Annotated in this window: 46 protein-coding genes and 7 pseudogenes (1 of these 53 cut by a window edge); 22 read left to right on the forward strand and 31 right to left on the reverse strand. The window is 62.6% G+C overall.

Annotated features, from left to right (window positions below; all coding sequences use genetic code 11):
• Nucleotides 1–503: 503 nt before the first annotated feature.
• The 3 genes from NG701_RS16050 to NG701_RS16060 all read right to left on the reverse strand — a co-directional run bounded on the left by NG701_RS16050 (nt 504) and on the right by NG701_RS16060 (nt 2990).
• Complete coding sequence (locus tag NG701_RS16050) at nt 504–2153, reverse strand: DUF6119 family protein (RefSeq protein ID WP_252568790.1); 1650 nt, start codon at nt 2151–2153, stop codon at nt 504–506.
• 75 nt (nt 2154–2228) lie between these two features.
• Nucleotides 2229–2474 (reverse strand): hypothetical protein, encoded by a 246-nt coding sequence (locus NG701_RS16055; RefSeq protein WP_252568791.1) that lies wholly within the window; start codon nt 2472–2474, stop codon nt 2229–2231.
• Between the two features lie 69 nt (nt 2475–2543).
• Nucleotides 2544–2990 carry a hypothetical protein gene (locus tag NG701_RS16060; RefSeq protein WP_252568792.1) on the reverse strand — a complete coding sequence of 149 codons (447 nt, stop codon included), beginning with the start codon at nt 2988–2990 and terminating at the stop codon, nt 2544–2546.
• Between the two features lie 570 nt (nt 2991–3560).
• Between NG701_RS16060 and NG701_RS21440 the strand changes: the two genes are divergently transcribed.
• From NG701_RS21440 to NG701_RS21090, 3 genes are read left to right on the forward strand one after another with little or no spacing between them, the layout of a single operon-like run.
• Complete coding sequence (locus tag NG701_RS21440; protein WP_374208703.1) at nt 3561–4085, forward strand: sigma factor-like helix-turn-helix DNA-binding protein; 525 nt, start codon at nt 3561–3563, stop codon at nt 4083–4085.
• 22 nt (nt 4086–4107) lie between these two features.
• The gene (locus tag NG701_RS16070) at nt 4108–4875 is read left to right on the forward strand and encodes a glycosyltransferase family 32 protein (RefSeq protein WP_252568793.1); all 768 of its coding nucleotides are present in this window, start codon (nt 4108–4110) and stop codon (nt 4873–4875) included.
• A 35-nt stretch (nt 4876–4910) separates the two neighbouring features.
• A complete protein-coding gene (locus NG701_RS21090) occupies nt 4911–7079 on the forward strand; it encodes a family 16 glycosylhydrolase (protein ID WP_305884424.1) in 2169 nt (722 codons plus the stop codon).
• A gap of 58 nt (nt 7080–7137) precedes the next feature.
• On the opposite strand, the gene NG701_RS16085 is transcribed toward NG701_RS21090, so the two are convergent.
• The 4 genes and pseudogenes from NG701_RS16085 to NG701_RS16095 form a co-directional block, all read right to left on the reverse strand.
• A complete protein-coding gene (locus NG701_RS16085; protein ID WP_252568794.1) occupies nt 7138–7503 on the reverse strand; it encodes a hypothetical protein in 366 nt (121 codons plus the stop codon).
• A 636-nt stretch (nt 7504–8139) separates the two neighbouring features.
• On the reverse strand, nt 8140–12543 hold the full coding sequence (locus NG701_RS16090; protein ID WP_252568795.1) for an NACHT domain-containing protein: 4404 nt from the start codon (nt 12541–12543) through the stop codon (nt 8140–8142).
• Nucleotides 12544–13127: 584 nt separating this feature from the next.
• Nucleotides 13128–13472 (reverse strand): annotated as a pseudogene (locus tag NG701_RS21445) (HIRAN domain-containing protein); the annotation flags it as partial.
• A gap of 24 nt (nt 13473–13496) precedes the next feature.
• Nucleotides 13497–13646: a hypothetical protein gene (locus NG701_RS16095; protein WP_252568796.1), complete on the reverse strand. Its 150-nt coding sequence runs from the start codon at nt 13644–13646 to the stop codon at nt 13497–13499.
• Nucleotides 13647–14415: 769 nt separating this feature from the next.
• Here NG701_RS16095 and NG701_RS16100 point away from each other — a divergent pair.
• Nucleotides 14416–15255 (forward strand): hypothetical protein, encoded by an 840-nt coding sequence (locus NG701_RS16100; protein ID WP_252568797.1) that lies wholly within the window; start codon nt 14416–14418, stop codon nt 15253–15255.
• 163 nt (nt 15256–15418) lie between these two features.
• On the opposite strand, the gene NG701_RS16105 is transcribed toward NG701_RS16100, so the two are convergent.
• Nucleotides 15419–16141 carry a hypothetical protein gene (locus NG701_RS16105; protein ID WP_252568798.1) on the reverse strand — a complete coding sequence of 241 codons (723 nt, stop codon included), beginning with the start codon at nt 16139–16141 and terminating at the stop codon, nt 15419–15421.
• A 458-nt stretch (nt 16142–16599) separates the two neighbouring features.
• Between NG701_RS16105 and NG701_RS16110 the strand changes: the two genes are divergently transcribed.
• Nucleotides 16600–19422 carry a DUF4365 domain-containing protein gene (locus NG701_RS16110; protein WP_256475883.1) on the forward strand — a complete coding sequence of 941 codons (2823 nt, stop codon included), beginning with the start codon at nt 16600–16602 and terminating at the stop codon, nt 19420–19422.
• Nucleotides 19423–19584: 162 nt separating this feature from the next.
• Here NG701_RS16110 and NG701_RS16115 read toward each other — a convergent pair whose 3' ends face one another.
• The 3 genes and pseudogenes from NG701_RS16115 to istB form a co-directional block, all read right to left on the reverse strand.
• Entirely contained in the window at nt 19585–20955 is a 1371-nt protein-coding gene (locus NG701_RS16115) for an HIRAN domain-containing protein (RefSeq protein ID WP_252568800.1), read from the reverse strand.
• A 93-nt stretch (nt 20956–21048) separates the two neighbouring features.
• A pseudogene (locus tag NG701_RS21450) lies at nt 21049–21357 on the reverse strand (DUF4236 domain-containing protein); the annotation flags it as partial.
• 79 nt (nt 21358–21436) lie between these two features.
• A pseudogene (gene istB, locus NG701_RS16120) lies at nt 21437–21932 on the reverse strand (IS21-like element helper ATPase IstB); the annotation flags it as partial.
• On the opposite strand from istB, the pseudogene NG701_RS16125 reads away from it, so the two are divergent.
• Together NG701_RS16125 and NG701_RS16130 are read left to right on the forward strand one after the other, a co-directional pair.
• Nucleotides 21928–22014 (forward strand): annotated as a pseudogene (locus NG701_RS16125) (heavy-metal-associated domain-containing protein); the annotation flags it as partial. The pseudogenes istB and NG701_RS16125 overlap by 5 nt on opposite strands.
• Nucleotides 22015–22016: 2 nt before the next feature.
• Nucleotides 22017–22229, forward strand: a pseudogene (locus NG701_RS16130) (heavy-metal-associated domain-containing protein); the annotation flags it as partial.
• On the opposite strand, the gene NG701_RS16135 reads toward NG701_RS16130, so the two are convergent.
• The 5 genes from NG701_RS16135 to NG701_RS16155 form a co-directional block, all read right to left on the reverse strand.
• Nucleotides 22229–22486: an SHOCT domain-containing protein gene (locus NG701_RS16135; RefSeq protein WP_193342674.1), complete on the reverse strand. Its 258-nt coding sequence runs from the start codon at nt 22484–22486 to the stop codon at nt 22229–22231. The pseudogene NG701_RS16130 and the gene NG701_RS16135 sit on opposite strands and share 1 nt — an antisense overlap.
• A gap of 191 nt (nt 22487–22677) precedes the next feature.
• Entirely contained in the window at nt 22678–23088 is a 411-nt protein-coding gene (locus NG701_RS16140) for a DUF302 domain-containing protein (protein WP_193342673.1), read from the reverse strand.
• 55 nt (nt 23089–23143) lie between these two features.
• Complete coding sequence (locus tag NG701_RS16145) at nt 23144–24640, reverse strand: multicopper oxidase family protein (RefSeq protein WP_252568801.1); 1497 nt, start codon at nt 24638–24640, stop codon at nt 23144–23146.
• Nucleotides 24640–24912 (reverse strand): SHOCT domain-containing protein, encoded by a 273-nt coding sequence (locus NG701_RS16150; protein ID WP_252568802.1) that lies wholly within the window; start codon nt 24910–24912, stop codon nt 24640–24642. The genes NG701_RS16145 and NG701_RS16150 overlap by 1 nt, the downstream gene beginning before the upstream one ends.
• Nucleotides 24913–25102: 190 nt before the next feature.
• Nucleotides 25103–25360, reverse strand: a complete 258-nt coding sequence (locus NG701_RS16155; protein WP_252568803.1) for a metal-sensitive transcriptional regulator — start codon at nt 25358–25360, stop codon at nt 25103–25105.
• Between the two features lie 328 nt (nt 25361–25688).
• Here NG701_RS16155 and NG701_RS16160 point away from each other — a divergent pair, with 328 nt between their 5' ends.
• The 4 genes from NG701_RS16160 (at nt 25689) to NG701_RS16175 (ending at nt 32568) form a co-directional block, all read left to right on the forward strand.
• The gene (locus NG701_RS16160; protein ID WP_252568804.1) at nt 25689–26210 is read left to right on the forward strand and encodes a universal stress protein; all 522 of its coding nucleotides are present in this window, start codon (nt 25689–25691) and stop codon (nt 26208–26210) included.
• The gene (locus NG701_RS16165; RefSeq protein WP_252568805.1) at nt 26197–27141 is read left to right on the forward strand and encodes a universal stress protein; all 945 of its coding nucleotides are present in this window, start codon (nt 26197–26199) and stop codon (nt 27139–27141) included. The genes NG701_RS16160 and NG701_RS16165 overlap by 14 nt, the downstream gene beginning before the upstream one ends.
• A gap of 25 nt (nt 27142–27166) precedes the next feature.
• A complete protein-coding gene (locus NG701_RS16170) occupies nt 27167–29884 on the forward strand; it encodes an HAD-IC family P-type ATPase (protein ID WP_252568806.1) in 2718 nt (905 codons plus the stop codon).
• A 341-nt stretch (nt 29885–30225) separates the two neighbouring features.
• On the forward strand, nt 30226–32568 hold the full coding sequence (locus tag NG701_RS16175) for a heavy metal translocating P-type ATPase (RefSeq protein WP_256475884.1): 2343 nt from the start codon (nt 30226–30228) through the stop codon (nt 32566–32568).
• Nucleotides 32569–32785: 217 nt separating this feature from the next.
• On the opposite strand, the gene NG701_RS16180 is transcribed toward NG701_RS16175, so the two are convergent.
• Entirely contained in the window at nt 32786–33232 is a 447-nt protein-coding gene (locus tag NG701_RS16180; protein ID WP_252568807.1) for a pyridoxamine 5'-phosphate oxidase family protein, read from the reverse strand.
• Here NG701_RS16180 and NG701_RS21200 point away from each other — a divergent pair.
• From NG701_RS21200 to NG701_RS16190, 3 genes are all read left to right on the forward strand, one after another.
• Nucleotides 33170–33439 (forward strand): pyridoxamine 5'-phosphate oxidase family protein, encoded by a 270-nt coding sequence (locus tag NG701_RS21200; protein WP_308292614.1) that lies wholly within the window; start codon nt 33170–33172, stop codon nt 33437–33439. The two genes, NG701_RS16180 and NG701_RS21200, sit on opposite strands and share 63 nt — an antisense overlap.
• A 14-nt stretch (nt 33440–33453) precedes the next feature.
• Nucleotides 33454–33618: a hypothetical protein gene (locus NG701_RS21205; RefSeq protein WP_308292622.1), complete on the forward strand. Its 165-nt coding sequence runs from the start codon at nt 33454–33456 to the stop codon at nt 33616–33618.
• Nucleotides 33619–33916: 298 nt separating this feature from the next.
• Entirely contained in the window at nt 33917–34387 is a 471-nt protein-coding gene (locus NG701_RS16190) for a pyridoxamine 5'-phosphate oxidase family protein (RefSeq protein ID WP_252568808.1), read from the forward strand.
• 95 nt (nt 34388–34482) lie between these two features.
• On the opposite strand, the gene NG701_RS16195 is transcribed toward NG701_RS16190, so the two are convergent.
• From NG701_RS16195 to NG701_RS16225, 7 genes are all read right to left on the reverse strand, one after another.
• A complete protein-coding gene (locus tag NG701_RS16195; RefSeq protein WP_252568809.1) occupies nt 34483–35664 on the reverse strand; it encodes a tellurite resistance/C4-dicarboxylate transporter family protein in 1182 nt (393 codons plus the stop codon).
• A 759-nt stretch (nt 35665–36423) separates the two neighbouring features.
• Nucleotides 36424–36849, reverse strand: a complete 426-nt coding sequence (locus NG701_RS16200) for a pyridoxamine 5'-phosphate oxidase family protein (RefSeq protein WP_252568810.1) — start codon at nt 36847–36849, stop codon at nt 36424–36426.
• 186 nt (nt 36850–37035) lie between these two features.
• Nucleotides 37036–38208, reverse strand: a complete 1173-nt coding sequence (locus NG701_RS16205) for an MFS transporter (protein ID WP_252569451.1) — start codon at nt 38206–38208, stop codon at nt 37036–37038.
• Nucleotides 38209–38304: 96 nt separating this feature from the next.
• Nucleotides 38305–39129 (reverse strand): respiratory nitrate reductase subunit gamma, encoded by an 825-nt coding sequence (gene narI / locus NG701_RS16210; protein WP_193342661.1) that lies wholly within the window; start codon nt 39127–39129, stop codon nt 38305–38307.
• A 2-nt stretch (nt 39130–39131) separates the two neighbouring features.
• A complete protein-coding gene (gene narJ, locus NG701_RS16215) occupies nt 39132–39752 on the reverse strand; it encodes a nitrate reductase molybdenum cofactor assembly chaperone (protein WP_193342660.1) in 621 nt (206 codons plus the stop codon).
• Nucleotides 39749–41422: a nitrate reductase subunit beta gene (narH, locus tag NG701_RS16220; RefSeq protein WP_193342659.1), complete on the reverse strand. Its 1674-nt coding sequence runs from the start codon at nt 41420–41422 to the stop codon at nt 39749–39751. The genes narJ and narH overlap by 4 nt, the downstream gene beginning before the upstream one ends.
• Entirely contained in the window at nt 41422–45132 is a 3711-nt protein-coding gene (locus NG701_RS16225) for a nitrate reductase subunit alpha (RefSeq protein WP_252568811.1), read from the reverse strand. The genes narH and NG701_RS16225 overlap by 1 nt, the downstream gene beginning before the upstream one ends.
• A 292-nt stretch (nt 45133–45424) precedes the next feature.
• Here NG701_RS16225 and NG701_RS16230 point away from each other — a divergent pair.
• Nucleotides 45425–45748 (forward strand): annotated as a pseudogene (locus NG701_RS16230) (haloacid dehalogenase); the annotation flags it as partial.
• A gap of 440 nt (nt 45749–46188) precedes the next feature.
• Here the strand turns inward: NG701_RS16230 and NG701_RS21525 are convergent.
• A pseudogene (locus NG701_RS21525) lies at nt 46189–46618 on the reverse strand (IS701 family transposase); the annotation flags it as partial.
• 207 nt (nt 46619–46825) lie between these two features.
• On the opposite strand from NG701_RS21525, the gene NG701_RS16240 reads away from it, so the two are divergent.
• The 6 genes from NG701_RS16240 to NG701_RS16265 all read left to right on the forward strand — a co-directional run bounded on the left by NG701_RS16240 (nt 46826) and on the right by NG701_RS16265 (nt 51547).
• The gene (locus tag NG701_RS16240) at nt 46826–47155 is read left to right on the forward strand and encodes a DUF3040 domain-containing protein (protein WP_252568812.1); all 330 of its coding nucleotides are present in this window, start codon (nt 46826–46828) and stop codon (nt 47153–47155) included.
• 142 nt (nt 47156–47297) lie between these two features.
• Complete coding sequence (locus tag NG701_RS16245; RefSeq protein WP_308292615.1) at nt 47298–47780, forward strand: LpqB family beta-propeller domain-containing protein; 483 nt, start codon at nt 47298–47300, stop codon at nt 47778–47780.
• Entirely contained in the window at nt 47777–49522 is a 1746-nt protein-coding gene (locus NG701_RS16250) for a DUF5671 domain-containing protein (protein ID WP_252568813.1), read from the forward strand. The genes NG701_RS16245 and NG701_RS16250 overlap by 4 nt, the downstream gene beginning before the upstream one ends.
• A 232-nt stretch (nt 49523–49754) precedes the next feature.
• Nucleotides 49755–50216, forward strand: coding sequence for a universal stress protein (locus NG701_RS16255; RefSeq protein ID WP_252568814.1), 462 nt, complete (start codon nt 49755–49757; stop codon nt 50214–50216).
• Nucleotides 50213–51076 carry a universal stress protein gene (locus NG701_RS16260; RefSeq protein WP_252568815.1) on the forward strand — a complete coding sequence of 288 codons (864 nt, stop codon included), beginning with the start codon at nt 50213–50215 and terminating at the stop codon, nt 51074–51076. The genes NG701_RS16255 and NG701_RS16260 overlap by 4 nt, the downstream gene beginning before the upstream one ends.
• Before the next feature lie 12 nt (nt 51077–51088).
• A complete protein-coding gene (locus tag NG701_RS16265) occupies nt 51089–51547 on the forward strand; it encodes a pyridoxamine 5'-phosphate oxidase family protein (RefSeq protein ID WP_252568816.1) in 459 nt (152 codons plus the stop codon).
• A 51-nt stretch (nt 51548–51598) separates the two neighbouring features.
• On the opposite strand, the gene NG701_RS21210 is transcribed toward NG701_RS16265, so the two are convergent.
• The 5 genes from NG701_RS21210 to NG701_RS16280 all read right to left on the reverse strand — a co-directional run bounded on the left by NG701_RS21210 (nt 51599) and on the right by NG701_RS16280 (nt 56248).
• Nucleotides 51599–52489, reverse strand: coding sequence for an HAD-IC family P-type ATPase (locus NG701_RS21210; RefSeq protein ID WP_308292616.1), 891 nt, complete (start codon nt 52487–52489; stop codon nt 51599–51601).
• Complete coding sequence (locus NG701_RS21215) at nt 52486–53244, reverse strand: HAD-IC family P-type ATPase (RefSeq protein ID WP_308292617.1); 759 nt, start codon at nt 53242–53244, stop codon at nt 52486–52488. Before NG701_RS21215 ends, NG701_RS21210 begins: the two co-directional genes overlap by 4 nt.
• Nucleotides 53245–53499: a hypothetical protein gene (locus tag NG701_RS21220; RefSeq protein WP_308292618.1), complete on the reverse strand. Its 255-nt coding sequence runs from the start codon at nt 53497–53499 to the stop codon at nt 53245–53247.
• A gap of 204 nt (nt 53500–53703) precedes the next feature.
• Nucleotides 53704–55281 (reverse strand): DUF4389 domain-containing protein, encoded by a 1578-nt coding sequence (locus NG701_RS16275; RefSeq protein ID WP_252568817.1) that lies wholly within the window; start codon nt 55279–55281, stop codon nt 53704–53706.
• Nucleotides 55282–55414: 133 nt separating this feature from the next.
• Complete coding sequence (locus tag NG701_RS16280; RefSeq protein WP_256475886.1) at nt 55415–56248, reverse strand: universal stress protein; 834 nt, start codon at nt 56246–56248, stop codon at nt 55415–55417.
• Nucleotides 56249–56420: 172 nt separating this feature from the next.
• Between NG701_RS16280 and NG701_RS16285 the strand changes: the two genes are divergently transcribed.
• Nucleotides 56421–57062 carry an NADPH-dependent F420 reductase gene (locus tag NG701_RS16285; protein WP_252568818.1) on the forward strand — a complete coding sequence of 214 codons (642 nt, stop codon included), beginning with the start codon at nt 56421–56423 and terminating at the stop codon, nt 57060–57062.
• 35 nt (nt 57063–57097) lie between these two features.
• On the opposite strand, the gene NG701_RS16290 is transcribed toward NG701_RS16285, so the two are convergent.
• Nucleotides 57098–57671: the 3' portion of an MBL fold metallo-hydrolase RNA specificity domain-containing protein gene (locus tag NG701_RS16290; RefSeq protein WP_252568819.1), read on the reverse strand. The gene runs 812 nt beyond the window's last position; only the last 574 of its 1386 coding nucleotides appear in the window; the start codon falls outside the window, past its right edge; it ends in the stop codon at nt 57098–57100.

Below are 57671 nucleotides of genomic sequence, written 5' to 3' on the forward strand. Positions count from 1 at the left end.
ATCCGGCCCAGTCCGCCACCAGTACGACCCGATCCGAAGCCCAGGGTGTGCACATTGTGCACACCCTCTTTTTGTCCACTTCGGCGACCCCAACCGGGGCTGCTAAGACGGCCGTCCGGGCAGGGCGCGATTTCGCTCGAATATGGTGAGTAGGTCTCTGGAACCGAACAGGCCCCGAATAAGCACCGCACTACCCGGACGGGCTTGTTGCTGGAATCGACGAACTTCATGAGGGCGGTTCCTCCTCTCCGAACATCTCATGGAGAAACGAACAGCGACCTGCATGACCAACCGACAGGCGGGCCTCCAGGAATGAGCACGGACCACCAAAACGCAGTCGAGCCGACCGCAACGGGCGCCTCTTCCCGGCCAAGAGGTGCCCGACTGACTGGCGGCGGACAACTCATAGTGGACGTTACGTAAAGCTGAAGTGCTTCGATGGCATAATCTGCAGAATCTGATCCCGCCTGCAGACCTCTCAAATTGTCAGTCTCTTGGGCGGGTCAGTCCGATGCATTGACCCTGGATACCGAAACGCTGAAGCCCAGGTTTAGCAGCTGCTGTCCGTTCTGCATGAGATTCAGTTTGCTGAAGAACGGCAGCCAATCAGTCCCAGACCGCTTTGAGTTCGCTATCACCACATAGGAAACAGAATACTTCGAGCGGTCAACGGGTCGACCCTCTTCCGGGATCAAATCAAGCCACCGCGCTCTATGTGGCTCTTCTGTCTCGTTTGCAATAATGCTTCGAATTTCATCACGGAAGCTGCCGTCTGCTACGAATGTTGTGGCCGAAACTGTACCTTGAGCGAACAGGTGGCTCAGTGTCGACGAGCGCGACTTTCTCTTGACATGGATAAACTCGCCGCTGGACGCCAACACATCGCATACCTCGATGCCGCTTGTCGCACCGCCCGGTCTTTTGATTTTCGCATCCAAAAGCAGAAGATCGCCGGGCACCGTGGCGGCCAATCGTGAGTTGTAATCGGCTTCAACCTCACCGGTCTGCGAGGCGATGAGGGATGTAGTGGAAGGTGCCAGTGAGGTCGCAAACTGGTCGACCTTGGCGACCAGAGAATCACTGACTACGAACCAGCGACCTTCAATCAGAACGTGCAATTTTGAATGTAATCGTTGCTCAGTAACTAGACATTGGTACAAGTTCCATCGTGCGTCAAAATCGTTTGAACGACTGAATCGCACGGAAACTGATCTGGTCTTCAAGCGATCGATGGTGATTTCAGAACACTTGTCCCCGAGCCGGTTCAGATAGTCATCCAGGTCGAGATCGTCATATTCCTCGGCCCGGGTCCCACCTATCTTGAAGACATCGATGTCTTCCCAGGCGACGGCTTCCGGCAATGCCATATGCGTGTTGGATGTATCTCCGGCGATGAGCTGCTGTTCCAGCAGTTCGTTTAACTGAGTCGTAGTTGTCCCATCGCTCACTAATGCTAGGTGGTCGATCCACTCGAAGTCGGCTTTGTAGGAGTCCTCGCCAAAGGCCACGAGGAGTTCGCCGCAAAGCTTTGGTAGATCCGCCGGGGCAATTTCCAAGTTCACGACGAGTGCATCGGATCCCGACAGTCTTTTGGCAAACGACCTGTCTCTTGGCTCACCGGTTACAGCTCGAAGCATGTCCCTCGAAACGTCGACGCCGAAGGTTGGAAGCTCTGAGCTCTTGCTGGCTTGCGTATTCTTGGTCACCACCATGTCTTCGAACGTTTTGGTATCGAGACTACGTATATGCCGCGGATCGATGCGGTTAAGAGCGACTTTCAAGCCAAACTGATGTTCGACTTTAGATAGATCAAGGAAGCTTCTTCCGTATCCGAAAGTGAGGCCGAAGAATCGCTGATCCACTTTCAAAACAAGCAGACCTGATGCCGAAGATGTTGTCAAAGACAGCTGAGGACCGGCGAGGAGCGGCTGCACAAAAGCCACCCAGGCTGGGCGTGAGGATGGGCGCGAGGAGTGGAAGAACGTGCCCTCGATGCCGGACGAAGTATCAACGGATACAGCCGTTGGATTCTTATCAAAAGCGATTGCTTCCTCTGCAGCAGAGACGTCTTTTAATAAATAGATGGTGAGTCGGTTAGATCCCACAATTTCCCCAATCACAATTTTCCGATAGCGTAGCATTTCGAATGCCACCGCGCGGCCCCGGAATAGCTCTGAGGTCCTCCATTGCCCCTTCGACTTCTGTCCCAGTCCAGGCAACACCGCCCGTTAGCCCGTCTTCAGCTTGCTGAGAAGAGCAGCACGCACTGCGGGATTGTCCTGCCATTGGTTGAGCGATCCCGCCATCGCGTCCCCTATGCGCTCCATTGCGTCCCGGGCCGTAAGCATGTGCACTCCGTGGGCCGAAATGCTGCAGGACCCCACGGACGTGCTGCGCCCGTGGATCATGACCATGGGAATCACTTCCACCTCGGGCCCGAGCAGGGACCGGTACCCGAAGGCGGCGGCGTGCATCCAGTTCGCCTTGCCGCGCCCGTACCCGTCAGAGCGTACAATCAGATCCTTCTCCCCGACCGGGCGCCATTAGTACTGGCCCCAGCGATAGAGCTTGGAGTCCAGCAGGTAAACAACGTTCCCGAAAGCAATCGCATGGTCCACATCAGCGTCCTGGCGTACCGGGAACTGCAGCCCGTGGAATACGGAGGTTCCCGGGATTCGCAGCAGAAGTTCCAGCAGAAGCGCTGTACTTCCCTCGCCCCTCGCCCCCGCCTCAACCCTGCCCCGACCGAACTTTCCCGCCGCGGCCAGAACACCGCCCGGGGTACCAAAGATCCGGCCACGGTTGGCCTCCCGCCTCGCATCTTCCCGCGCCTCCCGCACGGCACCGGACCAAGCGACGAAGATCGCGTAGATCAGTGCCACTCCCACCAAGAGGACACCCAGAGTCACCGGCGCCATCTGGTACAAGCTCACGTGAACAAGGACGGCGATCCAGTAAATCACCGGCATGGCCACCACGACAGCAACCACGACCTACACGATCAGTACCACGGACCTACGAGCGGCCCGCCGCGTCGCAGCACGGTACTGCGGCGTCGGCTCTGGGCGTACCCTGCCGTGTGCCCGGTACCAACGCCAAACCTCGGGCCGGATGCCATACTGCCGCAGTACCTGCACGCCCTGGACTATTCTGTCCCCCAATATTTCTCGTCCACCCAGTTGTCCGGCGAGTCTAGTGCTGCATGATCGGAACTAACAGCCGTTCCGAGCCTGGCGCAAGGCTTGACCGACATTGCGGCCTCACGTATTTACCCTGCTCGGCATACCGCCTGGCGCCGGAGTCGCCCAAGGGCAGGATCCCGGCGGATGCGACTCCTGTCGAGCGGATAGCCAGGAAACTGAAAACGAAGAAGGACCGGGCGGTCTACGCCAGGCGCAATGCCATCGTGGAACCGGTCTTCCGACAGATCAACAGCCGGCACGGCAGCCATGTCCTGTTACGCGGACTCCAAAAAGCATTCGGGCGTGGAAGCTGATGGCCGCTTCCACAACCTGCTCAAACTCTTCAACTACCGCGCCGCCTAAACACAGCCAGGGACCGTGCCCCGGGACGAAGCTGCAGCCCATGAACCCCACCCGCAGGGATACTCCAGAATTCCCGCGGCGAAAACACCCAGGTCCGACCCTTCCAGGAAGAAGGCCCGGCCTCCGGGAAACGACGGCTCACACCCGCGGAGACGTCGACATGGCATTGCACCACGCCCGGTTGGCCTGGACGAGCGGCAGATCATAGAAGCAGTCAGGCTCTATGAGCAGGGAGATTCACTGGCGACGATCGGCAAGCGGATGGGCGTGACTGCACATACCGTGCGGTCGCGGCTAGTTGAGGCGGGCGTGAGGATGCGGAGTTCCTACGAGCAATCTGCTGTCAAAGCAAAATTTCAGGAAGAGGGACGCGAGCTAATCGCCATTGGATGTCCTACTGATCGAGTACGCGCCAGTCAAGCGCAACTCGTCATCCAACCGCTGGAATTGACTGGAATCGCACAAGCTTCCATACTCATGCATAAATATGAACTCAGTCCCAAAACGACTAAGTCTCAGTCCATCCAAAGTCGCGGATGATCACGACGTAAGATCCGCGTTCATGGAATGGTTGATCCAAGAAGCTTCAGAAGTCGTTGACGCCGTCGATTTTACTACGCCGCCTCGCATACTTATTCAGTTCTGGGATAATGCAACTTCTGTGCCCGCAGATGTCCAGAAGTGCCTCGACAGCTGGGTGCCTCTGGAGAAGACGGGATTCGAACGCCTTCTGTTCGATGACACCGCAGCCGAACAGTTCATCATGGAAAACTTCAGCCGGCGACATTCTCGTGCGTTCAAGCGCTGTCACCATCCGGCAATGCGTGCCGACTTTTTCCGCCTGTGTTTTGTCTTGAAAAATGGCGGGCTCTATGTCGACGCCGATGACGCCTACCAGGCATATGACATTGACAAGCTACTGATGGACGGCCGGCTCAAACTGCAGCCGCTTTGTTATGACATCGCTTCAGACTCAATGGTTGATCCGGTACGCTCAGCTGGGATTCCTGCAGAAGGTGGGCGCATCTTCTATGTCAACAATAATCCTCTCCTCGCACCTCCAAGCCATCCGATTATTGCCATGGCCCTGGAACAAGCAACAAACTCACTGCTCTCCGCAGACGAGGACAGTCGGGACATCCAAACGTTGACCGGTCCCGGCAATCTCACGTCCTGTCTCGTTGCTCATGCCGTCGAACTAGCTCAAGCAGGCAAGGCCTGGGACTTCGAGCTGCTCACGGACTGGGATTCTGTAGCAATTAGTACGTGGCCGCTCTCGTATCGCTCGGACGACCGTAACTGGCGACGATGGGTACGTAGCGATGGGTAGTAAGTATCCAAACGAATTAATGGGGGACCTGTCCGATGAATATGCTGACCTTCGCTGATTTCAAGGAGCGCTTCGCACATAGACTGCGCGTTCGCACGCGTGTCCTGGATCTTCGCCAACGCGCACGCGTCTTTTCCAGCGGCGATGAATCTGACTCGCTGCAGCGCATCTACGTCATAAACCTTGATCGTAAGCCCGACCGTTGGAGCCGCCTTCGGCGCGAACTTGACCGGTTTCGAGATCGTCATGGAGAACGGCTATCGTTTATCGTCAGAAGATTTTCGGCCATCGACGCCAGATACCTGAAATCGGAGCGTGACAACGCAACGCTAATTCCTTCGTTCACACTTGCTGATCAATTGACCGTCGACCCTAATCCACTGCTTGTCGTTGACGACCAGACACGCGCACGCAAGATCAAGATGACCAGGCAAGAGATTGCTGTCGCGCTTTCGCATATCGAAGTATGGAAGCTGATCGCCGACGGGGACGTCCCTAGTGCGTTGGTGCTTGAGGATGATGTCGTCATGCCATACGGTTTTGTGCGCAATCTCGAAGAGACCTGGTCTGCGGTTGAATTCAGCTCAGAGGGTGTAGCAAATTTCGATCTACTGTATCTCGCTTACAGAGATGTTGGTGCCTTCGTATCGCCACAAGATCAGGCCCTAATGCGGCGAAAAGACCCAGGTCTCTGGGAAGCGTCGGGGTACGTCGTAACGCGTGAAGGAGCCCGGAAGTTACTCAGCAGACTTCCTATGCACGGCCCTGTTGATCTGTGGCTGAATTTACAGTTCAGCGATCTGAGAGTGTTCACCGCCGCCCGACCTATCATCGAGCAGCGCCTCGACGAGCCGTCAACCAATTCGTATTCAGTACTTCCAGTGCTCTCACAGGTCGGCGTGATCACACGAGAAAAACCACTTGTGACAACAGCAAAGAAGCTACGCGGCCCAGTTATTGCACTCGGAGATTCAGGCACAGGACTGACGGCACTAGCGAAAGCACTGTCTATGAGCGGCTACACCTGCTGCAGCGACCTTGAGACGCTGCCAGCCTTAGAGCAGAAGCGACTACTTACCGGGCGTCGCGGCACACTCTTCAATGCCTACGTCAACATCGGCACCATCGACAGCCAAGTCGCCGCCATCATCGCCAAATCTAATCCCGATGCCCTATTCATCCTCACTTCACCTAGCGTGGAGTCGCCAGACATCCACCCCGACCGAGTTCTAAAGTTCGATGATGCTGCCCGTGACAAATGGGCTGTTTTGAGTGACTTCATAGGAACCGCCTACCCGTCATTTCCGTACCCCAACGACCCAGACCTCGGTCAACGCCCGGAGATAGATCGGATACCACTCGCCGATTCTCGTACATCCACGAATCACAAGTTCGACAAGTCTCCCTGGACACTCTCACCAACGCGCGAAGATTGGAACGGGTTTTCTCTTGTGAGTCTCTCAAGCCATCCTGCTGCTGTCACTGGCGTCAATTGGGCAGCCGGCGAAACTCTCACGTCTCCGATCTGGAAATTAAGAGACGACACCTTTCCTAGCAACCTATCCTTATTCAGCCCAGATAACTTCAACGAAACACGCGACGGAAGCGCCCTCCTTACATTCCAGGAAGAGACGACTCCAGTCCGGGAGTTTACTTCGGCAGCGATTGCAAGCGGCGGATCCTATCTGTATGGCAGATTCTCTGCGACGCTCCGTCCATCGAACGTACCCGGGCTGATCACTGGCATCTTCCTCCATAGGAATGGCCCACGCCAAGAGATCGACATCGAGTTCCTGGGCAAAGACACAACGAAGATGCTCATAAACGTCTACTACAACCCCGGACCCGAGGGGACCAAGCTAGAGTACGGCTACCGCGGCACTCCGACTCAAATCGACCTCGGTTTTGACGCAGCCGCAGACTTCCATACCTACGAGATCGACTGGCAACCCAACGTCATTCGCTGGAAAGTCGACGGAGTTGTCGTCCATGAGCGAACGCTCTGGAACCCCACGCCCATCCCAGACCAGCCGCTCGAATTCAATATAAACTTGTGGCACTCACGATCTATCGAGTTCGCAGGTCGCCTAGAAGCGGCAAATATCCCGACAACAACCGAACTTAGGTCATTTGAGGTCCGTACTTACACCCTGGATATTCCAGATTTCCACACAGTCAAGACCGAGACAGTTCTTCAGCGCTAGCTTGTATTCCCTAGAGCAGGTGTCCACACTATGCATTCAAACTCCCAACAAACCGGAACTATGCTGACCGCATCTCTTGAAGTTGCTTCCACTCAACTTCCAACTCCTCGAGCTTGGGCCTGATAGACAGGGTTTCTAGTGGCTGCGAGTGCCCGGCCATAATTCGACAAGCCTTCTCGTAGATCGGGACAATTATCTTTTTTGCCTCGTCGAGTTTCTTACCGTCAATTGAGTGAAGCTTGGTCAACATGACATTTGGCTGATACCGCTGTACGACTTGCTGCAAAAGTTCCTGCTCCACGACGACCTCACACCACGATCGAACAAGGCTGTATCCCTTCTCAACAAGTGCTTCTCGTGTCTCCCCTTCAGCCGCCTTTGCCGACTGAAGTATGGCGTTCACCTTGCCAGTCATCTTCTTCACAGTGTCCCACCGCGGATGTGTTCCCGAGCTGACAATCCCCTTCAGTGGACCATCGTCTTGGATCGAGAAGTAGCTGCAATGCGTCGGGTTCTTCTCGAACCGGGACTGACAACAGCTCAGTGGCAAACCAGATGTTGTGCGTAAAGACTACGACCTGACAATCCTCGGCAAGTGCAGCAATCCTCGATGACACTTCACCGATTCGGCGTACAGCTGGAGCGCAACGTCAGGACTTTTGGGACGGCCGATGGAACCATCGTGGTATCGATGAAAAACCACCTGGCCTCGGAACTTCCTTGGCACTAAAAAGATTTCTTGAGACGCATAAGACGCAGTTGCCCAAGTAGTATTAAAGGCCGTCCGTCAGCGTCGGCGCGCACTTTCATCCACGTCAATCGCAGGGTCAATATGAACCGTCCCGGGTCTTCTGTGAGAAAGATAGCGATTATGCCGTAGCAGTTCCCGCCCCAAGTCCGTGACCGTGCTGTGCGCATGACCTTTGATCGGTTGTCCGAATACCCGTCTGTTTATGCTGCCTGCAAGACACTGGCGCCGAAGCTCGGGGCCGGGAAGAAGCGCGCGCCGTAAGTGATTACGTAACGCCGCTCACGTCCGCTCGAGATACATGGGCTCAAGTCACCGCTCGCCGTTCAATGCTTCGGTCAATCCGTAGGCGTCGATCTCTGACAGACGATCAACAACATCGAGGCATCGCTCTCGCCGTCCTGCATCACCCTGACGATACACGCGCAAGATGCTCACGACGATGGGTTTCGCAAGCACGCTACGGGCGGTGCGGATGTTGCCAACTTCCGCTCCTGCAATCTCGAGGGCGCGCTCGCAGGCTCGGAGGGCAAGTTCAGGATCGATCGACTCAACCGACTCAAGCTCCCTGATCAATTCGTCGAAGTGCTCTTCAAACGCCTCGCTTGTCAGGAAGCCCTGAACGAGCCTCCCTATCGTCGCCGAACTCTGAGTCGACAGATACCTCATGCTGCTCGACGCTTGCTCTCGCACCTCGTCATCGGCGTCGCCAAAAAGCGCAACCAAAAGATCGGCCGACTCCGCTGGATTAGAGGCGAACGACTCGGCGGCACCTCGACGAGCCTCAACCGACAGCCCATCGGGCTCTTGGGGTACGGCGGCGGGTAACGAGTCGCGGTACGACAGCAACGCCCAAAGGTGGCCAGCCCGCAACGCGACAGGTTCAGGTCCTCCCAAGCCTCGCGCGAGGAACGGCCCGAAGCGGTCTGGCTCTCGAACCAGAAGGTACGACATGAGTCGCTCAACACCTCGGGTGTCGTAGAGCTCGACGTCCGCATCCAGCAGCGCTTCGCCTAGGTCATATGCGTGCTCTGGCTCGTGATTCATCAGCGCGAGCACCGCCTCCGCCGCCTGGGCACGGACACCCAGGTTGGAATCAGCAGCGAGTGCTTCTACTACCGGCCTGAGCACTCCGAGGTGGTTGGCTGACTCGAAAAGCACTGCTGCCGTAGTGTGGGCGACCTGGCCCCTTGTGCTGTTCAGGCCAGCCATATCTATGTCGCCACCGTAGTAGTTGTCGCCAGAGTTCGCCTCAGTCCTTGCCCATTCGCGGTCAGGGTCAGGGTCGTCGGCGTACTTGGCAACGAGCTTCGCCATACGCTCAGAAACCGGCTTTTCCTGTTGAGCAGCCGTGCATATTGCCTGGCCAACTTCCGAAGTGTACGTGCGTTGTGCGTGCTCGCAGAGATCAGCCAGGAGTCCACCTTCGAGCTTGGGCGCAACGGCCCGTATCACCGCGTCCATAGCCAAGGGGTTCACATCAGCATCAAACCCGAGGGCGAGCTTGGCGAACCGCTGAGGTGCTTGCTCAGCTTGGCGTCCCAGCGTCTGCGCAAGCTCGTGTGCGCCACCGACCGGTTGGTCGCCGCGCCAGTCGATTTTGTCTGAGGTGTATTTCTGTAGCGCGCCCATCCATTCCTTGTCTGACATCATCTGAGCGGCAGTGTCTGGGATTGGCGAGCCGACAGAACCCCCCGTTACACCGCTCGGGGCGACTGACGGCTGGATCGTGGGGAACCGGCGCTGGAGTTCCATAAGGCCGTGGCGGCCGGCGTCGGAAAGCCGGGAGGGTTCGAGGGCGGAGAGCAGGCGCAATCGAGTAGCCCCCACGTACCGCGGCTTCTCGAAGTCGGGCGCGTGCTCGAGGATGAGAGACTCTAGGCGGTGGAACAGTTCTTTGTTGCACCCGCCGGACCAGCGTTCGATTAGTGAACGACTGGCCCAACTGGGGTTATCCATGTAACCGAGTTCGAGATTTCGAGCATCGCCAACAAGCCAAGCAATCGCGGCGTCGGCAGGTCCCCGCTTCGTCAATGCGATGCATGCGAGGAAGTGCAGCTCCTCGCTTTCGAACCCGCTCAACCGTGCGACGTAATCGTCGCAGAGACCTGGCGCTGTCTCCGCCAGCTCGGTGAGGGCCTTCCCGATTCCGTCAAAGATCTTGTCGGCGACGGTGTACGCAGAGCCGCGACTCCGGAAGACCCAGCGACGGCCAACCGGGAGGCGACCTTCGACTTGCTGCTGGTTCGCTTGTCCCACGACTTCCACGAAGTTCAAGACGTTGGTGAGATATTCTTTGGGAGCCTTTGCAGCGACTTGCGAGATGATCTCATCGCTAACCGAGTGATTCGGTAGTTGGCCGGTGTCGAAGGGGTCGTTCGATGCCTCAGCCTGTGCGCGGGCGAGGCCATGATTCAGGTATGCGCCTATGAGTCGGGCAGCAGCTGAGGAGTCATCTTGCGCGAGTCCGAAGACGATGGACCAGAAGTCGCTATTCACGGCGATTGGGCCACGTGCGTCGTCGAGATCGCCTCGCTCCAGCAGTTCGATTGCAAAGTCAGTCAATTCGGGGTTCAACGACCACTCGATCATGGATTTGAGCCGCAGCCGCCAGTCATCATTCGCACCCACGTAGGGCCGGACAAGTTCAACTACACGTCGGGGGTGATCGCGGGCGATAAAGCGAAGATGGTTGAAGGCTCTGTCAGTCTTCGCTGGATCGGTGAGCCATTCAGACCATTTCCCCAGAGCGTCTACGGCGGCGAACCATGACGGCTGACCCAAAATGCCGAGAACTCTCCACGCGATATTGCTGTTGCTCCACGCGATCTCGTCTACAGCCAGCCAGTCGTCTGCAGTGCCTTCGACCTGCCCAAGGACGTCAACGACGACCTCCTTGAGGTGAGAGCGGACGTTGGCGGATGCGAGCAATTGCTTAACGGCATCACGGAATTTTCTTGGGTCGGTCGCGGCCAGGTGCTCCAGTACCTGCCTTACCTGCGCTCGTCGAAACAGATGCTGCCCAGATTCAATAACGAAATCGAGGAGGCTCTTGTCGGCTGCGACAAACGTTCTCGCGAATAGATAGTCGAAGTAAGACTCGTGGAAGAACGATAGGGTGTTCTGATCGTTTACGGCAAGAACATCAGCGGATTCGAGTGCGTGAACCTCGTCGCGAGGGAAGGAGTCAAGGATGGGGGCAGGCGCCGACAGCTGCTCATTCGAGTTCATATGGTCAACGAGAGTGCTCATGATTGCCGCCCATTGCAGGTGACCGACGGTCAGTTCGATCGACTGGCGAACCTCGTCGGTGTAGCGGTCGTACAACCGTTGCAGGCTTGGGTATACCTCTTGCCGGGCAGCTTCTGACAACCGTAGGAAGATACTGAGATGCAGCGGAGTTCGGAGTAGCTCTATCGTCACATCCGATGCGGGGAGCGGGATGCCGCACTCCGTCAGTTTTCCTTTCACGTCATCGGCATTTAGTTTGTCGACTTGAATGCGGTCGGCCGTCGTGGCGTCGCGGAACCGCGTGAAGCGCGGATCGGATTCGAGATCAACGGTGCGCACGACGAGTAGTACTTTGATATTGGGCGTCGACGCAACTTCGTCCAGCACTTCAGCGATGGCGTCATAAACTTCTGTGATCCGTCCGCTGTACGTTCCCACGGCGTCGAGCTGGTCAATTATTAGGAGGCCCGGGCTTCCGTCGGCGACGCCTGCTAAGACGACACCTGGGGAGTTGTCCCCTAGGCCGAGCTGGTCGCCAAGTTTAGTGGATGTCGCTGCTGATGGCTTGACCACGCTCATGTTGGCGGCAGCCACCCACCAACCAGCTGCTTGCAGCTCAGCAGCGATCGCTGTAGCGATCGTTGATTTGCCGTAACCCGCGCTTCCGTCGAGTACGACTAGCTGCTTTCCGTCTTTGTCGGTGAGGCGGCCTCGGAGTTGATCGAGGAACCTCGATTGCACGAGACCAATGCTCGGTCGGTTGGTGTTCACGTGGCGGGCATGGCGCTCAACCGTCTTGCGCAGCTTGTTGATTGATGAGGCATCCCCCGCCAAATGGCGGCGGCGGAGCCCTTTCGATTCGAGGTGCGCCCAGATTTGGGGGCCCCTGAGCTGCTCGTGCATGTGATCATCACAGAAGTTTCGGACTTCGCCGAGAACGACCTCGGGGTCGTCTGATAACAGCAACCGGAACTCTGCGGCCACAAGCTGTCGCAGGTTCTCGAAGGGGTGCGGTTCGACATGGATGGACTGCAGAACGACATATGCCTGATCTGGCGCGACCCCCCAAATCTTGGCGAGCTTCAAGAACTCGGCGTCATCAGCGCGGCTTAGCGACCCCTCGAACTCAGCTAAATCATCACAGTCACGGCTGCGCCGCGCCAAAGTGTCGAAGGGCATTGCTTCGGTCGAGACGATGAGCTTGAACTGACGGCCTGATTTGACCTGCGCGAGCGCGGCGCTCAGGACACCCTCACCCTTGAGCTTATTTATCGTCCAGTTTCCTGCGCGGAGCTTCACCTGCTCGCCCCATGTCACGCCCGCACGATCGACTTCAAATTCGATGCCCTCGCCGCCAACGCCGGGAGGCTCCAGCCGCAGCCGGCTCGCACCGCCCGTAAGGAGCTCGGCTACTACCCGCGCCGTCCACCAATGCTCATACTGGTTGCCTGCCTTATCGGCAGCTCCCCCCGGAAGCTCGGTCACAATCCCACCTCGAACGTGAGGAAATGCCATAGAAGCCGCCCGGCGGGGCGGGAACAGGGGCTTGCTGCCGTATAGAACAAGGACTTCCCCATGTAATGACCTCCCGTAAGCCCGACGTGTACTGAGCGCCACTCCAATCGTATGTACCGAGCCTGGTTAGACCTGGGAGCACCGCGCTAATGACGATATGAAGCGCCGGAGGTGCGGACTCGACCTGACTCCGTTCACGCTCAGCAACGATACGATACATACACAGAAGACGCATCTTGCGATGCTCATCGCGTTCATCTACGGGGCGACTACATCTGCCTTACCCACATGTGGTGGCCGGCTTCAGGTCTCCTTATTGAAAACGTTATGACACAAGCCCACGCCCACTAGACCCGCGTGCACAGTCCTTCCCGTTAGCCGTCATAGACGTGCCGCGCAGATTCGTTAGTCTTTTGTCCCATCACGGCAGGCAAACGCGAGAAAGTAAGTTCCGAGGACACAGCTCCGTGGGCTCGGAAGAGTCTAGAGTCAATCCCGACTTGCCGAAACTCGAAAGCATCACCCGGGGACTGGACCTAAAGCCGAGTAAGGTCTCAGGCGACGGTTTGCCATTCGGCACCGGTATAAGGCTGCCTACCCGGGCCGACAAACCCCTCGAGTCGAACAAGCAATCGAGAATGATAGCCTGCTTCGACCCCGTTGGCCCGTTCCACCGACAGTTTGTAGCCCCGAGAGTCCGCCAGAACATCTTGCATGAACTCATCTAAAGGGTCAGGGACAAATCCCAATGTGAGACCGTCCTGATCGGCAACTTGGATCGCCAAAGCATTAACCGCGTTGGCACTGTCCGGGCGTAGCACGAGGGGATCGCGCGGTTTAAGCTGAGCTATACGCATTTGAGCCTCGGCGCTGCGGTGTCGAACGCCGTGAACGAGGAAGAGTTGCGTGCCCCTGGCGGCGCCCTACTTCGGTGTAGCTTTCTTCTTCGACGCCTCGTTCTTCTTCTTCAGCGCTTCGAGCCTTCGTTTGAGTGCGGCCTTCTCTTTGAGGTGTTTGGCGGCTGCCTCGAGTTCTCTCGGGGTCCTGTTCGTCGCGCCGGGCGTTCGTGGCATGGTTTGTGTCCTTCTGAAGTCAGAAAATGATATCTATATGATAGATCCGGCCATACCCGCCCGTCGTAAAGGATCAGGCCGCGCTGCTTCAGCTCGACCTCGGCAAAGAGTGTGTGCTCGAGGGCGGCCCGCAGCGCCACCAACGCGTCAGCCACGAGCAGAGGCACCTTGCGCGGGATCGGAGCCACCCTTTCCACAATGGTTTGGCTGACCCGGTCCACGGGCACCTCCGCCAGCTGGAATACACCATTCGGTTGGGTCTGGTAGTCGAAAAGCAGATCTGCGACTTGTCCGATTATCTCGTCGGCGCGCGAGAGTGTCGCGGCGACCCCGAGATGGCGCTCAGGAAGCCAGGAATACGTGTGACCGGTCATGAAGACACTCTAGGAGTGAACCCGGACGGACTACGCAACACGCCGCAGGGATGCCCGAGGCCCAAGATTCACCTTATGTCACGAGCCGGACGCGGCGGCTTTTGCGGGACGAGTTTGGTCGTGCCTGGTTGGGACCACCCGGGCCGCTCTACGCGCTCTGGGTGCCGATCCGATATGGGCCAGGACAGCCTTCGTCGCTACCCGCCTCAGCCCCAAGGTCCCCATGACCGAACTCATCAAAATCAGTCGTCCCTGGGTAGTGTTCGTCCGCCGCTTGAACCGGATGCTGAAGGAACGCCCCCAGTACTGGACAGGCGAGGGTCCTCGGTAGCTGACCACAGGTTGGTAGAGTCGGCCACGGCGGATCAGAACCGCCCGAGACAGTAGGGGGCATTGTGGGGTTCGGAAGCTGGCTGCGACAAGCACTGCAAGGGGGCTCGGCCACGGCACCGGCCCTTGATTCCTCCAAGGATGAACAACGCTTCCAGCCAGCACTCAAAATCGAAGTCTCCTTACAGTTCAACGCGTGTCTGGAGGTTGCCGGCACCACCACCTTCGCCAAGGAGGCCGTCGCTGCTTTCGCGGAACGCAGGGGCCTGGGTGGGCGGGGCTACTTTGAGGGCAAGGCACTGCTGCAGCGTGAGCCGGAGAACCCTGTCGATCCGTGGGCGGTGGCCGTCGTGGTGGACGGGGAGAAGATTGGCTCTCTTCCGTCGTATGTCGCGAAGGACCTTCCGTTGCCGGCGGGCGCCAGTCAACAGGTCAGCTACCAGCTCCATGTCCTGCGGGAGCAGAAGCTTCTGGCCAAGGCCTTCGTGTGGCTTGGCCCCGGCGAGCCCGAGTGGGCCCACACCCGAGAGAACCCGCCGGCGCTTACGTCCCGTGAACGGATCAACAGCTCCCACGCTGAGACTTCGGCGATGGTCCGGGAGGCGTTGCAGGGTGGCGGCGAACGGGCACAGCAGTTCCAGCGGGGCATGGTCGACGGCGTCCACTACCTCGAGCTCATTGAACCGATCAAGCAGATCAAACGCGAAGGCCGGCTGGAAGAGGCGCTCGTCCTTTGCTACAAAGCCATCGAAGGTGCCGAACGGGGACGCCGGACGGGGCATGCCCGCCCCGGCTTATACGGAGCACGCGGCCATCATCCACCGCAAGCTGTCCCAGAAGGACGAAGAGATTGCGGTGCTGAAGAGGTGGCTGGCCAGATGTCCGAAGCAGCGTCGGGACGTTAGTGAGATTGGGGAGCGTCTCGCCAAGCTGGAAGCGAGGTCCAACCGGTCCTGATGGGGAACACGGCTGAGCCATGGACGAGGCGGCCTGGCCCGGAACCGTATTGCACCTTCGCGCTTTCACGACACCGCTCGCGACTCCACCCAACCCCGCGAGTGGCAGGCCTCAGGGTTTGTTTGGGACCCGGGGCCGCTCCTTCAGTGTCTGGCCTACCTTCTCGACAGAGGCAAACCATGACAGCATGTCCTGATCTATCGCGCCGATAACGGTTCGCATATTGGCGAGTTGGGCTTCGATTCGACTGTTGATGAGGGGTTCAAGATGCGCGACGCGGTTGCGCAGTCGGTACACGCCCTCGACAGCATGCTCCAGCTCATGCACCGGTCGCTTCAAATTCGGAAAGGCCGAACTCAGAGCCTGCTCCCACAGCAATTGCTTCCCGGCATCCTTGCGACCTGGCAGCATAAACCTCCAGGTGCCAAGCGACATGGCCGCAAGAAGATCCTCGTGCAGCGGCTCCCGCCGGTGCTTGGGTCGCAAACGGGTTGATTTCCCCGCCCGTGATCTGGCATCGGGAATGTCTCTGCCGACGATGCGCTCTATCAACACCGACGGATCCAGAAGCCAGTCCCCTGAGTGGAGCTGCCCTGTCATCGGGTTTGTCTGGGTGGCGTTCCAAAGACACAACTGTTCATCAAGTGCATTACGAAGCACGACCTCAAAAATATGGAGTGCTTCGTATGCCGCGCCCGAGAGCTGGATGTTCCACCGGTACAGGTGAACGGCATCCTGGAGTGTTCCAGCGGCCTCAAGATACGGTGCCAGCCGCGCCTTGCTCAATCGCCGTAGCAGCACGGACTCGATGCTTTTTGGTTCAGACTTGGCCACGGTAGTAAACTGTAGAGGAAGACAGGGGCAGGTTCCCTGTTATGGATTACTGAGGGTCCCACAGCCAGGAGCTGTGGGGCCCTCAGCCATTTGTTCGCAGATAATTCGACTACTGGGAATTCCCGTCAGCGACAGACGAAGCGAGAGCATTTACACTTGCCGCTCACGACAGCTCCTCAGGCGGCATTAGCGCAACAGAATTGGCGTTTGGCGAATTCATCCCGCCGGAGCTGGCCACGACACTGTGGGCGGTTTCACCGCTGAACCAGCCATCGCACCCGCGAGAACGCGGCGATAGGAAAGCTGCACAGATACGCAGTAGGCGACCGACCGCTGGACGGGCCGCAAGCCTCCCCCAAAGACACGCCCCGCTCCAAACGGGCGACCGGGCGAGTACGCAACTCCCCGCCGTACCCTAGGATGAACAGATCCTTGTCCGGGCAGGCGGCTTCAAGGTAATGCGAGGGGCGCCCGGCGTCCGAAGGGGCAGGGCATTGCGGCAGCCAGACAGGGTTCAGCGTGGAGACATCGGCGAGACGGCGGTCGAGTTGTTTTTCAAACAACTTGGATGGGGACCTCTCTCCACGAGCACACAGGACCTCGGCACTGATCTGCTCATCCAGCTCCGCACCGAAGCTCTCGTCGACCTCGGGATGCTGCTCGGCGCCCAGGTCAAGACCGGCTCCAGCTGGTTCGACGAGCCAGGGACCGTCGATGGTCGCGGAGGCTGGTGGTACCGCGAAAACAGCATGAGCCACGCTGACTACTGGTCGAATCATCACGTTCCCCACATCCTTATCCTCCAGAGCGAAGATTGCGCCACAATCCGGGTCTGGGCTGTGCTCGACCAGAAGACCATCACGCCCACAGGCCGGGGTTTCAAGGTATTCGTCCCCGCTGATCAACGACTTGAACGCTCGCACTTCGGGGCGTGGATTGAACTCGCCGAAAAGGCCCGGGAGTCATTGGTACTCGAAGGCAGCCGCTGGTCCTTTTCGGTGGCAGAATTGCCGGAAGCTGAATGGGCTCGGCACGCACTCATAGTGCCACGGCTCGTGGCCCCTCATCCCAACAGGGGATTCGCCACCCCCATCAACTGGGCCGAAGCCATTGCGACGTGCACAGAGGCTCGAACTGACCACTGGGAGCACTTTGCAGCCCAGTTCGAAGAGGTACCCAATGTAACGGAAGCGGCCTCTTCCGGGGACCCGCACTGGCGGTTCGCCGCCGCGGTTCATCAGTGGGTGACCCAAGGAACCGCGGAGGGACTGCGCCGCCTTGACCTGAACGGGGCGAACCGGAGTCTTCGTGCTGCCCGGGCGGTATGTCTTGCCGCGGCTGAGATCGACGGCCACGGTTTCGAAGCGGCCCTGCAGATCCTCGAGGCGGAAGCCGACGAGAACGATGTCTCGATTGAACAGGCCTGGATGAACGTTCACCGTGCCCGGGTACTGGCAGAAACGGGGCAGATCCAGTCCGCTCGCGAGATCCTGAACCGGACAAACCTCCTGATGGCCGGTTTGGCAACCAATGTGACCGTGTCTGCCGTCAGGTCTGCGGCGCTCTGGTCCATGTTCGAGCTGACCGACCGCTGGGATGCCGACCTGTCCAAGGTGGTACCTGCCATGGACACTGCCGCCGGTTGGTGGCGGAACCAGAGCGTCGCCAAGGGGCTCGAAGATGCTGCGGAACGAAACTTCGAGGCGTGGGCGAGAGACCAGTCGGTCCGGTTCAGTGACTCGCACATCGCCCACAACGAGTTGTTCTCTGCGGCGCTCACGGCGCGGCTCGCGGGAGACCATGGTAGTTGGCGATCCTCCCTCGGCCTCCTCGCCAAGGTCGACCTATCCACGCACCGCGGCGGCGGCCCACCTATCCGGGATAGCCTGGATGCGCTCCGGAACGCAGGCGGCGACAGCCAGCTGCGCCTCGCCCTCTCGAAAATACGCGACGATGGTCCTCTGGCTGAGCTCGCAGCCTTCATGTCGACCATCCGGCCCCCGACCATCACCCGGGCGACCTGGCGCGCTGATCTCTCCGCACTCAACGTCGCCGGAGGTTACTGCACGCCAGAGCGCGCAAGGGAGCTGATCAATTTCCTCCTCCTCGGCCTCGACACTCCAGCTGTTTCGGAAGAACGGTTCGCCGACATCGAGCCGGGCCACAGGATCCTCGACGCTATCTGGGGCCTGCGGGACCACCTTGACGAGAGCCATGCTCGGCGCATCGCTGGCTTCACACTTTCTCTTGGCCCGCAATCGAGCCAGCTCCTCCAACGGCCTCTGGAGGCGCTGCTAGACGAAATCGACCCGCAAGTCATCGCCGAAAACGAGGCCGCCCTGACCTCCAAAGCGAACGACGAGAATCTCCCTGATTGGCTCCGGCACATTTTCGCCACCCATGCTCCCACGGCACGGGACGTGCTTGGGCAGTCCCTGATCAAAGGCGAACTGGGGGCGCTCTCGGCCATCGGAAGGATCGAGAGGCTCACTGCTGACGAGGCCGCCGCGCTCGTTCGCACCTGTGCCTCGGCGTTCGAAGGATTCAAACGCTCCCACAACGGCTTTGCACGTCACGTGGTCGATCTCGCGCGGCTGTGTACGAGCATCGCAATCTACGGCCCGGAGACCGACGCGTGGGATGTTCTCCTCGAATTCCTGTGCGACAGTGACGCGTACTCGGCGCCCAAACGGGCAGCATGCAAGATTATCGCCGAGAATTCGGAAACACTCCCCAAGGAGTATCGGGACCGCCTCGAACACGCACTGTGGACGCTGATCGAGGACGCACGGCCAGACCCGTCGGTCATGTTCTACACCGAAATCGGGGGCGCGTTCCAAGAACTCTTGCTCGCTCTTCTGCCGCCCTACCACCCCGGCCGAAAAGCCCTCGAAGGAGCCCTCCTGGCCGGCGGCCAGAAGGCGAGAAGCGACGCGGCGGACCACTACTCCAGGCACCCGGGTTCTGAGCCGATCCTTCTCGCCCTCGCCCGCGACGCCAACCATGAAGTGGCCGGACGCGCAGTGTTCGGCCTAGCAAAGCTGGCTGCACGAAGTGAAGAAGTAGACGACGCCTATATCAATGCCCTGACGGTTTTCGCGAACGCCGACGGGGAAAGCGGCGCGCACCGCGTCCTCTGCGGCTTGGAAATGGGTGAACTTCGAGACGAATTCGTCGGTCTCGTCGCTGACCTCAGGGAACACCCGAGCGCACCTGTCCGCCTCCGCGCGAACGACCTCCTCGAATCCGCTGGCTCCCCGCATGGCCGCGCAGAGGACTGACTCCGTCCGTTCGGCCAGTGAACAGTGAAAACTTCCATCAACTATGGTTGTTCTGGGCTCGCTGATCGCGTGCCTGCCAACGCGCGAAGGTGACAAGCACCTCGGCGTTTCGACACGGACCCTGTCCAGGAGATCCTGGTCCGCAAATTCCTCTCTTGTCTACTATTTGACGTAGGCAGGTGGGACATCATATCGCGCGGTCGGTGGAAGGAGCTTCGGGGCCGAGTGGGGCCCTTTGACAAGCCAATCGTTGCTGATCTCGGTGGCTTTGGCTGCGTGAAGGACGAGCTGCGCGGCGAGGGCGGAGCCGGTGATTTTTGCGTAGGCCAGAGCTGTTTCGCCGACGGCCTCCGTATGTTCGAGAATTGGAAGCAGGTGCGCGGAGGTCACATTGCTTAGTTCCCCGACCCGTTCGCGGTTGAGACGGACTTCGACAAACGGGCGCTGGGTGCCGTTTTTCAATGTGTAGTTCTCTTTGTGAAGACTGACGAGCAGGAGACCGACACCATCAGCTGGGACGTGCCGGGACAGAATGTCGAAATGGTTCTCTTCCTTCAAGACCTGAATGGCTGATCCCCAGGGTAGGAGCGTGTTCACGCCCGTGGGGGCTTCGTTAACCGGAGCTATCAATTCCGGTTCCGGTAGTGCAACGGTGACGCGGGCGCGAAGCCGATCCCCCTCGTCGTAGGCCCAGACTCGAGCCGTGGTAGCCGCTACGAAGCCGCTGGCAATAATTCTCCTGACTGGTTCTGTGTAACGGATCGCGTCTTCACGACTGAGGTAGCCGAGCACATGGCCATTCCAACGCACACTGATGGCGTTTGAGTCATAGGGGTTGTCCGGCTCCGCCACCAGTTCCACCTGAAGACCTTCAACTTCAGCATCGCCTCTTCGAGCGGTCGGGGGAACACTGGCGCGCACAGCGGCCTTGATCCCCTCGCCATACGCGTGCTCGCCCACAACTTCCACATTCGGCCATTCCGAGCGGCCAAGCGAAACACGATAAGACCCCTTGGTCGAGGGAGCGGTCTGATCCACCCGCGCGAGCGGTTCCGCCACCTCTAAAGAGACCTGATGAGGTGCGAAATTACCCGGAGCTTCAACGCCGGCACCAGGGGTAGGGACATGCTCGCTAGAGCTGCCCGACCACGTCGCGTCCTCCCACGCCTGCCTGCGGCTGCGGCGCTTCCGCATCAGGAACATCAGACCGATAATTCCCGCAGCCAGCAGAAACCCTGCCGGCGAGGAAAGAGTCACGATCAGCAGCAGCAATCCGAGCAAGGTCCACTGGGCAACTACGCCGGCCTTCTCCACCCCACCCACGCCGCGGCCGCCAGCGCTCAGCTTCGCCGGGTCCTCACCAACGTGCTTCAAGACGTTAGCTGCCTGTCCCAACGTCAGATGCGACAGGCTGGGTCGAACGCCCGTTACGCGCGCGACAGCAGCACGCACGTAGTTACGCTGGAACTTCGATGCTGCAGCCGTGCCGTCGGGCGCCAAAAACTGTCGCCAAGTTTCGTCGCTGATGACCATCCGACCGACTTGGCCGCCAGCGGGGCTGGATCGCCGAGCAGCAGGCTTTCCTTGGAAGCGGCGGCTCGAGCTGCTGGTTACATACGAGACGCCAGTTCCCGGGATCCTGACCGTATTTGTTGTCCGGCCTGAAGCAGACTTCGTCACTCGAAACGGGCCAGCTCCCACGCTCGCACTCACCCCGCGCTTCGATGCCGTGATCCGCACAGGCCCAAAACTCTTCGACTTGCGGTAACGAAACCCCAACCCGCACCCCCAAACAAGTACGCAAAAACCCAGTATTCCTCGTGCGACAGATTCTATGCCGGGATGAAGAGATTCGTAAATGGGACCACTGCCAGCCAAACCAGAGCGTGAAATGCAGTAACAACGAAAAGCCACCGCCAGTTTCCCCAGGAACACCGCATAAGACGACTGTTTAACGCCAACCAAAAATAGGGCCAATAGTGCCAATTGAAAACGGGGCCACGGGGTTGTGGTTCTATTGTGCCGTACCGGCGGCGGGCTGGTGCTTCTTAAGCCGGTAGCTGTTGCCTTTGAGGCTGATGACCTCGGTGTGGTGGACGATCCGGTCGATCATGGCCGAGGCGATGGTCAGGTCTCCGAAGACGTCGCCCCAGCGGGCGAACGGGAGGTTGGACGTCAGGATCATGGAGGCGTGTTCGTAGCGGCTGGAGACGAGCTGGAAGAACAGGTTCGCCGCGTCCTGATCGGACGGGATGTATCCTCCTCCGTCGATTATGAGGAGCCCGTAGCGGCGGAGTTTGACCAGTTCCTGGGCGAGTTTCCCGCGGGAGTGGGCTTCCTGGAGGCGGGCGACCCAGCCGGTGGCGGAGTCGAAGAGGACCCTGTGTCCGGCCTTGGCTGCCTTGATGCCGATGCCGACCGCGAGGTGGGCTTTGCCGGTTCCGGGTGGCCCGAGGAGAACCACGTTTTTGGCTTCGGAGAGGAACCCCGGTGCCCAGGTGCGCGATCACCTCGGCGGGCGAGCTCGACCCGGAGAAAATCGGCGAAGCCGTCGCAGAAGCCGGCTACCTCGTAGTAGCCAGCGAGGCCTGAGTATGGACTCCGACACCGTGACCAATACGCGCATCATTGAACTGGACATCCAAGGGATGACCCGCGCTTCGTGTGTTGCGCGGGTGGAACGGAAACTGGGAAAACTCGACGGAGTCCAGGCGAGCGTCAACCTGCCCCTTGAATCCGCCCAGGTCACGGTGCCGGATGCCATCACCGACCAGCAGATCCTCGACACCATCACCGCGACCGGATATCACTCCTGGCGTCTGAGCGCCGTGCGCCGTGCAGTGAACTCCTGCTCGTCGATTTCCCCCCGGGCGAAGCGCTCATTGAGAATACGCTCGGCGTCGTGGTGCGGCGGCCGCAGAGCGGCCGGTCCCTCACCCGGATGGGTCCGCCGGACCAGGAGCACAACGACAGTGACCACCCCGCCCCAGAAAATCAGCATCAACACGGCCATGGCCACCCACGCGCCGACACCCCAGCCATTCCCGTACCAGCCATCCATCATGATCAGACCTCCTCCAAGGACACTATGTTCGCATCGCTTCCCGGAACAGGGCCCAACGGCCCTGCGGGTATACATAGTCGCATCATGGGCCGGGGGCGGCCAGCCACGCTCCGATGCGCACGGGGACGCAAAAGGCAGGCAGGCGCCCGTTTCGCTTCCCATGAGCCTCCGGTCCGGAGGCCGGGCGGGTCTCAGGCGGTTTGGAGCTCTTTCAGGGCTGCGAGGAGCCTGTGATCGGCGTCCGAGGCGACTTCGGAGACGGCCGGGGCGTCGCTGAGCTGGACCATGGTCTGCGGGTCGATGGTCTGGATGACGGTGGTGCCGTTGTCCGGTCCGCGTCTGATGACGACGTTGCAGGGCAGCAGCAGTCCCATGTCCGGGTCCGCGGCGAGAGCTTTCTGCGCCAGGGCAGGATTGCAGACGCCCAGGATGAGGTAGTCGCCCAGGACCTGTCCGGCGTCGGACCCGAGCTTCGTCTCGAAGGTGGCGCGGACATCGATTTCGGACAGCACGCCGAAGCCCTGCCCCGAGAGGGCTTCACGGGTCCGGGTTACGGCTTCTCCGTAGGGTAGGGCGACGGTGATGGTGTGTGCGTAGCTCATAGTGGTGCTCCTTCATCGGTTTTCTCAGGCGTGCAAAAGCTGCGAAGACGCAGTGCTACAGGGCTTCGATCAGGCCCATCATGCCGCTGTCCTCGTGGTCGAGGATGTGGCAGTGGTAGACAGTTTTGCCGGTGAAGTCATCGAAGGCGATCCGGACCCGGACACTGCTGCGGGCCGGGACGTTCACCACATCCTGCCACACGGGACTGTCCACGGGCCGTCCGCCCTGTTCGATGATCTGCATCGGCCACACGTGCAGGTGCAGGGGGTGGTCCATCGGGCTCGTGTTCCTCAGGGTCCACTCCTCGACGGCACCGGCGGGGACCGTGGTGTCGACCCGGGCCGGGTCGAACGGCCTTCCGTTGATGGTGAAACTCATCATCCCCGACCCCATGCCACCGCCCGTGCCCGAGCCGCCGCTGTTCATACCCATGCCCATGGCGAAGACCAGTTCCCGGTGCGCGGTGACCGCAACAGCCCGCAGGTCCCGCGGCGCCGGCTGCGCCGGGACCGGTCCCGGCGCCCCGGCCGGTGCGCCGGCAACGGCCAGGGTGGCCAGGAACGTCCCGTCCGGGCCGGGCGGGGACTGTCCGCCTCCGTTGCTGCCGCCCATCATGGATCCCATACTGCCCCTGTCCACGGGCAGGGTGCGCAGCACGGCGGTCCCGGCGGCGGCGGCGGTGACCAGAAGGTCCGCCCGGTTGCCCGGGGCCAGCAGCACCTCGTCAACGTCCCGGGGTTTCTGGTAGCGGCCCGAATCCAGGCCCAGCAGCCGCAGGTCCTGGCCGTCCAGGCGCAGTTTCAGGTACCGGGATGTGCAGGCATTGATGACCCTCCACCGCTCACGCTCGCCCGGCCGGGCGGTCAGAGCCGGGTTCAGCTGCCCGTTAACCAGCACCAGGGCACCTTCCCTGCCCATCATTTTCTCCATCGCCGACACCGTGGCGATGGAACCGCCACCGGTGAGGGAGATGTCCGAGATGACCAGGACCCGTTCCCGGCTGACCGGCACGGGCTGGGGGTCTTGGACGATGATCGCCCCGTACAGGCCGCCGAAGATCTGGTCGGCCACACTTCCGTGGCGATGCGGGTGGTACCAGTACACGCCCGGCGGGTGGTCCGCCGGCAGCCGGTACTCATACTCAAAGGACGTTCCCGGTTCAACCGAGACCAGCGCATTGTCGCTGTTGCCCTGCGGGGAGACGTGCAGCCCGTGGACGTGCAGGTTGGTCGGATCCCCCAGCCTGTTCTCCAGCGTCACATTCACCCGGTCCCCGGGCCGCAGGAATAGGGTGGGGCCGGGCAGGGACCCGTTATAGGACAGCGCAGTGGCATCCCTGCCCGCGATCCGAACCTGGCCCAGGGCCGCTGTTAGTTTCACCTGAAGCCGGCCGTCGGCACTGTGCAGGGCCTGCGGCTCACTCAGGTCCTGCCCACCGGCTGCCTGGAAGCCCGTACCCTGGCCCCACAACAGGCCCGCCGCACCCGTCGCGGCGGCTGCAGCGCCCGCACCTCCCAGCATCAGGGCACTGCGACGGCTGAGAGGCTGCATCAGGTGTCGTCCCCGAGGACTTCGAGCCGTTCACGGTATTCTTCTGTGCTCAATTCTCCCCTGGCGTACCGTTCGTCCAGGATTCGTCGGGCGGCACTGGCGCCCGTAGCGGGCCCGTCCGTGCCAGGGCCCTCCCCGCGGCCGGTTCCGCCACGGTTCATACCGCCGTAGAAAAACCGTGCGGCGAGGATTACCAGCAGGACGATACCGACAATCAGGAGCGCCCAGAACAGCCACGTCGAGCCCATCATCGAACCATATCCGCCCATCATTTTCCTTCTCCGTTCCTGCGGCATCGGCCGCAGTCCCGCCGGCCCCCTCGGGAGTCGTGGCAGTTCGTGGCCGGGACCGGTGCAACGATTGCCAGCAATGACCCCGCCGTAGAGGACCCTAAGGTGCCGGTCGCAACCGGCACGGGCCACAACGCCCCCTCCGCGGGTTTGGTTTTCGGTTGGTTGCGGCTCAGGCGAGGGACAGGAAGAGTTTTTCCAGGTCTTTCTTATTCATGCTCGCATCTTCCCTGGTGATGCACTGCTCCAAGCCGGTGGCGATGATGGCGAATCCTGCCCGGTCCAAAGCCTTCGAGACCGCTGCGAGCTGGGTGACGATGTCTTTGCAGTCACGGCCCTCTTCGAGCATGCGGGTGACGGCTGCAAGCTGGCCCTGGGCCCGCTTGAGCCGGTTAACGACGGGGGTGAGTTCTGTCGAATCAAGTTCCATGGCGGGCTCCAAATGTGGTGGCTGCTTTGCCAATCATATACCCCGGAGGGTATAACGGCCAGCGGTGGACCGGCGCACCCGGTAAGGAACGGGGGCGCCGGGGCGGCGTCTAGATGTGCTGCCCCGACAGGTTGGTTAAGCGCCTGGAGGTGGACGGGCGGGCCTCGCTGCGATCCATCTCACCTGGCCGGCGGCGGGAATGCACCCGGCAGCGGCGCCGGGTGCACGGGAGTGCAGCTACGATGAAGCCGTGCGCTGTACATCCAGGAACCGATAGATCTCCGAGAGATTCAAAGGGCGGAACACCGTGCATCAAGAACGACAGACCATGAACCAAACGGAAAAAAGACCCAGAATAGTCGTCGGAGTCGACGGAAGTCCCCCATCGATCCTGGCCTTACGCTGGGCCGGTGCACTCGCACCCCTACTGCAGGCGGACATCAGAGTTGTGACCGCCTGGGAATTCGAGATTCCCCATGGCCGGCTTACCCCCGCTGTCGCGGACCCGGATCACGTCGCCCGGGGTGTCTGTTCCGAAGCCGTCAGCAAAGCCTTCGGCTCCGCCCCACCCTCGGCCCTGGAGCTGGTCATACGGCAGGGCCCTGCCACCAAGGTCCTGGTCGACGAAAGCCGGCAGGCCCAGCTGCTCATCCTCGGAAGCCGCGGCCTCGGCGCGCTCAAAGGCTTACTCATCGGCGCCGTCAGCGCCGCGGTTGCAGAACATGCCAAATGCTCAGTGCTGATCGCACATGGCACCGAACTGCCACCTGCACTCGCGGCGACGCCCGGGACAAATTGGGATCATATCCCCAAGACACCAGGTAAAGGGCGGAACCATGCAGGAGTCTAAAAACATCGTCGTTGGCTACGACGCGTCAGTGGAATCCGGCCAGGCGGTCCGCTGGGCCGCGAAACAAGCCGTCCTCCGCAGTTGCGGGCTGCATCTGGTGCACTGCTCCCTGTGGCCGCTGCTGACCCACGACCTGGGTCCGGTCCCCGGCGTGGCAGACAGCGGACTCGAACGTTCCGGCGAGATTGCCCTTGACGAGGGCCTGGCCCTGGCGAAGGACGAAGCCCCCGCCCTGGATATTAAGACCAGCCTTCTGTATGGGTGGGCTCCGGAACATCTCCTGAAACTCTCTGCCGGTGAAGCGATGCTCGTCGTCGGAAGCCGGGGTATCGGCGGTTTTATGGGCCTGCTGGTCGGGTCCGTGAGTTTGGAAATGGCGGCGACGGCCAGTTGCCCGGTTGCCGTGATCCGTGCCGATGACCACCCCGAGGGGCCAGTCGTCGTCGCGGTGGACAGTTCCGGCTCGCCAGCGGCACTCAAGGATGCGTGCGCTCTGGCCGCCCTGACGGGCGCGAAACTGACCATCGTCCACGTCCAACACGCACCCGCTGGTTTCAAGTTGCTTCGGGACCCGGCAGAGGATAGTCACCCCAGCACCCAGGCACTTCTCGACTCAGTCCTGCACAGTGCCCGCGAGACCACACCCGGAATCAGCATCGAGGGACAGTTGCTGACCGACACCTCCATCCCCAGAGCCATCCTGGAAGCCGCACGCGGCGCCAGCATCACCGTCGTCGGGACCAAAGGCCACGGACTCATCAGAGGCACCATCGGCTCTACAGCCCATGCCGTCCTGCACCACGCCAAAGGCCCCGTCCTCATTTCCCGACGCCGTGCCACCCCGGAAGACGGAGAGGAAAACCGCAACCCGTCCCTGTTCAAAAGGCCGATGGTGGACGGACGGTCTAAGGTCCCAGATGTCAGGGCGTGATGCCCATTCAGGAGTCAGTGCTTCGATGATCGCTGCTTCCCCGACCGGTGGGCTCGTACGCGTGCACGACCCTTTCGCCCGGCCGGCCGCCGAGGTGCTCGCGGAGCTGGGCTCAAACCATCATGGCCTCAGCGCCGGTGCCGCAGAACAGCGCCTGGCCGATTATGGCCCGAATCGGCTGGCTGCGGCGGCCGCGAGGAACCCGGCGCTGCGGTTTCTGAACCACTTCAACGACGTGCTCATATATGTGCTGCTGGCCGCTGCCGTGATCAAACTGATCTTCCGAGATTGGATCGATGCCGCGGTCATCATTGCTGTTGCCGTGATCAACGCTGTGATTGGGTTTTTGCAAGAGGGCCGGGCGGAGAAGGCCCTGGACGCTATTCGCAAGATGCTCTCCTTGCACGCCCAGGTCCGCCGTGACGGGGTATGGGTTGATCTGAACGCGGAAGCGCTTGTTCCCGGGGACATTGTGCGGGTCAAGTCCGGTGACAAGGTGCCCGCCGATATTCGACTCATTGAGGCAACCAACCTGCGCGTGGAAGAATCCGCCCTTACCGGTGAGTCAGTTCCAGCCGATAAGAAGACCGGTCCGGTGCCGGCGGACGCTGGCATTGGCGACCGGCACAGCATGCTCTTCTCGGGTACCATCGTTGCTACCGGCCGCGGCACAGGAGTTGTTACGGCCACTGCCGCAGACACTGAGATCGGGCGCATCCAGACCTTGATCACAGGGGTGCAGAGCCTCGACACACCGCTCACCCGGCAGCTTGACTCCTTCGGGAAGAAGCTGTCGCTACTCATAGTCGGCGTCGCCGCGATCATGCTCGCGATCGGTCGTCTCCTGCACGATCAAGACGGAAATGATCTGCTGTCGGCGGCCATTGGGTTCGCGGTCGCGGCCATCCCCGAGGGACTTCCGGCCCTCGTCACCATCACCCTCGCTCTCGGTGTGCATCAGATGGCCAACAGGCGGGCCATCGTCCGCAACCTGACCGCGGTCGAGACGCTCGGTTCGGTCACCACCGTCTGCTCCGACAAGACCGGCACGCTCACCCGCAACGAAATGACAGTACGTATCGCCGTCACCCGACAGGCGCGATACCCGGTCTCTGGCGTCGGTTACGAGCCGGTCGGCGCGATCATCCTCAAGGGCGAAACCGCCACACTTGGCGCCCACCCCGATCTGAACGAACTCGTCACGGCCATGGCGGTGTGCAATGACGCCCGCGTCATGGAGGAGGGCGGCCAATGGCGGGTCGTCGGTGAACCGACCGAGGGCGCACTGCGCACCCTCGCCGTGAAGGCCGGATTTGATTCCGCCGCACACGAGCGAGTCGCCGTCGTGCCGTTCGAGTCCGACAGCAAGTTCATGGCCACGCTGAACCGAACCCGCGAGGGGCAACTGGGCATTTTCCTTAAAGGCGCTCCGGACGTGTTGCTCGGTCGGAGCAGCCACCAGCTCGGCGCCGACGGGCAGCGGGAGCCGCTCGATGCAGATTTTTGGGATACGTGTGTCGATGATCTCAGCGCGCAAGGCCTGCGCGTGCTGGCCGCCGCCAGCGCCGTCGCCGCCGACGGTATGGCCGACCTGAACGTCGGGGACGTCGACGACGGCATGCTGTTCCTTGGAGTGGTCGGCATCGTTGATCCTCCTCGGCCGGAGGCGATCGAGGCGATCGCCTCCATGCACGCCGCCGGCATCCGCGTGAAAATGATCACCGGCGACCACGCGGGCACAGCTCGGGCAATCAGCCGCGAGATGGGAATCACCGATGGCGCGCACTCACGGGTGATAACCGGTGCCGAGCTGGAGGCCATGAGTCAGGACCAACTCATCCGGGTTGTGCGCGACGTGGACGTCTATGCGCGTACCAGCCCCGAACACAAACTCCGTATCGTCAAGGCACTGCAAACGCACAAAGAGGTCGTTGCGATGACCGGTGACGGTGTTAACGACGCACCCGCCCTCACCCGTGCTGACGTCGGCGTGGCCATGGGAATCAAGGGCACAGAGGCGACTAAGGAGGCGGCCGATATCGTCCTCGCTGACGATAACTTCGCCACCATCGAACGTGCCGTCGAAGAGGGGCGGCGCATCCGCGACAACCTGCAGAAGTCGATTATCTTTCTCTTGCCCACGACGGCGGCCCAGTCGATGGTCATCCTTGTCGCCGTGTTATTCGGATTCACTTTGCCGCTACAACCGACGCAGATCCTGTGGATCAACCTGATCACCGCGATCACCCTCTCGCTCGCCCTCGCCTATGAGCCGGCCGAGCCCGGATTGATGCTGCGCCAGCCGCTCAAAACCGGCGGATCTCTCCTGGACCGGGCTTATCTGGGACGAATTGTCTGGGTAGCGGTGCTCATCAGTGGCGCCACCACGGCAGTGTTCTTTCTCGAGCTCGCTGCCGGTGCTTCCTTGGCAATGGCGCAAACGACCGCGGTGACCATGCTCGCTCTCAGTCAACTCGCCTACTTATTCAACTCACGCTTCGTACATGCCTCCAGCCTGAACCTGGCAGTCCTGCGCGGAAACCCGGCGATCTGGATCTGCGCCGGTGCGCTCCTGACATTACAGCTCGCGTTTGTCTACGCTCCGTTCATGAACCTCTGGTTCCACTCAGCCCCGCTCGGTTTGCGTCAGTGGGGTTACACGCTCGGCCTATCGATCGCGATATTCCTGCTCATTGAGACAGGTAAGGCAATCGAACGGGTGAATGAGCGACGGCAACTGTGACCAAATCCGAAACGCTTCGGCACTACCGCTCTCGAGCTACTCCGGTACAGATACGACCGAAGCAAAGTCTCACTCATCCTGATCGGCATGCCGACCGCGGACGGAGACCTGCGGCGAGTTATTCGTTTGAAACGGTGCCAGCGGGTTAGCCAGGGGTCGCGCCCCCTGGGACGGCAGACAGGGCAGGACTGGCCGGGCAGGATGGTGGAGGTGACCCGATAATCCCACACCATTGGCCTGTCGGCCCGGATCCACCAGCGAGATATTCGACGTTCTACGAGCCGGGCCCCAATCCCGGAACCCCGGGGCTGCAATTACGGCCACCACACAGAGGATTAATCATGACCGAGCATGCACACCACCCCCAGGAGACCGGGACGGCCGAGCAGGTCAAGGATCCCGTCTGCGGGATGACCATCGACCCCCACGCCACCGGACACCACACCGAACACCAGGGCGATACGTACTACTTCTGTTCGGCCGGATGCCAGGGCAGGTTCGTGGCAGATCCGGGCCGGTACCTCCACGGCACCGGCCCGTCCGGGAGCGTGGCCCCGGCGAACCACGGGGAGCTCGATTACACCTGCCCGATGCACCCTGAAATTCGGCAGGCGGGGCCCGGCTCCTGCCCCATCTGCGGGATGGCTCTGGAACCCGTGGTCCTCACAGCCGGCAGCGGACCCAACCCCGAACTCGGCTATATGAGCCGGCACTTCCGGGTCGGCCTGGCCCTCACAATTCCGGTCTTCATCCTCGAAATGGGCGTGCACCTCTTCCCCGCGCTGCACGAAGTGGTACCGCCGCGGCTCTCCGCCTGGATCCAGTTCTTCCTGGCCACACCCGTCGTGCTGTGGGCCGGCTGGCCCTTCTTCGTCCGGGGCTGGGCCTCGCTCCGGACCATGCAACTGAACATGTTCACGCTGATCGCGATCGGCACCGGCGTCGCCTGGCTCTACAGCGTGATAGCCGTCTTCGTGCCCTCAGCCTTTCCCGAGGCGTTCCGGGGCATGGACGGCAGCGTCGATGTCTACTTCGAGGCCGCCGCGGTCATCGTGGTCCTGGTCCTGCTGGGCCAGGTACTCGAGCTGCGGGCCCGGGAGCAGACCTCCGGCGCCATCAAGGCCCTGCTGGACCTGACACCCAAGACCGCGCGGCGGATCGGAAGCGACGGCGTCGAGCTGGAAGTGCCGCTGGGCCTGCTGCAGGTCGGTGACCGGGTCCGGGTCCGGCCCGGGGAGAAGGTCCCGGTCGACGGCGAGGTCGTGGAGGGGCGCTCCACGCTCGATGAATCCCTTATCACCGGCGAATCGATGCCCGTGACCAAACAAGCCGGGGACCACGTGGTCGGCGGCACGCTGAACCAGACCGGAGCGCTGGTCATCAGCGCCCGGAAACTGGGCAGCGACTCCATGCTGGCCCGTATCGTCGCCATGGTCGCCGCCGCCCAGCGGTCACGGGCCCCGATCCAAGGCCTGGTCGACAAGGTCTCCGCCTGGTTCGTTCCCATCGTCATCGCCATCGCCGTGGCCGCCTTCATCATCTGGGCCCTGGTTGGACCCGAACCCCGGATGGCGCACGGACTGATCGTGGCCGTTTCCGTGCTGATCATTGCCTGCCCGTGCGCCCTGGGCCTGGCCACGCCGATGTCCATCATGGTCGGCGTCGGGCGCGGTGCTGGACTCGGCGTGCTCATCAAGAACGCCGAGGCCCTCGAACGCATGGAAAAGGTCGACACGCTCGTGGTCGACAAGACCGGGACCCTGACCGAGGGACGGCCCTCCGTCACCGCGATCGTCACGGCCCCCGGCTTCGAGGAACAGGACGTGCTGCGCCTGGCCGCCGCGGTCGAGCAAGCCTCCGAGCACCCCCTCGGCCTGGCCATCATCGCAGCCGCCCAGGGCGCCGGCATCACCATTCCATCCGTGGAGGACTTCGACTCGCCGCTGGGCAAGGGCGTCACCGGAACGGTTGAGGGACGGCGCGTGATGCTGGGCAGCGCACAATTCCTGGCCTCCGGGGGCGTGCAGACCGATGCCCTCGCGGCGCGCGCCGACGAGCTGCGGGCCGACGGCGCGACCGCCATCTTCGCCGGCATCGACGGGCTGCTCGTAGCCGTTTTCGCCATCGCGGACCCGGTCAAGGAAAGCACGCCCGCCGCACTGTCCGCCCTGCGGAAGGAAGGCATCCGCGTCCTCATGCTCACCGGGGACAACCGCACCACCGCGGAGGCGGTCGCCCGGCGGCTGGGCATCACGGAAATCGAGGCGGAGGTTCTGCCCGATCACAAGAGCGCCGTGGTGGAGCGCCTGCGTGCCGAAGGCCGGATCGTGGCAATGGCCGGGGACGGCGTCAACGACGCGCCCGCACTGGCCGCGGCCGACGTCGGTATCGCCATGGGGTCCGGAACCGATGTGGCGATCGAAAGCGCCGGCATCACCCTGCTCAGGGGGGACCTGACCGGAATCGTGCGGGCCAGGAAACTCTCCGAAGCCACCATGGCCAACATCCGCCAAAACCTCGTCTTCGCGTTCATCTACAACGCTGCCGGGATCCCGCTCGCCGCAGGCATCCTCTACCCCGCCTTCGGCCTGCTGCTTTCCCCGATCGTCGCCGCCGCCGCGATGGCGCTGTCCTCCGTCAGCGTCATCACCAACGCGCTGCGCCTGCGCGCCATGAAGATCTGACCCGCACCGGCCGCGGGGCTCCCTGCCCCGCCGGCCCGGGCTGCCGGCCGGGGCTGCCTGCCGGGGCCGGAACCTGATCCGCCCCGTGGGTGGCATGGTTCCCGGTTCACCCCAAGGGGCGGAAAACTTCGCTTCGGCAGAGAACGCGGCCAACTGCCCGGATCAGTCATCCAAGGCAGCGCCTTGGTGCGGAGCAGGACCGGGCACTGCTGACCGGTTATTCGACGGCCGAACGCTTGGCGCCTTCGGCAGGGGTCCACCATGTGTTGGGGGGAGCGACGGTGAACCGGCGCCCTGAGATGGTAGCGGGTACGACCCGTACGAAGTGGTCTTTCCTGCCTGCCTGCCACGGAAACAGCGGCAGCGAAAAGGTGCTCAAAACGTCCTCGGTCTGGGTCAGAAGCTCGGCTTTGCCCCTGATCACCACGCTCCAGGCCACTCCTGTTTCCGGGTTAACCCCGTCGGCTTCCATGGCGACCGGGAACTCTGCCAGGGCCGCTCCAAGCTTCGTCCCAGACCCTGTCCGGAAGACCACCGTTCCATGATCCGTGGTGTAGTTGACCGGAAAAATATCGGGCCCGTCTCCATGATGCTCGGCCCCATGAATAGCTCCGAGGAAGAGCCGGAAACAACGGTCCTGGGTGTCCATGAGTGCTGGAGACACCTTCGGTCCTCTTCAGTGGACCGGCTGGCGGGTGTAGGCAGCACAGGTCCGGAGATCTTTCCGGTGAATTACCTGCCAGAAGATGGGACAGTGATTTTCCGGACGGGTCCGGGCACCAAATTTGATGCTCTGCTGGAAGGAGGGCCCGTTGCGCTGGAGGCAGACGGACTCAACCCCTACGGACGATTGCCTGGAGCGTCGTGGTGAAAGGCCATCCTGACGTGGTCGGAGAGGATGAGGACGCTCCGGAGGCGGCGGAGCACAGGGTCTCGCCGTGGGAGCCAGGGGTGAAGGATCACCTGGTCCGTATCACGCCCACGGAAGTCAGTGGCCGCCGTTTTGTTATCAGTCATACCAGACGATGGTGGCCGCCCCTGGAGTCCTGAGGCGGGGCAGATGCCCCGTCCTGTGCATCTCCCAGTGACGGGCAAGAAGGGCTGTCTTGACAGTATCGACCGCTGATCCGAGGTAGTCCGCCACCGCAGATGCAAGGGCGATGTTTTCAACCTGACAGCGCAGGGAACCTTGTTCGTCCAGCCGCACCGGACGGCCGCCGGGACACACTGCTTCCACCCGTTGCCTGACTAACGGAGGGAGGGAACCATGCTGCGACGGTTTCTTACGTGCGGCGCATGGGTCTTGGGGCCTTGTTTGGGCAGAGCAACCCCCCCGTAGGATCTCCTCATGACCGACAAGAACATAGTGCCTGAGGCAGAGATTCTCGATCCGGACGATTGTTGGAGGCTGCTGGGTGAAACGACCGTGGGTCGGCTCGCGGTCATCGTCGATGGCCATCCCGACGTCTTCCCGGTGAACTTCACAGTGGACAACCGGACACTCGTCTTCCGCACGGGCAGCGGAACCAAGCAGCAGGCGATTGAAGCCGACGCCGTCGTTGCTTTGGAGGCGGATGCCGTGAGCGCCGAATTCGGCTTGGCCTGGAGCGTTGTGGTCAAAGGTCGGGCTGAGGAGACTACGCCCACTGGTCCGGCCATGGACGAAATCCGCCGCGGACTTTTTCCTTGGCAGGGGGTTGGACAAGACCATCTGATCCGGATCGTTCCCCGGTTGGTATCAGGCAGGCGCTTCAGCGTCACGACGCCCATGTTGTGGCGCACGTCCTTGAACGAGGCCACCCGGGCGGGACTTGAGTAGCACAGCGGAACTCCAATTGGGCAGCCGAACCTGAATGTTTCAATGCGTTGGGCCCGAGGTTTCCTGCCGCACGAGGTCCGGGGGCGCAAGGATGTCTAGGAGGAACGGGCGGTCAGCGTCCCTTCGTCTGGCGTCCCGACGTTCCGGGTTCCCGACGGTCTGGCATCCCGGCACCCGGACCCAGCCGAACCGTGCCCGGAGCTCGGGGCCGCAGGCCGGGGCGCACGAGCGTGGCCCACAGGTGCCAGAGCATCCCGGCGAAGGTGGCGAGGAACGCTGGGACAGCCACCCATAGCTCGGCGCGGCCGATAAAATGCGACAATGGGCAGACGGTCCGCTCGCCCCAGATAAATTCCGGCCACGGCGTACATACCGAGGGGGAAGATGACGCTCCAGAGCCCGGGCTCGAAGGCCAGCGGCACGCGGTGGATTACGTGCCTCCACCACCCGGCCGCGAGGAACACGGGGAAGAGCCACGAGGCGAAGGCCCAGAACACCACGGACGAACCGGCCACGAGCCCTCGGGTCGCGTCCACCATGGGCGCGCCGGCCATCTCGACAATCCGCGCGCCGGCCAGGACGCTAATCGCCATGGCGCCCATGGCAACAAAGTACTGCGGGCGAAGGTCCTCCGGCCTGATGGGGTAGGTCATGAGCCGCAGCGAGACGAAGATCCCCACAGCGGCATACAGGATGAGCCCCACCGACCATGCCACGACGGCGACCAGCGCCAAGGTCGCGCGCCACTCCGGCCCGGCGAGAGGCTCGACGGACGCCGCCGCGACCGCCACGGACCGGCTCGCCACGCACCAAATGAACCATGTGCCGTTAGCATCCTTGACCACGGGCCGCTCGTCCCGGCCGAGCACGGCCGTCCACGGCACGACGTAGCCGAGCACCACCCAGGCGAGCACCGCGACAACGAGGAGCAGCGCTGTCGCCCCCGGCCACCCCATCATTCCGAGCCGCACACCGAGCACATTCGTCCCGGCGATGAACGTGAAGGAGCCGAACGCCCGGGCGGGATTCATGAAGTCGCGCCGCATATCCTCGCGGAACCTGACCAGACGCACCAGGCTAACCACGAGGATCACTGCGTAGGAGGCCGCGCAGATCACGAGGAGTGCAGAGGACAGCGCGTGGAAGCCTTCGAGCTCGAGCCCCACCGAAATGATCCCGCTGGCCATAGTGAGAGCGAAATATCCCGGCGTGAGGGTCTGCACTGCCTCGGCGACGCGCGAACCGAAGGAACTCGGGGAGTGAGCGGCCTTGGTCATGGCACCAAGCTTAAGTGGCATCGCGCCTGCGTGACGAGGGCCACAGTCCCATCGATCCGAGTATGGAAAGTAACGGTGTATCTGCCCGGACACGCCAACTATCTCAGACGAAGAACTGCTCAAGATTGGTTGTATCAACTGCTTCTGGCCGCTACCAGGATCGTTATATCTGGCTCTCCGCTTGGTTAAGAGGGCAGTGATGTCCGCCGGACGAGGCTGTTTCGTGGCGGTGCCTACTGCCCGCCAGCGAGGTCAGCTCATTTGGTGCGGGCATGGGACCTATGGTTGCCTACTCAATTGCTTCTAAACGGTTTTCCGCTGGCCGTGGAAGCTCAGGCTCGCCGCCCAGGCGTGAACCCCCGCTGAAGGCGCCAAGCACCCAGCAACGGCAAGCACCCTTTAGAGCGGCCTTAAGCTTTGTCTCCGTCCCTGTTGAGAAATTACCGCTCGATGTCAACGGTGCAGTTGACAGGAAAACTGCCAGGTCGTCTCAAAGCCACACTGCCAAGCGGCCCACAGACACCCGTCGCAAAGATTCGAGCACTCCTGGGTCCCAACCCACCCTGCGTCCCTGATGAAGTGCCCCGGGGCGCGCTCGCTCTTTGGTGCCGCTCCCCTCACAGCGTCGGTTCTACCCCGAATGGGGGATCACCACGGAATCTATCTGAATGCGCCGGGACGGACGTCGCGGTGAAGCTGAGGAGCATCCTCAGACAGCCGGTCAGAACCCTCGAACACGGAGCATGGACTCGTGGCGGGTCAGAAGCGTTCTGGCTGCTCACCCAGGTTGAAGTGCCGCCCGCTGACACGCGACGGTTTGATTTCCACGTAGAAGTCCTTGAGCGTGGGGATCCATGTCTTGAGGTTCAGCGCCTCGGCTGCGGCAATGTCCGAACTCTGCTCAAGGACCCGGGCGCGTCCCTTGACTACGACGCTCCAAGCTTCGTCAGAGGTGATGCCATCTGCCTGGAACACCACGTTCTCACTGATGGTCAGCTCGGCAAGCTTGGTGCCAGGTGCCGTACGCAGCAGCAGGAGGCCGTCGTGTGCGCGGTAGTTGATGGGAAAGACGTCCGTTTCACCGGCGGCGGTCAGCACCAAGCGCCCATGCTGGGTGTTCTCCAGCAACTTCCAGCACTGCTCATCGTCAAGGACAAGGATCGGGTCATCATGAGAGAACATCATGGTTACATCCTTCGGACGTTCGTAGAGCAATGTAAAGGGCAACCCACGATCCGTTCTAAAATACTCCCGTTGGTTGATTAGCGGATGATGGCGGACGGCGCTCCGAGTAAGACCGTTTAACCCGCAGATTGCCCCGTGATTGGTCGTCCATGACCGTGGTGACCCAAGTCCGTGCCCGGCATCAGGCTAGCCGTGCGGCCGGCCGGAACCCTCGTCCGCACGCCCGGGAGCTTCAACCGCGGCGGGCGTGCGGACGACAGCGAGTGTGAAGACGAACGCTGCCACAGCCGTCACCACTAGCAGCATGAGCCCGATGAAGTAGCTGTTGTCGGCGGCGTTGTACGTGGCGCCCATGACCAGTGGAGGGAAGTAGCCGCCCATGCCGCCGGCCGCGCTAACGATGCCGCTGATGCTGCCCACTTTGCCCGGCGGTGACAGCCTGCCCACCCAAGCGAACACGCCTCCGGTGCCCAGGCCGAGCGCGGCCGCCATCGCCACGAAGGTCAGTCCGGCCGGGATCTCGCCGTCGGGCCGAAGGTTCACGATGTAGGCCAGGACTGCGATGCCTGCCAGCGACGAGAGAACCACCGGTTTGGAGCCGATACGGTCCGCAAGCACGCCGCCCATAGGGCGGAAGAGGACGGCCGCCAGGGCAAAACCCGCGGTCCGGGTGCCTGCTGCTGTGGGATCAAAGTCGTAGATGTCCCGGAGGTAGGTGGGCAGGTACGTGGCAAAGGAGACGAATCCGCCGAAGACGATGGCGTAGAGGAAGCACAGCTTCCAGGTGACGGAGAGGCCTGCCGCTTCTCTTAGTTTGGGAACCACAGGGGCGGTGTTCCGCTGCCACCCGGGCGCCTCTTTGACGTTGAACCAGACCAGGGCTGCCATGGCGATGAGGAGGCCGGCGATCAGGAGATGCGTTGCCAGGTAGCCGATCGCGCTTACCAGGCGCGGAGTGAGGAAGGCCGCGAGAGCGGTCCCGCCCATCCCGGCCCCGAAAACACCGGTGGCGAAACCACGCCGGGAGGGCTCGTACCAGGCGCTGACAAAGGGAATGCCGACGGCGAACACGGTGCCGGCGATGCCCAGCAGCAGGCCTGCTCCCAGCACCACGGCGTACGATCCGAGCGTGCCGCCGAAGGCTACCAGCAGGACGGGGGGAACACTGCCCAGCAGCACGAATGTAAACATGACACGGCCGCCGAAACGGTCTGCCATGGCTCCTACCACGATCCGGCCAAGCGATCCCACGAAAATCGGCATGGCGACCAGAACAGCAGTGGCCGTGGGGTCCAGCCCCATCTCCTGGGTATAGCGGGCGCCCAGGGGCGCCACAATGTTCCAGGCCCAGAAGGCCATGAGCGAGGCGCTGGTGGCCAATGCCAGCTGCCGCCCCTTGCCGGTGCGAGGGGACTCAGGAAGTGGAGCGGATCCGGTAACTGTGTACTCCTCTGCTCACTGGTTCCGGGTATCCCGGTCCCTGGTCCCGACGGCGGACCAGCCGCGCCTGGCGGGCGGGGTGGCGTTCCGTGCCCCGTCGCCCCCGGCCGGGCGGCCGCGGTCACGCGATCGGTAGACGATGTACGGACGGAACAGGTAATGCAGCGGCGCGGTAAAGGCATGGACCAGCCGTGTGAAAGGCCAGATCATGAAGAGCGCCATACCCACCAGTGTGTGGAGATGGAAGGAGAACGGTGCAGCTGCCATGGCGGCGAGGTCAGGTTGGAAGATGAAAAGTGAGCGGAACCACGGAGCCACGGTTTCGCGGTAGTTGTGCCCGTGCTCGCCCTCAAAGACGCTGGCGAGGGTGGTCCACAGGCCAAACACGATGGCGGCGGTGAGCACCACGTACATGGTTTTGTCGTTTTTGGTGGTCGCCATAAACACCGGCCCGGTGGTGCGCCGGCGGTAGATCAGCAGGATGATGCCGCCCAGTGTTCCCACGCCCGCTATGCCCCCGACAAACAGGGCGTTGAAGTGGTAGAAATCCTGGCTCATTCCCACCGCTTGGGTCCAGGCCATCGGGATGACCAGGCCGAAGAAATGCCCGGCAATGACGGCGAGCAGGCCGAAGTGGAACAGCGGGGAGGCAATCCGGAGCAGCTTCGATTCGTACAGCTGGGAGGACCGGGTGGTCCAGCCGAACTGGTCGTACCTGTATCTCCAGATGAGGCCGCCCACCAGGACCACCACCATGACGTAGGGCAAGACGCCCCAAAGGACGATGTCCAGGGCGGTGAGTTCGACGGCGGCTCCGGGGTCTGTCTCGAAGGTTGGCATGGTCAGGCCCCTTTCACGGGCAGCAGGCGCGGATCGTAGGGGTCCAGCCCCACCGCTTCGGTGGGCGGGCCGTAACCTGCCATCCGCATGACGGCCTGCTCATCAGCCGGCGATTTCCCGGGAAGCGTGGCGCAGATGGCCTGGAGAATTCGGGCATGCGGCAGTTCGTCCCGCAGTAGCCCGAACCTGAGCATCTCAAGGCTCGCCCGGTACCGGATCAGCAGCCCGCGTCCCGCCGCCATGTCCACCAGGGCGGCGTATTCCAGGACCATGGGCAGGTAGTCCGGCAGCTCGCCGTGGGTATCCACCAGGATGTCGCTTTGTCGGTACGTCTTCTTGAAGGTGCCCAGCACCTCGCCGCGGCGCCGGGTGTCCCCGTCAGTCCAGTAGCTCAGGTGCAGCGCGTGGCGTCGGCCGAGGTCGAACTCGCGCACATAGTGGGCCTGGATCTCCATCGGCTCCGAGGATTCGAGCAGATCCAACACGTCGTCGAAGTCCTGGCTGGCACCGGGCAACTCGGCGAGTGCCGCCCGCATCAGCGGGACCCGGCCGATGAGCTCCTCGTCGGGGTAGGACAGGCACCAGGCCGCGGCGAGGTAGAGGACCTGAATCCGGCGGGTCATGGCTGCTCCCCCGGGGTGTGCTTTTCGGGGAATAGCCCCGGCGGCGCACCGGTGCCGTCCCAGTTCAGCAGGTTCACCCGGCCACGCAGGGACGTTTCACCGGGCGCCGAGTCAGAGGTCTGACGGTCGCGGAGAGCGTTGAACGTTTCCACCGCCACCGGGACGGGCCTGCCGCTCGCCTCGCCGAACGGGGAGGAATCCTGCATGCCCGGTCCGCCGTCGAAATCGAGTGAACAGCCCATCTCCTCAAGGTCATGCGCCTGTTCCACGTGGGCCTTGGGAATGACATAGCGTTCGTCGTATTTCGCGATGGCCATCAGCCGGTACATCTCGTACATGGTTTGGCTGTCCATGCCCACAGCCTCCGGAATGGAGTCGTCGGGGTCGTTGCCCAGGCTGATGCCGCGCATGAAGGAGCGCATGGCCGCGAGCTTCTTCAGCACCGCTGTGACCCGGTCCGCGTCCCCGGCGGTGAAAAGTTCCGCGAGGTATTCCACCGGGATCCGCAGCGCGTCGATGGCGCCGAACAGGTTGCCGTGATCCTCGCCGTCGTGCCCCTGGTCCCGCAGCAGGTCCACCACCGGCGAGAGCGGCGGGACGTACCAGACCATTGGCATTGTCCGGTATTCGGGGTGCAGCGGAAGTGCCACTTTGTAGATCTTGGCGAGGGCGTAGACCGGGGAGCGCCGGGCGGCGTCGATCCAGTCCTCCGGAATGTTCTGGGCCCGGGCTTCGGCCTGGACGGCGGGATCGTTCGGGTCCAGCAGCACGTCCATCTGGGCGTCGTAGAGTTCCTGCGGGTCCGTGACGGACGCCGCCGCGGTGACGGCGTCGGCGTCGTACAAAAACAGCCCTAGGTACCGCAGCCTGCCCACGCAGGTCTCAGAGCAGACCGTCGGCAGCCCAACCTCCACCCGGGGGTAGCAGAAAGTGCATTTTTCGGCTTTGCCCGTCTTGTGGTTGAAGTAGATCTTCTTGTAGGGGCACCCGGTGACGCACTGGCGCCAGCCGCGACATTTGTCCTGGTCCACCAGGACAATCCCGTCCTCCACCCGCTTGTAGATGGCGCCGGAGGGGCAGGAGGCCATGCAGGAGGGGTTCAGGCAGTGCTCGCAGATCCGCGGGAGATAGAACATGAAGGTCTGCTCGTACGCGAACTTGATCTTGTCCTCGGACTCGCGGCGGACCTTCTCCACGATCGGGTCCAGGTGGCCGTATTCGGTGGAGCCGCCCAGGTCATCGTCCCAGTTCGCGGACCAGGTGATCTTGGTGTCCTCGCCGGTGATCAGGGACTTGGGCCGGGCCACCGGGAAGTCGTCGCCCAGGGGCGCGTCCACAAGGGTCTTGTAGTCGTAGGTCCACGGCTCGTAATAGTCCTTGAGCTCGGGCTGGACCGGGCTGGCGAAGATTCCCAGGAGCTTCTTCACCCGGCCGCCGGCCTTGAGCACCAGCTTGCCGCGCTTGTTCAGCTCCCAGCCGCCCTGCCATTTCTCCTGGTCCTCGTAGCGGCGCGGATACCCCTGGCCGGGGCGGGTTTCCACGTTGTTGAACCAGACGTATTCGGTGCCGGCCCGGTTGGTCCAAGCCTGTTTGCAGGTCACCGAGCAGGTGTGGCAGCCGATGCATTTGTCCAAGTTCATGACCATGCCCATTTGAGCCATAACGCGCATCAGTACTTCACCTCCTGGGAACGACGGCGGACGGTGGCCACCATGTCACGCTGGTTTCCGGTGGGGCCGAGGTAGTTGAAGGCGTAAGCCAGTTGGGCGTAGCCGCCGATCAGGTGCGAGGGTTTAACCAGCAGTCGGGTGACGGAGTTGTGGATGCCGCCGCGCCGTCCCGTGGCCTCGGACTTCGGCACATCGATGGTGCGCTCCTGCGCGTGGTGGACGTAGACCACGCCGGCCGGCATCCGGTGGCTGACAATGGCCCGGGCCACCAGGACGCCGTTGATGTTCAGGCACTCCACCCAATCGTTGTCCTTGACCTGGATGGACTCGGCATCGGCAGGGCTCATCCAGACCGTGGGCCCGCCGCGGGACAGCGAGAGCATCAGCAGGTTGTCCTGGTATTCGGAGTGGATGGACCATTTGGAGTGGGGCGTCAGATACCGGACCACTACTTCCAGCTGCCCGTTGCTGCCGAGCTTGGGTTCGCCGAAGAGCCGATGCATGTCCAGTGGCGGCCGGTAGATCGGCAGGGCTTCCCCGATGTCGATCATCCAGTCATGGTCCAGGAAGAAGTGCATCCGCCCGGTCAGGGTGTGCCAGGGCTTGAGTCGCTCGACGTTGATGGTGAACGGGGCATAGCGCCGGCCGCCGGTCTCCGAGCCGGACCATTCCGGCGACGTGATCACGGGGACCGGGCCTGCCTGGGTCTGCGCGAACGTGATGAACTTTTCCTCGGAGCCTTCGGACAGGTCCGCCAGCTTCCGCCCGGTGCGGACTTCCAAGTCCTTGAAGCCCTGCACGGACAGGGCGCCGTTTGTGGTGCCGGAGAACGCCAGGATGGCCTCGGCCATCTTCGCGTCGGTATCGATCGCGGGGCGGCCGTCCGCGGCACCGCCGAGCATCACACCGTTGGAGCGGCTGAGCCGCGCCAACGGGCCGGCGAGTTTGTAGGTGACGTTCTTGACCGTGAAGCCCAGCTTGTCGGCCAGTAGCCCGACGGCGGCGAGCTTGTCCGCGATGGCCGTGTAGTCCCGCTCCACCACGGAAAAAATGGGCATGTTCTGCCCCGGCACCGCGGGGATGTCCGTGTCCCGCCAGTCCCGCACAATCCCGCCGGGCTGGGCGATCTGCCCCGGGGTGTCGTGCTGCAGCGGCACACTGACCAGGTCCCGGCGCACGCCCAGGTGCGTCTTCGCCAGCCGGGAGAACTCCCGGGCCAGCAGGTGGAACGTGTCGAAATCCGTCTTGGTCTCCCATGGCGGGTCGATGGCCGGGCTGAAGGCGTGCACAAACGGGTGCATGTCCGTGGAGGACAGATCGTGCTTCTCGTACCAGGTGGCGGCCGGGAACACGACGTCGGACAGCAGCGTGGTGGACGTCATCCGGAAGTCCGCGGAAACCAGCAGGTCCAGCTTCCCCTCCGGGGCCTGCTCATGCCACTTCACGTCCTTGGGCTTAAGCCCTTCGGCGTGGTCTTTCAGGACGTTGTTGTGGGTTCCCAGCAGGTTGCGGAGGAAGTACTCATTGCCCTTGGCGGAAGAGCCGAACAGGTTGGAGCGCCACAGCACGAGCGTCCGCGGCCAGTTCTCCGGGGCATCCACGTCCTCGATCGCCGGGTTCAGGGTGCGGTTTTTCAGCGCGTCCGCGATGTAGCTGGGGGTATCCTTCGCGGTGCCGGCGGCGACGGCGGCCTCCGCCTCATCCGCGAGGTCCAGGGGGTTCCGATCGAACTGCGGATAGAACGGCATCCAGCCGAGCCGCGCGGACTGGGCCAGTGCGTCCGCGGTGTGCATCCCGTCCAGGGCTCCGGTAGAGAGCGGGGACTTCAGCGCATCCGCGGAGTACCCGTCCTGCCGCCACTGGTCCGTATGCATGTACCAATAGCCGGTGCCGATCATGGTCCGCGGCGGCCTCGACCAGTCGAGGGCGTTCGCCAGCGACACCCAGCCGGTGGCCGGCCGGGTCTTCTCCTGGCCCACGTAGTGTGCCCACCCGCCCCCGTTGCGGCCCATGCAGCCGGTCAGCATCACGAGCGCCAGCACCGCCCGGTACGTGGTGTCGCCGTGGAACCACTGGCAGATCCCGGCGCCCATAATGATCATCGAGCGGCCCTTGGACTCCTCGGCGTTGCGGGCGAACTCCCTGGCCACCCGGATGCAGGCCTGCGCCGGGACGGACGTGATCTCCTCCTGCCAGGCCGGCGTGTACGGCGTCGAGGCATCGTCGTAGCCGGCAGCCCACTCCCCCGGCAGCCCTTCGCGGCCGACGCCGTACTGGGCCAGCATGAGGTCGAATACGGTGGTGACCAACTGGCCTTCGACCTCGAGGACGGGCACGCCGCGCCTCAGGACGCTGCCGGCGCCGCCGGCGTCCTCGAAGCACGGCAGCAGGATCTCGACGCTGTCCCCGGACACTTCGCGCAGCGACAGGGCCGGCTCGATCCCCTCAAGGTCCAGGTTCCATTTGCCCTCACCGCTGCCTGAGTAGCGGAACCCCATGGAACCGTTGGGCACCGCGGGGAGGCGGGTCTTCCTGTCGAACAGCACCGTGCGGAACGCCGCGTCCTCGGCCCCGGACTCGGCCGGAAGGTCCTTCGCGGTGAGGAACTTCGACGGCGTCAGCGAACCGTCGTCGCGCCGTTCCAGCCGGACCAGAAAGGGCAGGTCCGTGTACTGGCGGACGTAGTCGGCGAAGAAAGGCACCTCACGCTCGATGAAGAATTCCTTGAGCATGACGTGGCCCATGGCCATCGCCAGTGCCGCATCCGTTCCGGCCTGGGCGGGGAGCCATTCATCGGCGAACTTCGTGTTGTCCGCATAGTCCGGGCTGACCGTCACCACCTTGGTGCCGCGGTAGCGCACCTCGGCCATCCAGTGCGCATCGGGGGTCCGGGTCACGGGCACGTTGGAGCCCCACATCATGAGGTAGCCCGCGTCCCACCAGTCACCGGACTCCGGCACGTCGGTCTGGTCGCCGAAGACCTGCGGACTGGCCACGGGGAGGTCGGCGTACCAGTCGTAGAAAGACGTCATCACCCCGCCGATCAGCTGGATGAAGCGGGTCCCGACGGCGTGCGAGACCATGGACATCGCGGGGATCGGCGAGAAGCCGGCGCAGCGGTCCGGCCCGTACGCCTTGATCGTGTTGACGTGCGCGGCGGCGGCGATTTCGATTGCCTCCTGCCAGGACACCCGCACCAGGCCGCCCTTGCCGCGGGCCTGCTGGTAGCGGCGCCGGCGTTCCGGGTCCCCCACGACGTCGGCGAAGGCCAGCACCGGGTCACCCAGCCGGGCCTTGGCCTCACGGTACATCTCCACCAGGACACCGCGGACGTAGGGGAAACGGACCCGGGTAGGTGAGTAGGTGTACCAGGAAAAGGCCGCCCCGCGCGGGCACCCCCGCGGCTCGTATTCCGGGCTGTCTGGGCCCACCGACGGGTAGTCCGTCTGCTGGGATTCCCAGGTGATGATGCCGTCCTTGACGTACACCTTCCACGAGCATGAGCCGGTGCAGTTCACCCCATGTGTGGAGCGGACCACTTTGTCGTGGCTCCAGCGGTCGCGGTAGAAGATGTCCCCTTTACGGCCACCCTCCCGGAATACCGCCCTGCCGTCCTCCGTCTGGTCCCATTTCGTGAAGAAACGGCCCAACTTCAACATCGCATCCGAGGCTGCTCCGTCGAGCCCAGGGACAAACCGATCCTCAGTCATGTTGCCACCCTAGGGACAACAATGCGCAACCGCTACAGTTTCCGGATCTATAAACAAAACGTGCGCTAATCCTTTTATATTCAGGCTGCTCGATTCGCCGGTTCTGCTACGCCATATCGGCCGCATATCAGCAGTGGCGGAAACGGCATCCCCGCTTCCCCAACCCGTAGCTGGTCCAGGTTACGTCAGGAACTGACAGTTACAGTGGGTGGTGCTGGCCCGCTGCAGAGGGCCTTGGTTCTTCCTGTCGGCGAGCTCAAACGCTAAACGAACGGTCGCGTGGCCTGTAGTGCCCGCCCTGGCCGCGGCCGACGTCGGTATCGCCATGGGGTCCGGAACCGATGTGGCGATCGAAAGCGCCGGCATCACCCTGCTCAGGGGGGACCTGACCGGAATCGTGCGGGCCAGGAAGCTCTCCGAAGCCACAATGGCCAACATCCGCCAAAACCTCGTCTTCGCGTTCATCTACAACGCGGCCGGGATCCCACTCGCCGCAGGAATCCTCTACCCCGCGTTCGGCCTGCTACTCTCCCAGATCGTCGCCGCCGCCGCGATGGCACTGTCCTCCGTCAGCGTCATCACCAACGCCCTTCGCCTGCGCGCACAGAAAATCTGACACCACTGCGCGGGGCAGCACCCTACCCCGCCGGTATGGCCGGTCCCGGAAACCCCAGGTCCCCGGGGCCGCCCCGCACATCGGCCGGAATCCGGCCCGCTTGCTTTCCCGCTGACCGGTGGGACCACTGCCGATCCCCGGCCCGGCAGGCATCCGGATTCAAGATACATCGGTCAGCGGGGCTTTCAGGCCATGACCCTCACGACTGAGAGCGCAGACGTCGAAATAGCCGCCTTTGCGTCCCGCGAGAAACTGGTCGCCTAGCTAGTAGTACAGTCGCGTTTGTGGGGTGTGGCCGCGGGCTTTGTAATGACTATGTCGAGCGCGGTGTTGGTGTTTTCGTCGCCAGGTTGAGTGTTCCAAGACTTGCTTGGGGGCGGTGGTGCGGTGCCAGACCAGCCGGACGAGTAGGCGCCTGATTTCGGGCAGCGAGAGCCGGATCAGTTCCCCGCTTCCGGCGGCAGGGCCCCTTTTTTGGAGCGGATCACGGTCAGAAAGGCCTGGCGAACATGGAGAGGGTGATGTGGCGGTACCAGCCGGTGTATTGGCGCACCTGGCCGTGGTCCAGTCCGGTTTCGCCCTTGGAGGGTGGAAGGTTTCTTCGATCGCCCACCGGGCGCCGGCGATCCTGACCAGCTCGGCCAGCGAGACCCGGTTCGGGCCGTGGCAAATGTAGTAGGCCAGGTCGGTCGGGTCTTTCAGGGACCGGCGGGCCAGCAACCAGTGTTCTCCGGTTTCGGCGGGTCCGTTGATGCGGGTCCGTGCCCAGGAATAGCGGCGGTCGCCCTTGGTCCCGGCCCCGGCGGTCCGGGACCGCCAGGCAGCGCCGCGCAGCGAAGCGATGAGTTTATCCGCGCGCCATTGCTCGCCGATCCCGGCACCAGCCGACGGAAGTGGACGGGAGGGGTTTCGCCGCCATTGCACATACCTCCGCTTTACCCTGCCTGCCAACCATATCCAGAGTCGAGGCGCCTGTAATCGTTCGGGACGTTCGCCCCTACCCGCGTATGGAGGCCGGCTGCACACTGGATATTGACGTCGGACTCATGCGTCCAATGCACGTTCAGGAGGGTACAAATGTCGCTTTCCAGGCGCGAGCGTGGCCAGCTCAACGAGATTGGGCGCCAGTTGCTCGAGGATGACCCGCAGCTCGCCGCACGCTTGGGGCAGCCGCCGCGGCCAGCGTCCAATGGCTGGATCCTGGCCGGCGCGGTGCTGCTCACTTCAACCGGCTTTGTCATCTTGATGATCGGAGCTGCGCTGATGTCCACGGCACTTGGCGCCGCTGGCTTCATCGCCATGGCAGCCGGTGGATCAATCGCATCGCGCCGTATCGGCTCTCCGCGACTCCGGTGGGTGAAGCGGCCGCCCAATCCTGAGGTTCGACACAACACCTCGGTCGAATAGATGCTGGAGAAAAGTATTTCGCGGCCGGACTGGCTGAGCTTGGTCTTCTTCTCCTGCTGATGGGTCTCGTTTCCCCGGGGCACGCCGGAAACTTGTGAGCCTGCTGAACGAGGGCCAGAAGACACATGCAAAGGGGCTGCTAGTGCGCGATACTGACGGCATGAACGCTGCGGCGGGAAAGCCGTACCGGGTCCTCCTTTTTATCGTGTCCGCGATAGCCCTGTTGGTGATCGTCGCGCTGGCAGTCGTTTTCACCCGCGGAGAACCAGAGGTGCTGGATGAGTCCACGCCTGCGGGCGTTGTCCAGCGGTACAGCACGGCGGTCATCGACGGCGACACGGCCACTGCCGATTCCTACCTCACGGAGGCTGCCCGCTCCTCCTGCAGCGGGTTCCGCGAAAGCGGCCCGCTGCCCACCCGGATTGTCTTGATCGCAACCACCGAGCGGGACAGCACGGCCCTGGTGAAGGTCTCTATCGTCAGTTCAGGCTCGGGTGGCCCATTCGGACCCTCCGAATACGAGATGGAGGACCGCTTCTCCCTAGTGAAGACCGATGGCAAATGGCTGGTCGACCAGGCACCGTACCAGCTTCTGTCCTGCACCGGATCGACCTTGAAGCAATGACTTCCCGAGTCTCCACAACAGCTTCAACGGCAGGGTCCGCCCAACTCACCCTCCGCCGCCTGATCCTCTACATACTGCTGTTTGCCTTGGTGGTGATCGCGGCTGTCGGGCTCAGCGGCCTTTTTGAGCGCCTGTTCAGCACGGGCGCGCTGCTGGCCTCCAGTGATGTGGCCGGACTTGCCCGCTCCCTTGCCTTCACGTTGATCGGCGGACCGCTCGCCGCGCTCCTGTGGTGGGTTGTCTGGAAAAGGCTCGACGACGGCGCGGAACGCATCTCAGCGGGGTGGGGCCTCTACCTGGCCGCCGCCTACGCGGTGTCCCTGATCGTGTCCGTGACGGCCCTCCTGGGGTTGGCGGCGTCCTTCATCGGCCAGCAAGAACCCCGGTGGCATTCGCCGTTGTCCGGTGGCCTTGTCTGGGCCGGAATATGGATCTGGCACCGTTGGATGTGGCGGCACCCCGTCAAACATCCCGTCAATCTTGACGACGTCCCGGCCGTTATCGGTACGGCCTTCGGACTGCTCACGGGCGCGTTCGCCGCCATCACGGCCCTGGGCGGCTTGCTCGACGTCGCAATCCGGGGCTTCACCAGCCTCACGCCGGGGACGGAAGCGTGGTGGCAGTCTGTGCTGCGGGCGCTAGTTTGGGCCGCTGGCGGAAGCATCGTGTGGTGGTGGCACTGGTTCAAGGGTGGCGGCCGCAAACTGGAGACCACGCTGATGGACGTAGCACTGATTGCCGTCGGGATCTTCGCTGCGGGCATCACGGCGCTCGGCGGATCAGGCGGCGTGGTTTTTGTGCTGCTGAGAACGGCATTCGACCGGGGTGACCCCATGAGTGAACTGCTGGCTCCGCTGGGCTCGGCTATCGCCGCTGCCGCCGTCGGCGCCTTGGTGTGGCGATATCACCGCATCAGTGGGGCGCGTCGTTCCGTTGCCACGCGGCGCGCAGGGCGGCTCGTGACGTCGGGCGTTGCACTGGCGGCAGCCGCGTCCGGCATTGGCACTGTTATCAATGCAACGTTGGCCATGACGGTTTCTCCCCTTGCGGGGAGCGGCACGCGCACCCTGCTGCTGGGTGGCATCAGTTCCCTCCTGGTGGGAGGACCCGTCTGGTGGCAGGTGTGGAAGCCGGGGAGCCAACGGCCAAGCGCGGACGCCATTCCTCCCGGCAGGCGCATTTACCTCATCGTGTTCTTCGGCATTAGTGCCGTGGTGGCGCTCATTGCCCTCCTGGTGATCGGGTACCGGATCTTCGAGTTCCTCCTTGGCGATGTGACCGGAGGCAGCTTCCTGGACCGCATCCGGGCGCCGTTCGGCCTCCTGGTGGCAGCGGGCCTCGTTGCCGCGTATCACTTTGCCCTGTGGCGGCGCGAGCGCGTACTCCTGGCAGCCGCGTCCCTGACCAGCGCGCATATCATCGACCGGGTCACGTTGGTGACGGCGTTCGATCCGGCGGCATTGTCCAAGGCGATCACCGCCGCGAACGGCGCCAGGGTAACTGTGTGGAGAAGGGCCGATGCCGGCCTCGAACCGCTGCCGGCGGGAGTCGACCTTCCACCGGAGCCTGGGCTGGTCGACCGGGTGGTCACGGCACTTGCCGGCGTCACCGCCCAGCACGTTCTACTGGTGATCGGTCCGGCGACCGGTCAGCTAGCCCCCATCGAGGTAATTCCCTTGGAAAACAGAAATATCGTCTTCAATGATGGGCCGGTAAGCGGCGTTATCCCTTCTGGAAACTAGGTGACTGCAATGGGTGGACTAGTGCATTTTGAAGGAAACGTGATCGGACTCTGGCAGAACGCAGAGCCGGCTGCCCAACCTGAGGGATAGCGAGTCGTGCCTTTGGCCATGCCAAAGCTTTTCAAGCTCAGGCAGTTCCTCCGGTTTCTAGGTGACTTTTGGCCCTACAAGTCCACTAGCTCACGTTTCAGGCTGGAGGGGAGCAATCGTGTAATGAAGGGAAGCGGTCATAGTGGAGTCAGCGTTGCAGGATGCCAGGTTCGTGGTGGGGGTGGACGGGTCGGATGCCTCGGTGGAGGCGCTCCGGCAGGCCCAGCGACTGGCCGTCCCGGTTGGGGCCAAAGTGCTGGCCACCGCCTGCTGGGACGATCCACAGGTTTACGCCGGCTACGTCGCAATGGGCATAGACCGCTTCGAGGAACGTGTGGAGCTGATCCTCAACGAAGCGATGGAAAAGGCGTTCGGTCCGGAGACGCCCACGAACGTCATTCCTCGTGTCGTCAGGGGCCACCCCAGAGATGCGCTCATTGACGCCAGCCGCCACGCTGACATGATCGTCGTCGGCAGGCGCGGCCATGGCGGATTCGGTGGCCTGCTCCTGGGATCCGTCAGCTCGGCCTGCGTTGCCCACGCGCACTGCCCGGTCCTCGTCGTCCACAGTCCCGAACAAAAGTCACAGGAAGGCCAGCCGTGAGATCCTCCACAATCGCCGTCGCCACCAATGATTCTGCCCAGAGCCAAGCGGCCGTACGGTGGGCTGCGCAGCGGGCCGCGCGCGCCCACGTGGCCCTGGTGATCCTCCACGTAGTGGACGATCGCTGGGTGGCGGAGCCCATGCCCTGGACTGGAATGCTGCTGGAGAAGGCCGACGAACTTTTGGAAACCGCCGCCGGGCGCGTTAGGGGAACCGTTCCGGTTGAGATCACCACCAAAGTCCTGGAAGGAGGCGTCGCCGGCTCGCTGGGTAAGTACTCGACCAAGGTGTCAATGCTTGTGGTAGGTTCCGGCGCCCCCCATTTGGGTGGTTCGCTGACCGACCGGGCCCTGCAGGTCGCCGCCGCAGCGAAGTGTCCAGTCGCAGTCATCGGAGACCACGAGATCGAAGGCCGGCAGGGCGTGGTCGTAGGCGTTGATGGGTCGGAAGAAGCCACCCAGGCCGTTGCGTTCGCTGCCGCGGAGGCAGACCGGGAAGGCCAGGAGTTGACAGTGGTCTACGCTTCCCGGGGGCCCGACCGATGGATCGACAGTGCCGCCCTCACCGAGCATCTGGCCCAACGGGTTCAGGATGAGGAGCAGGTCGTGCTGTCCGAAACAATCTCCGGCCTCGGCGAGGATTATCCGGACCTTGTGGTGCACAAAGTCCTCGAAACCGAAATGGAACCGGCCGTGGCGCTGGTACAGGCCGCAGCGTCCGCCCGGATGCTCGTGGTGGGAAGCCGCGGCCGGGGCGGCTTCAAACGGCTGCTGCTCGGTTCCACAGCCCACGCGGTTCTTACTCATCCGCCGTGCCCTACGGTGATAACCCCCATCCAACGTGTGAAGCACAAGAAGTAGGGGCCCGGCAGCATGCAAGGCAACGACGCAGGCCAGAAAACTGAAGCCCTGGACATTCATGACTGCTGGAAATACCTCCGTTCGGCTTCGGTCTGCCGGGTCGCCGTAACAACAGCTGGCGGGCCCGAAATTTTCCCCGTGAACTACGTCCCCGACTATGGGACAGTCGTCTTCCGTACAGGCCCGGGTACCAAACTGGATGCGGTGCTTGCCGAAAGTCCGGTCGCACTGGAAGCCGACGGCCTGAATAGCTACGGCACCATCGCATGGAGCGTCATCATCAAGGGGACTGCCACGGTTGTGGGCGCGCAGGAGGATTTCCGGGAAGCAGCCGACGCCGGGCTGTCACCCTGGGAGGCGGGTAGCAAGGACCACCTGGTGCGTGTAACGCCCACGGAGGTCAGCGGCCGTCGGTTTGTCATCAATCCCCCATCCGGCTGGTGGCCACCGCTGGACTCAGCGGGGAAATAAACGTCCCTGCGACAGGGGAAGTCACGCCAGGTTTAGGCACGACGTCGGCCGTTACCTCACTGCCGCAACGCTCACCGGCGGGCCGCCCACCGCCGTCGCGGTTGGACGGCGGCCATCGCGCAGGGCACGAAGCGCGTTCAGGATCCTGGCCAGATCGACAAGCTCCTGGAGGAGGGCGCCGGCCACAGCTGGAATGTATCCGAATACCGCTGCTACCATCAGGCCGATGCTCAGCAGGATGCCTATCCAAATGCTCGCCAGCGCTATCCGGACCGTGCGCTGCCCGATGTCGACTGCCAGCGCCGCCTTGGATAGGTCGTCAAGCATGATGACGACGTCGGCAGACTCGCTCGCCGCGGTTGACCCTTTGGCACCCATGGCGACACCAACATCGGCGGCAGCCAGGACCGGAGCGTCGTTGACGCCGTCGCCCACCATCATGACCGGGCGTTCCCACAGTCCCGCGACGATGGAAACCTTGTCCCCGGGCAAACAACTTGCCTGGAACCGTGAAATCCCGGCCTTGGACGCAATTTGTTCGGCAGTGGCCCGCGCGTCGCCGGTGAGCAGCAGCGTTTCCCGAACGCCCAGCCGGCGCAGGTCAGCCAGCGTACTCACCGCATTGTCCCGGAGCGGGTCACTCATGATCAGCGCTCCCCCGAAACGGCCGTCAACGCCCACATAGACCGCCAGTTGTCCACCGGCCACCTCGGCCTCCTCGAACCCCGAGGTGACGGAACGGACAAAGTCAGGTTTACCCACCACCACCGTTTGGTCGCCGCAGGTGGCCGTGACCCCCTGGGTGGCGTGTTCAAACGCGTTGCTGCCCTCCAGCAGGTCAAGCCCGCGGTGCCGTGCGGCATCAATCACAGAGGAGGCAAGGACATGGGAAGAGTACTGCTCTGCCGAAGCGGCCAGTTGCAGCAGCCGGTCCTCGGTCACCAGCCCGGATGCTGCCGGTGAACCCACATGCCGTGCAAGGTGGGCCGGCCGTGGGTGAGCGTGCCTGTCTTGTCGAAGACGGCCGTCCGCACCCGGGCAAGCTGTTCGAGGGTACCGCCGTTCTTGATGATGATTCCCGAGTGTGCCGCCCGGCTGGTGCCGGCGAGGAATGCCACGGGGGCTGCGATGAGCAGCGGGCAGGGTGTGGCGACAACAAGGACCTGTGCGAACCGGACCGGGTCCTGGCTGAAATACCAGCCGATCCCGGCCAAGGCGAAGGCGAGGATCGTGAACGGAATGGCGTACTTGTCAGCGAGCCGGACCACTGGCGGCCGGCTCGACGCCGCCTCCTGGACCAAGGCCACGATCTGGCTGTACTGAGAGTCTTTCGCCGTGGAGGTCGCCTTCATGTGCACGGCGTTGTCGCCGTTGACGGATCCGCTGAGCAGCGTATCGCCCTTTGCGTGTTCAACGGGCAAGCTCTCACCAGCCAAAGTGGATTCGTCGAAACTGCCGGCCGCCGTAAGAAGCAGCCCGTCCACGGGAACCACCTCCGATGGCTTGATCAGGAGGATGTCGCCTCGGCGGACGTCCCCGGCCGGGATGTCTTCCGGGGGCAAACCCGGCAATTCACGGTGGGCCGTTTGCGGGACTCGCTCGAGCAGGGACCTCAGTTCCCGGGTAGCACGCCCCTGGGCGATCTCTTCCAGGGCTTCACCCCCGGCCAGCATCAGCACGATGATCAGGGCTGCCACCTACTCCCCTACGGCCACGGTCGCAGCAATGGCAGTCACCGCCAGGAGGTCAATCCCCCATCGGCCGTTGCGCAGTGCCTTAACCATGGAGCCGGACCGAAAGATCGCAAGCAGGAGGGCGTAGGCGCTTGTCATCCATTGGGCTGCCGATTCCTGCCCTGCGGCCAGGAGCACCGCAACGGCCGCCCCCGCCACGACCGTGCCGGCCACCAATGGAAAACGAATCATCGCGGTCCGCAAGGCAGTCAGAGTCATGATGTCGACCCTACGGCCGTCCAGCGGTCACATCCAGGGGCCTTCGGACCCATTGGGTCGGTGCCGAAAACTCAGTTCCAGGACCGATGAGGTACTGGAACTCATCGGCTTGGGCGGCCGCGCAGGCGGTGGAAGGATTGGCCACTGCTGAAGGTATGGCGGAGTTGCTGGCACTGGGGGGTGCCCTCCTGCTGCAACGGAGCCTCAACTGCGCGCTGTAGGACCAACCGGCGGGATAGGACCGTCCGGCGGCAGGGGTCCATCCGGCGGGGCTGCCGGGCGCACCGCATTGGCGTCGGCTGCTAGTGGATAACGCTCGTGGACTTCCCGGGCGCCCTGGTCCAGGCGGAATGGCGGATATTCATCACGCATCAGGGAGACGTAGGTGATGACCCGGTAAATCCAGCGGTTGAAGCCCAAAAGCAGGTCGAACAGCGGGCGCTGGTAGCGGCCGCTGAAGAGCAGGATCACCGCAGCGACAAGAACCAGGAAGCCGACCAGCGAAAACCCGGTACCGGTCTCGTACCTGATGCCGGAAGGCTGGGGGTCGCTCCAGCGAACGGTGCTGGTGCCGGTCAGGGCCGCAATGATTATCAGGTGGGGCAGCGCCAGGAGCCACCATTTAACCAGCACGAGCCCACGGGAAAGCCGCTCCGGGTAATCAACCTCGAAATCGGCCGGGTAGTCCGTCCTCGCCAGTGTAAATGGCGGGTACTTGTCCGTTCCCAGCGCGGAGTAGGCATAGAAAGCCACTCGCCAGTTCCAACGCAGCACGCCTACGTTGAAATCGAAAAGGGAACGGGGAAAGCGTCCTGTAAACAGGATGGCGAAACCCGCGATGACAGTCACTACGACAAAGGCGAACCAGAGGAAAAACAGTACAAAGAAGTGCGGTATGGCGAGGAACCACTTCACCAGCCACAGCCACCTGGACAGGACCGGGTCGAGTTCTCCCCGAAGCCGGGCCGGGTACGGCGCCCACTCCGCAGCGGAATAGGTCGGGGGCGGCTGGACTGCGGGGCCGGCAAATGCCGCGGGCGCTGCGGTCCCTGCCATTGGAGACCCTACGGGCGCTGGCACTGGGGCTCCAGGGTGGGCCGCCCCCGGCGCATGCCTGCCCAGTCCTTGGGCGCCAAAGATCAGCAGCGGAACCCCGATAACTAGCAGAATGGCTCCTGCTGCCAGTAGGCCGGCGGCTATCGGGCCAAAAAGCTCAGACCGGAACCCTGCCTTCAGGTCGGCGCGAACGTCAGGGCTGGCATCGGCATTCATTACCACCACTGACCAGTTCCCCGACTGGATATTCCAGTCCAGTTCCTGTTCACCGGCTCCCGAAGCGGATGCCACCCAAAAGTCCTGCCCGGACGGAAGAGGCGGTTGTTGTGTTCCCTGGGTTTCCCGATACTCAACATGGAAGGGCCGGAAACTGACGTCCAGCAGTTCGGAGTAGTTGGCCCCGGACAGGTAGCGCTCCACGTCAGACCGGGGGGCTATGCCGACAAAGATCTCCTTGCCGGGATTAGCGGATTCCGCCCAGATCCGGATGCTGCCCACATCAAAGGGCAAAGGCCCAGGGTAGGCGTCATCACGCATGTTGTCCGGCCGCGCGGAAATGATCGCTGAGGAATCAACGTCGAATCGCTCACTCGGTGAGGTGAGGTAGCCGCCGTCGTCCTGGAGTGCATTGACCCACGAGGCACCTATGCCGCCGAAGAGCAACCCGATACCCAGCATCGAGAACAAAATGCCGAGAATGAGCATGATGATTGAGCGAGCTTTCATGGGTGTACTCCGTCATCGAAACATCGTCTTTGGCCCAGCACACTAACGCTTGAGTCTCCTCCAGCGTTACGCGTCGGTGCGCCCGTCTGTAGGGCCAAAGGTCATGCCTGGCAACTGCAACTGCCGGCTGGAATCACGGGGCCGGTTGAGATGCAGACCGCGTGATGATGGTGGGACAAGGCAACCGCATCAGAACCTTCTCGGCGATGGAACCGACGGGTTTTCGAAGTCCGCCCCGTCCCCAGCAGCCAATCACCAATAGGCTGGCCTGTGCCGCAGAACGTACGAGCACATCGGCAGGTGAGTCATCGGATTCCAGTGCTCCGCGGACAGGAAGCCCCGGAAACATGTCCCGGATGCTGCCTACTGCTTCTGAGATGAGTGCGTGGGGATCAGGCGTACGGCTGGCCGGGGGCGGCGTCTTCGACACCGCATGCAGCACTGTCAGTCCCTCTCCGGTCCGGCTCGCCTCCTCCGCCGCCACCTTCAGGGCGATTTCGGAGTCTGCCGATCCGTCGATGCCAACCACTACCCCTGTTCGGTTGGCCACCCTGGGAGCCGGAATGACTGCGACGGGACTTCGACACAGGACCGCGGCCTGGAAGCTTACTGACCCGAATCCCTCGCCTCGCCTGTCTGCTGACCGGTCCGAACCCATAACTACAATCTCGGCGCCAACGGACAACCGGCTCAGCACCGGTGCCGGCTCACCCGGCTGCCAGCTGGTGATGATTTGCAGCGTTGGATTCCGAGCGGCCACCCTGCCACGCTCAAGGCCCAGCAGCGCCTGCGCCTCGGCCACCGCCTCCCCATATTGCACAGGCAGTCTGAAGTACGAGGGTTCGGGCACCGCCCGCACCAAATGCAGACGGAGGCCTAGCCGGCCCGCCCTCTGCGCAGCCCAGTCCGCCGCCATTTGGCCCGTGCTGGAGCCGTCAGCCCCGGCCAGGACTTCATGCGCCTTCAACTCCTGCCCCCTTCATCACACCACTTACACCAGTCTCTCGCTGAGGCACTGAACTGCCAGTGCCTTAAGCCCCCGCCACGGGTTCCGGGGCTTTCGTCCCTGTTGCCGGACCCGAGTGACAATGTCTACTGGATGGACACGCAGTCCGCGGCGTTTCCAGTAAAGGAAGATCATGACCAACATCAGCATTCTCGGCAGCGGGCACATGGCCCGCGCACTCGCCACGGCGATGCTGCGAGGGAACAACCCCGTACAGATTCTTGGCCGTGACGGCTCCAAAACACGGGCGCTGGTCGAGAGCCTCGGACCCGGCGCCACAGGAGGCGTGACGGGGGCCGCCATCACGGGAGCAATAATCTTCCTGGCCATCCCGCACAAGGAAGTGCATAACGCCATCCTGGAAATTGGTGACTCTCTTGACGGCCGGGTCGTCGTAGATATCAGCAACACCGTGGACGTCTCGAATTTCGATCGGCTGACCACGGAGCCTGGCATGTCCGCGGCCGAAGAAACAGCCCGCCTGTTGAACGGACGTGCGGAGGTGGTTAAAGCGTTCAACACTACGTTCCCCACCACCTTGGAGGCTGGAAAGGTCGGCGGGCAACATCTGGACGTTTTCATTGCCGGCGACTCGGAGCAAGCCAAGGAGAAAGTCAGCGCCGTGGCAGCGGCCGCAGGGCTCAGGCCCATCGACGTCGGTCCACTTCGGCGTTCGCGCGAACTTGAAGCCTTCATGCTGGTTGTCATGGGCCTGCAGGTCAGCCCTGAGCATGAACACTTCAACTGGGACACCGCGCTCAGGATTTTTCCATAGGGAAAGGGTGCCTGATGATCCCGCCTTCAGGCACTCTAGCGCGGGTTTTTCAGCGATACGGCTTCAAGGTGCTCAGGAACCCGGACGTTCCAACCCAGTTCACGTCTGACGCGAACCCGCAAGGCGTCTGACGCGTCCGGCTCCCCGTGGGTGACATAGGTCATACGAGGAGCTTGTGGGGCTGCGCGCATCCAATCGACGATTTCATTGGAATCCGCATGCGCCGAAAGGCTGTCCAACAAAACGACTTCGGCTTTGATGGGAATGTCCTGACCGAAGATCCGTAACTGCTGTGCACCGCCCGCAAGAACGGCACCACGCGTCCCCGCGGCCTGATATCCGCTGAGCACCACCACGTTCCTGGGGTCAGATCCGTACGCCTGCAGATGGTGCAGGATCCGGCCGCCCGTGAGCATGCCGCTCGCCGAGATGATCACCATGGGGCCGCCGCGCAGGTTCAGCAGTTTGGAATCATCCACGCTCCGGGTCATGGTGGCCACCCGATACATCTCTGTAAACTCGCGTTCATGCAGCCGGTGTTCTTCGGGGTGCCTCTGGTACATTCCCGACGCGTCGATGGCCATCGGGCTATTGAGGTAAATGGGGATG

This window comes from Pseudarthrobacter cellobiosi (genome assembly GCF_023913815.1).
Classification (GTDB): Bacteria; Actinomycetota; Actinomycetes; order Actinomycetales; family Micrococcaceae; genus Arthrobacter; species Arthrobacter cellobiosi.

Coding starts and splice junctions, on each gene's coding strand:
- NG701_RS16190 (WP_252568808.1), top strand. CDS start 33,917: ATGACCGACAAGAACATAGTGCCTGAGGCAGAGATTCTCGATCCGGAC.
- NG701_RS16110 (WP_256475883.1), top strand. CDS start 16,600: ATGCGAGGGGCGCCCGGCGTCCGAAGGGGCAGGGCATTGCGGCAGCCA.
- NG701_RS16170 (WP_252568806.1), top strand. CDS start 27,167: ATGATCGCTGCTTCCCCGACCGGTGGGCTCGTACGCGTGCACGACCCT.
- NG701_RS16195 (WP_252568809.1), bottom strand. CDS start 35,664: ATGACCAAGGCCGCTCACTCCCCGAGTTCCTTCGGTTCGCGCGTCGCC.
- NG701_RS16250 (WP_252568813.1), top strand. CDS start 47,777: ATGACTTCCCGAGTCTCCACAACAGCTTCAACGGCAGGGTCCGCCCAA.
- NG701_RS21200 (WP_308292614.1), top strand. CDS start 33,170: ATGAATAGCTCCGAGGAAGAGCCGGAAACAACGGTCCTGGGTGTCCAT.
- NG701_RS16155 (WP_252568803.1), bottom strand. CDS start 25,360: ATGGAACTTGATTCGACAGAACTCACCCCCGTCGTTAACCGGCTCAAG.
- NG701_RS21090 (WP_305884424.1), top strand. CDS start 4,911: ATGAATATGCTGACCTTCGCTGATTTCAAGGAGCGCTTCGCACATAGA.
- NG701_RS16160 (WP_252568804.1), top strand. CDS start 25,689: ATGAACCAAACGGAAAAAAGACCCAGAATAGTCGTCGGAGTCGACGGA.
- NG701_RS16205 (WP_252569451.1), bottom strand. CDS start 38,208: ATGGCCTTCTGGGCCTGGAACATTGTGGCGCCCCTGGGCGCCCGCTAT.
- NG701_RS16175 (WP_256475884.1), top strand. CDS start 30,226: ATGACCGAGCATGCACACCACCCCCAGGAGACCGGGACGGCCGAGCAG.
- narH (WP_193342659.1), bottom strand. CDS start 41,422: ATGCGCGTTATGGCTCAAATGGGCATGGTCATGAACTTGGACAAATGC.
- narI (WP_193342661.1), bottom strand. CDS start 39,129: ATGCCAACCTTCGAGACAGACCCCGGAGCCGCCGTCGAACTCACCGCC.
- NG701_RS16070 (WP_252568793.1), top strand. CDS start 4,108: ATGGAATGGTTGATCCAAGAAGCTTCAGAAGTCGTTGACGCCGTCGAT.
- NG701_RS16135 (WP_193342674.1), bottom strand. CDS start 22,486: ATGATGGATGGCTGGTACGGGAATGGCTGGGGTGTCGGCGCGTGGGTG.
- NG701_RS21220 (WP_308292618.1), bottom strand. CDS start 53,499: ATGACTCTGACTGCCTTGCGGACCGCGATGATTCGTTTTCCATTGGTG.
- NG701_RS16140 (WP_193342673.1), bottom strand. CDS start 23,088: ATGAGCTACGCACACACCATCACCGTCGCCCTACCCTACGGAGAAGCC.
- NG701_RS16265 (WP_252568816.1), top strand. CDS start 51,089: ATGCAAGGCAACGACGCAGGCCAGAAAACTGAAGCCCTGGACATTCAT.
- NG701_RS16275 (WP_252568817.1), bottom strand. CDS start 55,281: ATGAAAGCTCGCTCAATCATCATGCTCATTCTCGGCATTTTGTTCTCG.
- NG701_RS16200 (WP_252568810.1), bottom strand. CDS start 36,849: ATGATGTTCTCTCATGATGACCCGATCCTTGTCCTTGACGATGAGCAG.
- NG701_RS16240 (WP_252568812.1), top strand. CDS start 46,826: ATGTCGCTTTCCAGGCGCGAGCGTGGCCAGCTCAACGAGATTGGGCGC.
- NG701_RS16165 (WP_252568805.1), top strand. CDS start 26,197: ATGCAGGAGTCTAAAAACATCGTCGTTGGCTACGACGCGTCAGTGGAA.
- NG701_RS16055 (WP_252568791.1), bottom strand. CDS start 2,474: ATGCACGCCGCCGCCTTCGGGTACCGGTCCCTGCTCGGGCCCGAGGTG.
- NG701_RS16285 (WP_252568818.1), top strand. CDS start 56,421: ATGACCAACATCAGCATTCTCGGCAGCGGGCACATGGCCCGCGCACTC.
- narJ (WP_193342660.1), bottom strand. CDS start 39,752: ATGACCCGCCGGATTCAGGTCCTCTACCTCGCCGCGGCCTGGTGCCTG.
- NG701_RS16145 (WP_252568801.1), bottom strand. CDS start 24,640: ATGCAGCCTCTCAGCCGTCGCAGTGCCCTGATGCTGGGAGGTGCGGGC.
- NG701_RS16150 (WP_252568802.1), bottom strand. CDS start 24,912: ATGATGGGCGGATATGGTTCGATGATGGGCTCGACGTGGCTGTTCTGG.
- NG701_RS16115 (WP_252568800.1), bottom strand. CDS start 20,955: ATGGTCATCAGCGACGAAACTTGGCGACAGTTTTTGGCGCCCGACGGC.
- NG701_RS16225 (WP_252568811.1), bottom strand. CDS start 45,132: ATGACTGAGGATCGGTTTGTCCCTGGGCTCGACGGAGCAGCCTCGGAT.
- NG701_RS16095 (WP_252568796.1), bottom strand. CDS start 13,646: ATGCCACGAACGCCCGGCGCGACGAACAGGACCCCGAGAGAACTCGAG.